Genomic DNA, 57,409 nt, shown 5'->3' on the forward strand with positions numbered 1-57,409 from the left:
CCCGGGTGGCTGGCGTGTTCCGCAAACTCGGCAAGGACTTCAGCGAAGTCGAAGGGCAGATCGTCCTCGAAGCGGCGCACGAGCATGAGCTGGCAGCGAAACTGGCGCAGTTCGGCGAAATCCTGAATAACGTGTCCGACAAAGGCACGCCGCACATCCTCTGCACTTACCTGTACGATGTGGCCGGCCTGTTCTCCAGCTTCTACGAGAACTGCCCGATACTCGGCGCCGACACCCCGGCGCAAATGCAGAGTCGTCTGCGCCTCGCCGCGCTGACCGGCCGCACTCTCAAGCAGGGCCTGGAACTCTTGGGTCTGGAAACTCTGGAGCGTATGTAAGTTGGCTGCCAAGAAAAAACCTGCACCCAAGCGTGGCGCCAGCCGTTACCAAGCTCCTGCAAAGCAACCGATCCCGGGTTGGCTGTGGATGGCCATCGGCCTGACGGTCGGTGCGTTCATTGTGTTCCTGATGAAGCTGGAGCCGGGCAAGAGCAGTGACAGCGTCAAGCGCGAGAAAGTCGAGCAGCAGAAAGCCACCAAGATCGCCGAGGCCAACAAGACACCGCCAAGCCCGACGCAACCGGTGAAGCCGAAGTACGACTTCTACACCTTGCTGCCGGAATCGGAAGTGATCGTGCCGCCGGACGCGGTGCCGGAGAAAACCCTGCCGACGCCACAAGTGCCGGCCATTCCGACCACGCCGGTGACGCCTGCGGAAGCGGCGAAGATCGACACTGCCCGGGCTCAAGCGGCATTGGCCGGTATCACTCCGCCGCCAGCGCCACCGGTGGCAAAAGCTGCGCCGGTGACCAAGTTCTTCCTGCAGGCCGGTTCGTTCCGCAAGGAAGCCGATGCCGACAAGGTTCGTGCGCAGATCATCCTGCTGGGGCAAGCCGTGGCGGTTGAATCCGGCACCGTGAAGGACGAAACCTGGTACCGGGTGCTGGTCGGTCCGTTCAGCAACCGCGAACAGCTGACCACCGCCCAGAAACAACTGGCTGGCAGCGGCTTCAGTAACCTGTTGTTACAACAACGCCAGAGTCGCTGACCTTCCACTGATCATTCCCACGCTCTGCGTGGGAATGATCGATCAGACAACATCCCATCCCCGCCCTACACCGCTCGTCCCCCGCCGCGTCCTACAGTTGAAAAACGCTCCACCACCCCCATATGGGTTGGCATAAGGCATTTTCGCCCCGCTGCGTGGAGACTCTCCCTTGACCACCATCGTTTCAGTTCGCCGCCACGGCAAAGTCGTCATGGGCGGCGACGGCCAGGTTTCGCTCGGCAATACCGTGATGAAAGGCAACGCGAAAAAAGTTCGCCGCCTGTACCACGGCCAGGTTATCGCTGGTTTTGCCGGAGCCACCGCTGACGCCTTCACCCTCTTCGAGCGTTTCGAAGGCCAACTCGAGAAACATCAGGGCCATCTGGTGCGCGCCGCCGTCGAACTCGCCAAAGAGTGGCGCACCGACCGCTCCCTCAGCCGCCTCGAAGCCATGCTCGCGGTCGCCAACAAAGACGCCTCCCTGATCATCACCGGCAACGGCGACGTGGTCGAGCCCGAAGAAGGCCTGATCGCCATGGGTTCCGGCGGCGGCTACGCCCAGGCCGCAGCCAGCGCGCTGCTGAAAAAAACCGACCTGTCGGCCCGGGAAATCGTCGAAACCGCTTTGGGCATCGCTGGCGACATCTGCGTGTTCACCAACCACAACATCACCATCGAGGAGCAGGATCTCGCTGAGTAAGCCTGTTTCGGCCTAGCGCCACGGCTCACTTTTGCTTGAGGACCGCCAATTACTATGCCCATGACCCCCCGTGAAATCGTCCACGAACTCAATCGCCATATCATCGGCCAGGACGATGCCAAACGCGCCGTCGCCATTGCCTTGCGCAACCGCTGGCGCCGGATGCAACTGCCCGAAGAGCTGCGCGTCGAAGTCACCCCCAAGAACATCCTGATGATCGGCCCGACCGGTGTCGGTAAAACCGAGATTGCCCGTCGCCTGGCCAAACTCGCCAACGCGCCGTTCATCAAAGTCGAAGCGACCAAATTCACCGAAGTGGGCTACGTCGGCCGCGACGTCGAATCGATCATTCGTGATCTGGCCGACGCCGCGATCAAGCTGCTGCGCGAACAGGAAATGACCAAGGTGCGCCACCGCGCCGAAGACGCCGCCGAAGAGCGCATCCTCGACGCTTTGCTGCCACCGGCACGCATGGGCTTCAGCAACGAGGATGCCGCACCGTCCCAGGATTCCAATACCCGTCAGCTGTTCCGCAAACGCCTGCGTGAAGGTCAGCTGGATGACAAGGAGATCGAAATCGAAGTGGCCGAAGTGACCGGCGTCGATATCTCCGCGCCACCGGGCATGGAAGAAATGACCAACCAGTTGCAGAGCCTGTTCGCCAACATGGGCAAGGGCAAGCGCAAAAACCGCAAGCTCAAGGTCAAGGAAGCGCTGAAACTGGTTCGCGACGAAGAAGCCGGTCGCCTGGTCAACGAAGAAGAATTGAAGGCCAAGGCCCTGGAAGCCGTCGAGCAACACGGCATCGTGTTCATCGATGAAATCGACAAGGTCGCCAAGCGCGGCAACTCCGGTGGCGTCGACGTTTCCCGTGAAGGCGTGCAGCGCGACTTGCTGCCGCTGATCGAAGGCTGCACCGTCAACACCAAGCTGGGCATGGTCAAGACCGACCACATCCTGTTCATCGCCTCCGGTGCGTTCCATCTGAGCAAGCCGAGTGATCTGGTGCCCGAGCTGCAAGGTCGCCTGCCGATTCGAGTCGAACTCAAGGCCCTGAGTCCGGAAGATTTCGAGCGCATCCTCAGCGAGCCGCATGCATCGCTCACCGAGCAGTATTGTGCATTGCTGAAAACCGAAGGCCTGCTCATCGAATTCCTGCCGGACGGCATCAAGCGTCTCGCCGAGATCGCCTGGCAGGTCAACGAGAAGACCGAAAACATCGGCGCCCGTCGCCTGCACACCCTGCTCGAGCGTCTGCTCGAAGAGGTGTCGTTCAGCGCCGGCGATCTGGCCAGCACTCACGAGGACAAGCCGATCCTGATCGACGCCGACTACGTCAACAGCCACCTGGGCGAATTGGCGCAGAACGAAGACCTGTCCCGTTATATCCTGTAAGCCATACTTACAGTGGTAGCGAACCCTGTGGGAGCGGGCTTGCTCGCGAAGAGGCCGTAACATTCAACATCTGTGTTGACTGTTACACCGCTTTCGCGAGCAAGCCCGTTCCCACATTTGAACTGTGGTGTTTTGCAGATCAGGTTCCAACAGGCCTCCCACACAGACGGACTGCAAGCCATGACCCAACTCCCCACCGACATCAAACTGCACAAAGCCTCGAAAACCCTGACGCTCAAATACGCGTCCGGCGAGGAATATCACCTGCCCGCCGAGTTCCTTCGCGTGCACTCTCCTTCCGCCGAGGTCCAGGGCCACGGCAAACCTATCCTGCAATTTGGCAAGATCGGCGTAGGCCTGAGCAAAGTTGAACCGGCGGGTCAGTACGCACTGAAATTGACCTTCGACGACGGCCACGACAGCGGCCTGTTCACTTGGGAATATCTGTACCAGCTGGCCGTGCGCCAAGAAGATCTCTGGAGTGATTATCTTGCGGAACTCAAAGCGGCTGGAAAAACCCGTGACCCGAATGAATCCATCGTCAAGCTGATGCTCTAGGTCAGGCCTCGGGGTATTTAGAGGGCATTTTCTAATTCCATCTGTTTGAATGCTTGGCTGCCGGGCCAACGATTGGCCCGCTTGCGAAAAAAATTAAACTCGGGTAACCAATGGAGCTGGCAAGTTCCGTGCATTTGTAGCTATGCGCAATTAACGGTCACCCGAGCAGTAGTACCTGGCGTTTGTTGTGTGACTAGACAACTGGGCTCAGGTACTCGCCTCAGGACAATGGAGCGTCGTAGATGAGTAACAAGCAAAACGATGACCTGAAATTCCAGGCTTCAGAAAATACCTTGGGACTGAATCCTGTTGTTGGGCTGCGTAGAAAGGATCTACTGGGTTCCGCTCGAATGGTGCTGACCCAGGCCATCAGGCAACCCATCCACAGTGCCAGACACGTCGCCCATTTCGGCATCGAACTCAAGAACGTGCTGCTCGGAAAATCCGAGCTCCGACCGCAAAGCGATGACCGTCGCTTCCTCGACCCGGCCTGGAGTCAGAACCCGCTCTACAAACGTTATTTGCAAACTTATCTGGCATGGCGCAAGGAGCTTCACGCCTGGATCGATGACAGCAACCTCTCGCCCAAGGACGTCGCTCGCGGGCATTTCGTGGTCAATCTGATGACCGAAGCCATGGCCCCGACCAACACGGCGGCCAACCCGGCGGCAGTCAAACGCTTCTTCGAAACCGGTGGGAAAAGCCTGCTCGATGGCCTCTCCCATCTGGCCAAGGACCTGGTACACAACGGCGGCATGCCAAGCCAGGTCAACATGGGCGCATTCGAAGTCGGCAAGAGCCTGGGCGTGACCGAAGGCGCGGTGGTCTTTCGCAACGACGTGCTGGAGCTGATCCAGTACCGGCCGATCACCGAGCAAGTGCATGAGCGCCCACTGCTGGTGGTGCCGCCGCAGATCAACAAGTTCTATGTTTTCGACCTGAGCCCGGACAAGAGCCTGGCGCGTTTCTGCCTGCGCAACAACGTGCAGACGTTCATCGTCAGCTGGCGCAACCCGACCAAGGAGCAACGCGAGTGGGGTCTGTCGACCTACATCGAAGCGCTCAAGGAAGCAGTCGACGTGGTCACTGCGATCACCGGCAGTAAAGATGTGAACATGCTCGGTGCATGCTCCGGCGGCATCACCTGCACCGCCCTGCTGGGTCACTACGCAGCGATCGGCGAGAAGAAGGTCAACGCCCTGACGCTGCTGGTCAGCGTGCTCGACACCACCCTCGACAGCGACGTGGCCCTGTTCGTCGACGAGCAGACCCTCGAAGCCGCCAAGCGCCATTCCTACCAGGCCGGTGTGCTGGAAGGTCGCGACATGGCGAGAGTCTTCGCCTGGATGCGCCCCAACGACCTGATCTGGAACTACTGGGTCAACAACTACCTGTTGGGCAACGAGCCACCGGTTTTCGACATTCTGTTCTGGAACAACGACACCACCCGGTTGCCGGCGGCGTTCCACGGCGACCTGATCGAGATGTTCAAAAACAACCCATTGATCCGCCCCGATGCACTGGAAGTGTGCGGCACACCGATCGACCTCAAGCAGGTGACTGCCGACATCTTTTCCCTGGCCGGCACCAACGATCACATCACCCCGTGGAAGTCCTGCTACAAATCCGCGCAGCTGTTCGGTGGCAAGGTAGAGTTCGTGCTGTCCAGCAGCGGGCATATCCAGAGCATCCTGAACCCGCCAGGCAATCCGAAAGCGCGCTACATGACCAGCACCGAGATGCCGGTCAAGGCCGAGGACTGGATGGAAAACTCCACCAAGCACACCGACTCCTGGTGGTTGCATTGGCAGGCGTGGCAGGCCGAGCGTTCGGGCAAACTGAAGAAATCCCCCGCCAGCCTTGGCAACAAGGCCTATCCCGCAGGTGAGGCGTCGCCGGGCACTTATGTGCATGAGCGGTAACTGACACACCCCACCCCTGTGGGAGCGAGCCTGCTCGCGATGACGGCGGTACATCCAGCCATTGTGTTGACTGTTACTCCGCAATCGCGAGCAGGCTCGCTCCCACAGAGGGTGAGGAAGAATTAGAGATAGCGACCCACAGGGCCCCGAAGCATGCCGCAACCGTTCATATTTCGTACCGTCAACCTGGATGGCCAGACCCTCCGCACCGCGGTACGCCCCGGCAAGCCTCACTTGACGCCCTTGCTGATTTTCAACGGCATCGGTGCCAACCTGGAGCTGATATTTCCGTTCGTCCAGGCGCTGGATCCGGACCTGGAAGTCATCGCCTTCGACGTACCCGGTGTCGGCGGCTCATCGACTCCCAACCGCCCGTATCGATTCTCGGGTCTGGCGAAACTCACGGCACGAATGCTCGACTACCTCGATTACGGGCAGGTCAATGTCATCGGCGTGTCGTGGGGTGGTGCTCTGGCGCAGCAATTTGCCCATGACTATCCCGAGCGCTGCAAGAAGCTGGTGCTGGCGGCCACGGCTGCCGGCGCCGTGATGGTTCCGGGCAAGCCGAAAGTGCTGTGGATGATGGCCAGCCCACGGCGCTACGTCCAGCCATCCCATGTGATCCGCATCGCACCGATGATCTATGGCGGCTCGTTCCGTCGCGATCCGACCCTGGCTGCCAGTCATGCCGCCAGGGTCCGTTCGGCAGGCAAACTCGGCTACTACTGGCAGCTGTTCGCCGGCCTCGGTTGGACCAGCATTCACTGGCTGCACAAGATCCACCAACCCACCCTGGTGCTGGCCGGCGACGACGATCCACTGATCCCGCTGATCAATATGCGCATGCTGGCCTGGCGAATTCCCAACGCCCAACTGCACATCATCGACGACGGGCACCTGTTTCTGATTACCCGGGCCGAAGCGGTGGCACCGATCATCATGAAATTTCTCGAGGAGGAACGTCAGCGCGCAGTGATGCATCCGCACCCTGCTCCATCGGGTGGTTAACCGACTCCGGCTTTTATTTATGAAAAGGGGTCGGCAGGAGGCCAGGCCGCGCAACATCCCGCAACAGCGGCTATGGTGTTTTGTTCGGCGTGTTTGTTTTTGGCCTGATGACGAAGGAGTGTTGACTCATGCGCGACAAACCAGCGAAGGGCTCTTTGCCCACTCCCGCTGCATTCATCAACGCACAGAGTGCGGTTACCGGTCTGCGCGGCCGGGACTTGCTTTCGACCTTGCGCAGCCTCGCCACCCACGGCCTGCGCAACCCGGTGTATACGGCCCGGCATGCCTTGAAGCTGGGCGGCCAACTGGGCCGCGTGCTGCTGGGTGAAACCCTGCACCCGATCAACCCGCAGGACAATCGCTTTGCCGATCCGGCGTGGAGCCTCAATCCTTTTTATCGCCGCAGCTTGCAGGCTTATCTGAGCTGGCAGAAAGAGGTCAAGAACTGGATCGACGAAAGCAACCTGAGCCCGGACGATCGCGCCCGCGCCCACTTTGCCTTTACCTTGATCAACGACGCCGTGGCACCGTCCAACACCCTGCTCAATCCGCTGGCGATCAAGGAGATATTCAACTCTGGCGGCCACAGTCTGGTGCGGGGTGTCGGCCATCTTCTCGACGACCTCCTGCACAACCACGGCCTGCCCAGGCAAGTCACCAAACAAGCATTCGAGGTGGGCAAAACGGTCGCCACCACCACCGGTTCCGTGGTGTTTCGCAATGAGCTGCTGGAGCTGATCCAGTACAAGCCAATGAGCGAAAAACAGTATGCCAAGCCGTTGCTGATCGTGCCGCCACAGATCAACAAGTTCTACATTTTCGACTTGAGCCCCAACAACAGCTTCGTCCAGTTCGCCCTTAAGAACGGCTTGCAGACGTTCATTATCAGCTGGCGCAATCCCGATGTGCGTCATCGCGAATGGGGGCTGTCGTCTTACGTCGAAGCCGCCGAAGAAGCGATGAATGTGTGCCGGGCGATCACCGGCGCTCGCGAGGTCAACCTGATGGGGGCCTGCGCCGGCGGGCTGACCATCGCCGCGCTGCAAGGGCATTTGCAGGCCAAGCGGCAGCTGCGGCGGGTGTCCAGCGCGACCTACCTGGTCAGCCTGCTCGACAGTCAGATAGACAGCCCTGCAACCCTTTTCGCCGACGAGCAGACACTGGAAGCGGCCAAGCGCCGCTCGTACCAGAAGGGCGTGCTGGAAGGTCGTGACATGGCCAGGGTTTTTGCCTGGATGCGTCCCAACGATTTGATCTGGAATTACTTCGTCAATAACTACCTGCTGGGCAAGGAGCCGGCGGCGTTCGACATCCTCTACTGGAACAACGACAACACGCGCCTGCCGGCAGCGTTTCATGGTGATCTGCTGGACTTTTTCAAGCACAACCCGCTGAGTCATCCGGGCGGGCTGGAAGTGTGCGGCACGCCGATTGACCTGCAGAAAGTCACCGTCGACAGTTTCAGCGTGGCCGGCATCAACGATCACATCACCCCCTGGGATGCGGTGTATCGCTCGACATTGCTGCTGGGTGGCGAACGGCGCTTCGTGCTGTCCAACAGCGGTCATGTGCAGAGCATTCTCAACCCGCCCCACAATCCGAAAGCCAACTACGTCGAGAACCCGAAAATGAGCAGCGACCCGCGAGCCTGGTATTACGATGCCAAGCGCGCCGACGGCAGTTGGTGGACGCAATGGCTGGGCTGGATTCAGGAACGCTCTGGCGCACAACGCGAAACCCTGATGACCCTCGGCAACCAGAACTACCCACCGATGGAGGCAGCACCCGGTACTTACGTGCGCGTGCGCTGACGTTCAACAAACCACGGCCGGAAATGGCCGTGGACTGACTCGACCATTAAGAAGACTGGATGAAAACCCGCGACCGGATTCTCGAATGTGCCCTGCAGTTGTTCAATCAGAAGGGTGAACCGAACGTGTCCACCATGGAAGTTGCCAACGAAATGGGCATCAGCCCGGGCAACCTCTACTACCACTTCCACGGCAAGGAACCGTTGATTCTCGGGCTATTCGAGCGCTTCCAGGCCGAACTGACGCCCTTGCTCGATCCACCGTCCGATGTGGAATTGGCACCCGATGATTACTGGCTGTTCCTGCACCTGATCATCGAACGCCTGGCCCACTACCGGTTTCTGTTCCAGGACCTGTCGAACCTTGCCGGCCGCCTGCCGAAACTGGCCAAGGGGATCCGCAACCTGCTCAATGCATTGAAGCGCACTCTGGCTTCATTGCTGGCACAGTTGAAGGCTCAGGGTCAGCTGGTCAGTGACACCCAGGCGCTGGGACAACTGGTGGAGCAAATCACCATGACGTTGCTGTTCTCGCTGGACTATCAGCGGATTCTCGACCGTGAAGGTGAAGTGCGACTGGTGGTGTATCAGATCATGATGCTGGTGGCGCCGCACTTGCTGCCACCGGTGAAAGTCGCGACCGAGCGGTTGGCGTTGCAGTACCTGGAGGAGCACGACTAACCCTGTGGGAGCGGGCTTGCTCGCTCCCACATTGGATCTGTGGCGTTCTTTAGAATGTGTGTGCAAACAAAAACGCCCGACCTTTACAGGCCGGGCGCTTTTTTGAGTCCTGAAAATCAGGACTGACTGGTTGGCGCCGGAGCCGGCGCGGCAGTCGGGGTTACAGCAAGGGTCGGCGCAGTGCCGGAGTTTGCCGTACTGACCGGGGTTGCCGGCTTGGCGGCAGCCGCTGCCGGTTTCGGTGCAGCCACTTTCGGGGCTGCCGGCTTTTTCACTGCAGGCTTCTTCGCAGCAGCGGGTTTAGCCGCTGCGGTTTTAGCTGCAGGTTTGGCCGCCAGTTTAGCAGCAGGTTTGGCGGCTGGTTTAGCGGCCGCTTTGGCTGCAGGTTTCGCCGCGGCAGTTTTGGTCGCCGGTTTAGCGGCAGCCTTGGCCAATGGTTTGGCAGCGCTTTTGGCTGCAGGTTTGGCCGCCACGGTTTTCGCCGCAACAGGCGCAACCTTGGCACCGGTGAGTTTTTCGATTTGCTTGGTCAACGTATCGACCTTGCTGTGCAGTGCTTTGACTTCATTGCGGCTCGGTACACCCAGGCGCGAAATGGCACTGTTCAGGCGCTTGTCAAAAGCCCCTTCCAGCTCATCCCACTTGCCCAGTGCGCGATCTTTCACGCCGCTGATGCGCGACTTGGCCGACGAAGCGGAGTCCTTGGCGGCATCGACTTTCTTGCCGACAGCACTCTTGGTGAGCTTCTCGGCCTTCTCGCCGTCCTTAACCAATGCATCGAAGAGCTTGCTACCGTCAGTGTCGATCTTCGAGTACACGCCTAAACCAGCCAGCCAGATCTTGCGGGAGTAGTCTTCGACCTTCCCGATCCACGAGCTGCCTTCTTTTTCAGTATTCTTTTTGCCAGCCATCCCGTTCTCCTTAAGATTTACGCGCGACACGTTCGAGCAATGCTGTCAGCTCATCGAGCTTAGCAGAGAGTGTCTCAACGTCATGTTTAGACGGAATGCCGATACGATTCAAGGCACTTGCGATGCGCGTATCGAAAGCCTTCTCGACTTTGTCGAGTTGAAGTTCAACTTTGCCTTTGAAAGTGCTCACTTCACTCTTGGCTTCATCGATCTCGGCATTGGCCGCTTCAAGCTTCTCAGTGACGACTTTTTTGCCTTTCTTTTCAACAGCTTGACCAGCCTTGATCAACTCTTGAACGTACTCGCTGCCCTCTTGACCGACCTTGGTGTAAGCACCCAGGCCTGCCAGCCAGATCTTGCGGGCATACGATTTGACGTCGCTCGGAGCGTTAGTCTCGACGTCGACTTTTTTCTTCAAAATAACTTTGGCCATGGTGCACCTCACGCGCAGAAGGGTTGAGGAACTGCCCGCAAAGAGTCGGGCTCAGGCACAAAGTAGTGAGAATAATTAGAAACGGCACCCTAACAAGTGACATAACCCTTTGGGCACACCACAAACAAATGTGGGAGCGAGCCTGCTCGCGAAGAGGCAGGCACATTCAACATTGATGTCGACTGAAAGACCGCTTTCGCGAGCAGGCTCGCTCCCACAGGGATCGCATTTCACAAAAAGAAGTGGATCAGGTCAGTGCTTTATCGAGAGCCCTTTCGATTTCCGATTTGATGGTGCCGCTCATGGCGGACATCAACAGGCCCAGTTCAACGTCGACCCTGATCGAGTCCTCGCCCACATGCACCGCGCCTTTCACACCGGAACGTCTGAGGTTCAGGGTGTCGCCGGACCACTGTGGCTCCAGGCCATATTGATCGGACAGTTTCTGCGCCAACTTGTCGGCCTTCTCGCGGGCCGCTTCCTTACCCAGGCCGTGGGCACGCTCAACACTAATACGGGCCATCGAATGACTCCTGCTTTATGAATACTTCCTGAAGCATCTTGACCGGTGCTGCGTCAAAACGTCCCGGTGGTTGCCTATCTTACCTTCAGCCTTGCCAAGACAAAGCAGGCCACCGGGATTAGAATGTCCCGCATTCTCTTTTGGTGACAGCGATATGACTGATCAGCGCAAAGGCAGCGATGCCGAACCCACCACTCACTTCGGCTTCAAAAACGTTCCGGAAAGCCAGAAAGCGGAAAAAGTCGCTGAGGTTTTTCACTCGGTAGCCGCCAAGTACGACTTGATGAACGACCTCCTGTCGGGCGGCATGCACCGTCTGTGGAAGCGTTTCGCGATCGAACTGTCGGGCGTGCGCCAGGGTAACCGCGTACTGGACATCGCCGGTGGCACTGGTGACCTGACCAAAAAGTTCTCGCACCTCGTTGGCCCGACTGGCCAGGTCGTTCTGGCCGACATCAACGAATCCATGCTCAGGGTCGGTCGTGACCGCCTGCTGGATCTGGGTGTGTCCGGCAACGTCGAATTCGTCCAGGCCGATGCTGAAAAGCTGCCGTTCCCGGACAATCACTTCGACTGCGTGACCATCGCTTTCGGCCTGCGCAACGTGACGCATAAAGAAGACGCCCTGCGCTCGATGCTGCGGGTGCTCAAGCCCGGCGGCCGTCTGCTGGTGCTGGAGTTCTCCAAACCGACCAACGCGCTGATGTCCAAAGCCTACGACGCCTATTCGTTCGCCTTCATGCCGCTGATGGGCAAGCTGATCACCAATGATTCGGAAAGCTATCGCTACCTGGCCGAATCAATCCGCATGCACCCGAACCAGGAAACCCTGAAGTCGATGATGGTCGAGGCCGGTTTCGACCGCGTGACTTACCACAACATGACCGCAGGCATCGTCGCCCTGCACCGCGGCATCAAGCCCTGATGTTGCTGGCCGGCCTGCTCGCCAGCGTTGAACTCGGTTTGAACCGGGTGCTGCGTCTCGACAGCACGGCACTGCCGCGGCTGGCGCATTTGAGTGGCAAGGTGATAGCCGTCGACTGCCGCAGCCCGACGTTGCAACTGTTCATCCTGCCCAGCGATGAAGGCCTGATGCTGGCGTCCCACTGGGAAACCGGCGCCGACTGCACCTTGCGCGCACCGGCCTCAAGCCTGCTGAAGCTGGCGACGAGCAAAGACAAGACGTCGGTCCTGCATACCCCGGAAGTCGAACTCGACGGCGACAGCGGCGTGCTGCTGGAACTGGCGGCGACCCTTCAGGACCTCGAGCTGGACTGGGAGTACGAACTCTCACGCTGGCTGGGTCCGGTGGCCACGCAACTGGTCGGCGGTCATCTACGCAGTCGCGCCCGCTGGTATCAACAAGGGTTCGCCAGCCTGAACCAGAACCTGGGCGAATACCTGGCCGAAGAATCGCGCGCCCTTGTCGGTCAGCGCGAAGCCGAAGCCCGTTTCAGTGAACTGGACCAGATCAAGCTCGATCTGGAACGTCTCGAGGCGCGTTTCGAGCGCCTTTCCCGATCCCTCGACCCAAGCGATAACGCATGAAGCTGCTTGCCGTCCGCCGTTTGTTGCGCATCCAGCGCGTCGTGATCCGCTACCGCCTCGATGACCTGCTGTTCGCCCTGCCGCTGCCCTGGTTTCTGCTGGCGCTGCGCTATGCCTTGCCGTGGCGCTGGTTCCCGCGCAAGCCGCTGGACCTGAGTCGTGGCGCGCGACTGCGCCTGGCCTTGCAGGACCTGGGGCCGATTTTCATCAAGTTCGGCCAGATTCTCTCGACGCGCCGCGACCTGCTGCCCGAAGACATCGCCGATGAGCTGATGATGTTGCAGGACCGCGTGCCGCCGTTCGACTCGCAAGTGTCGGTCCGGCTGATCGAAGAGCAGCTCGGCAAAAAGATCAGCGAAGTCTTCTCCCGCTTCGACGTCGAACCTCTGGCCTCGGCCTCGGTGGCGCAGGTGCACGCCGCACAGCTGAAGACCGGTGAAGAAGTGGTGGTCAAGGTGATCCGCCCGGGGCTGAAACCGATCATTGCTCAGGATCTGGCATGGCTGTTTATCCTCGCCCGAGCAGCGGAAAAGCTCTCCGCCGACGCCCGCCTGCTGCACCCGGTGGACGTGGTCAGCGACTACGAAAAAACCATCTACGATGAACTCGATCTGCTGCGCGAGGCGGCCAACGCCAGTCAGTTGAAGCGTAACTTCGACGGTTCGCCGCTGCTTTATGTGCCGCAAGTCTATTGGGACTGGTGCCGGCCGAAAGTGCTGGTGATGGAGCGCATCTACGGCATTCAGGTCACTGACCTCGCGACCCTGGCCGACCAGCGCACCGACATGAAAATGCTCGCCGAGCGTGGCGTGGAGATCTTCTTCACCCAGGTGTTCCGCGACAGTTTCTTCCACGCTGACATGCACCCCGGCAACATCTTCGTCAGCACCGTGCAGCCATGGAGCCCGCAGTACATCGCCATCGACTGCGGCATCGTCGGCAGCCTGACCCCGGAAGACCAGGACTATCTGGCACGCAACCTGTTCGCGTTCTTCAAGCGTGATTACCGTCGCGTTGCGCAGTTGCACATCGATTCGGGCTGGGTGCCGGCGGAAACCAAACTCAACGAATTCGAAGCGGCGATCCGCACGGTGTGCGAGCCGATTTTCGAAAAACCGTTAAAAGATATTTCCTTCGGTCAAGTGCTGATGCGCCTGTTCCAGACCGCCCGCCGCTTCAACATGGAAGTGCAACCGCAGTTGGTATTGCTGCAAAAAACCCTGTTGAACATTGAAGGCCTGGGTCGTCAGCTGTACCCGGACCTCGATCTGTGGAACACCGCCCAGCCGTTCCTCGAACGCTGGATGCGCGAGCGCGTCAGCCCCAAAGCCTTGATCGGCAATGTGCAGAGCCAGTTCGAGCAGATCCCGCACCTGGCCAACATGGCCCGCGACCTGCTCGAGCGCATGTCCCAACCCCACGCCAACGCCCCGCCCCCCCCTTGGCACAAGCGCAAGGACGACTGGTTCCTGCGCCTGCTCGGCACCGCTCACCTGGCGGGTGGCACGATACTCGCAGCCGGTGGCCCGTTGCACGAACTGGGGCATTGGCCCGCCGGAATCATGGTGGCGGTCGGTTTGTATCTGGTCGTTCGCCGATAGCCAGAGCCCCCCCACGCTGGCACACTGTTTCAACGCCTGGGCTTAGCTATTGAAGTAGAGCCCGCTGTCGGAGTCGAAGATGAAAAACTGGCTGGACGAGATCAAGTGGGACGCCGATGGCCTGGTGCCGGCGATTGCCCAGGATCACAAGACCGGACGCGTCCTGATGATGGCCTGGATGAACCGCGAAGCACTGCAATTGACCGCCGCCGAGAACCGTGCCATTTACTGGTCACGTTCCCGTGGCAAGCTGTGGCGCAAGGGCGAAGAGTCCGGCCACGTGCAAACCCTGCATGAGATGCGCCTGGACTGTGACGCTGACGTGATCATCCTGATGGTCGAGCAGATCGGCGACATCGCCTGCCATACCGGCCGTCAGAGCTGCTTCTACCGCGTCTTCGAGAACGGCGACTGGAAAACCGTCGACCCGGTTCTGAAAGACCCGCACGCTATCTACTCCGCAGGACATACCCATGAGTGACACCCTGACCCGTCTGGCCCAGGTGCTGGAAGAGCGCAAAGGCGCCGCCGCCGACAGCTCGTATGTTGCCAGCCTGTACCACAAAGGCTTGAACAAGATTCTGGAAAAAGTCGGCGAAGAGTCGGTCGAAACCATCATTGCCGCCAAGGATGCCGCCATCAGCGGCGACTGCAGCGATGTGATCTACGAGACCGCCGATTTGTGGTTCCACAGCATGGTCATGCTCGCCCAACTGGGGCAGCATCCACAGGCTGTACTCGATGAACTGGACCGTCGCTTCGGTCTGTCCGGACACGCCGAGAAAGCCTCTCGCCCGTCCGCCTGAACAACTATTAGAGAGGAACGCAACATGGGCATTTTTGACTGGAAACACTGGATCGTCATCCTGGTTGTCGTGGTGCTGGTGTTCGGTACCAAGAAACTGAAAAACCTCGGCACTGACGTCGGCGAGTCGATCAAGGGCTTTCGCAAGGCCATGAACGACGAAGAGAAACCGGCCGACCCGACTGCGACTCCGGCCCAACCGGTTCCGCCGACCCAGCCACAGGCCACGACGTCTGTGAACCCGCCGCACACCATTGACGTGCAGGCGCAAAAAGTCGAAGAGCCGATCCGCAAAGACTCGTGAGCACTGACTAATGTTTGGTATCAGCTTCTCTGAACTGCTGCTCGTCGGCCTCGTCGCCCTGCTGGTGTTGGGCCCCGAGCGCCTGCCGGGCGCTGCGCGCACCGCCGGCCTGTGGGTCGGGCGACTGAAGCGCAGCTTCAACGCGATCAAACAGGAAGTTGAACGTGAAATCGGTGCCGACGAGATCCGCCGGCAACTGCACAACGAGCACATTTTGTCGCTTGAGCAGGAGGCGCGGAAGATTTTCACGCCGACTCAGCAGGAGGCTACTGCGGTTCAACCGGTTGAGCCGGTGATGGAGCAGACGATTCATGCTCCGGTAGCTGCAGAACCTGTACCTGTTGTTGCAACGACGCCAATTGAACCTGTTGCTCCTGCCGCCGCGCCGACAACGCCGGCGCCTCACGACACCACTTTGCCGCCGCGAGCCCCATGAGCGATCTCCCTGAAAACGACCAGCACATGCCGCTGGTTTCGCACCTCACCGAGTTGCGTACCCGTCTGCTGCGCTGCGTAGCGGCGATCTTCATCATCTTCGCCGGGTTGTTCGCCTTCACCCAGCAGATCTACACCTTCGTCTCCACGCCGCTGCGCCAGTACCTGCCGGCCGGCGCGACGATGATCGCCACCGACGTGTCGTCGCCCTTCCTGACGCCGCTGAAACTGACCATGATGGTCTCGCTGTTTCTGGCGATCCCGGTGATCCTGCATCAGATCTGGGGCTTCATCGCGCCGGGCCTGTACAAGCATGAAAAGCGCATTGCGGTGCCGTTGCTGGTCTCCAGCATTTTGCTGTTTTACACCGGCATGGCCTTCGCCTATTTCCTGGTGTTCCCGCTGATCTTCAAGTTCTTCGCCGCCGCCACCCCGGCCGGCGTGGAAATGATGACCGACATTACCAGCTACCTCGATTTCGTCATGACGCTGTTCTTCGCCTTCGGCGTGGCGTTCGAGATTCCGGTGGCCGTGGTGCTGCTGGTGTGGATCGGCGTGGTCAATGTCGCCTATCTGAAGAAGATCCGCCCGTATGTCGTCATCGGCTGCTTCGTGGTCGGCATGATCCTGACACCGCCGGACATCTTCTCGCAGACGCTGTTGGCCGTACCGATGTGGTTGCTGTTCGAGATCGGAGTCCTGTTCGGCAGCCTGATCAGCAAACGTGGTGAGCACCCGGACGAAAAACCGGCTGACGATCACAACGACCAGCCGCCAGCGACCCAAGCGTGAACCTGCTGCTCCTTGAAGAGGCCGACTTCATTGCGGCCGACCGGGCGATCCTGCGTGATCGACGGTTGACTCATATGCAGGAAGTCCATCGTTCCGTTGTCGGCGACAGCCTGCGGGTCGGGCGTATCGGTGGGCTGATGGGCTCGGCTGAATTGCTGCGCCTGGACGCCGATGAAGCCGAGTTGCGTATCACCCTCGACCAGCCTCCACCGGCCAAGCTGCCACTAACCCTGGTACTGGCGCTGCCGCGACCGAAAATGCTCCGTCGAGTGTTCCAGACCGTGGCCGCCATGGGTGTGCCGCGAATCGTGCTGGTGAACAGCTATCGTGTCGAAAAGAGCTTCTGGCAAACCCCGTTCCTGGAGCCGGAAGCGATTCGCGAGCAATTGATCCTGGGGCTTGAACAAGCCCGGGACAGCGTGCTGCCAGAGGTTGTTATCGAGAAGCGCTTCAAGCCCTTTGTCGAAGATCGCCTGCCAGCGATCACCGAAGGCACCCTCGGCCTGGTCGGCCATCCCGGCAACTACCCGCCCTGCCCCCGCGGCCTGAACGAACCCGTGACCCTGGCCATCGGCCCCGAAGGCGGCTGGATTCCCTACGAAATCGACCTGCTGGCCAAGGCCGGCCTGCAACCGGTTCAGCTTGGCGAGCGCATCCTGCGGGTCGAGACCGCCGTCACTGCGTTGCTCTCGCGTTTGTTCTAACCCCTCCAGATCACACCTCCCCCCGTAGGAGCTGCCGAAGGCTGCGATCTTTTGATTTTTAGAATCAGGATCAAAAGATCGCAGCCTTCGGCAGCTCCTACAGGATCGTGCCTTGGCGCCTACAGATTCCCGTCTACCCGCCGATACAGTTCCCATAAAACCGATTAATGGTCCGAGGGAGTAGCAGCATGTACCGATGGCTGGCCGAGAAACTGGGAAACGTAAGCGTCAATCGCAAGCTGGGTGTCGGCTTTGGCCTCGTGCTGCTCATGACTCTCCTGATCACCTTCACTGGCTGGAATAGCCTGAGCAGTGTGATCAGTCGCGCAGACAAGCAGAGTCACATCGCCAGTCTCAACGACTTGAGCAAGGATTTGCGAACCGCCCGTGTCGACTACGAAATGCGCCGTGGCGAACAAGGTCCGGCAGCCGTCAGCGAACTCCTGGGCAAGCTCGATGATGGCGTACAGGTCGCCCTCAAACTGTTTGTGCGCCCTGTGAATCAGGAAATGCTCAATCAGCAACTGGCCACCATCGGTGAGTACAAACGCGCCTTTACCGACATGACTCAAGCGACGCAGAACCGCGAATCGGCCCGATCCAAGCTCGGCGCCACCGCCGACAACGCCGTGGCCAGGGTCGCAGAAGTCGAAAAGTCCTTGCTGCAAGGTGACAGCGTCGTTCAATTCAACAGCGTGGTCGAGCTGAGCAAACTGATCCAGCAAGCGCGCTTCCAGGTTCGCGGTTACACCTACAGCGGCAAGGTCGAAGCCGAGCAACCCGCACTGGACGCCATCGACAACGCCCTGAAAAACCTTGAAAGCCTGCCGGGCAAACTGCCGGAACAGCACACCGCCAACCTGCAACAAGCCACCGAATCGCTTAAGGGCTACCGCGCCGCTGTCAGCCAGTTCCGCGACTCGCAGGTGGCCAGCGCCACAGCCCTCAAGAAGATGGTGGATCAAGAGATCCGTTTGAATGACCTGAGCGCACAATTGATCCGCTCGCAAACCGAGAGCCGTGACCAAGAGACGGCCCAGGCGAAAAGCACGCTGATCATCGTGACCGTCCTGGCGTTAGCGTTTGGCCTGCTCGCCGCCTGGGTCATTACGCGGCAGATCGTCGTTCCACTGCAACAGACTTTAACAGCTGTCGAACGTGTCGCCTCGGGCGACCTGAGCCATAACCTGGAGGTCACTCGCCGCGACGAGCTGGGTCAATTACAAAGCACCCTGCAGCGGATGGTCGTCAGACTGCGGGAACTGATCGGCGGCATCAGCGATGGCGTGACGCAAATCGCCAGCGCCGCCGAAGAACTGTCCGCCGTCACCGAGCAAACCAGCGCCGGGGTCAACAGCCAGAAGGTCGAAACCGATCAGGTGGCCACCGCCATGCACGAAATGACCGCCACCGTGCAAGAAGTCGCGCGCAACGCCGAGGAAGCGTCCGAAGCCGCCGTCGCCGCCGACCAGCAGGCCCGCGAGGGCGACAAGGTCGTCGGCGAAGCCATCGCCCAGATCGAACGCCTGGCCCTCGAAGTTGGCAATTCCACTGCTGCCATGGCCGACCTGAAGCGCGAAAGCGACAAGATTGGCAGCGTGCTCGACGTGATCAAATCCGTGGCCCAGCAAACCAACCTGCTGGCCCTCAACGCCGCTATCGAAGCCGCCCGCGCCGGTGAGGCCGGACGCGGTTTTGCGGTGGTCGCTGACGAAGTCCGCAGCCTGGCCCAGCGTACCCAGAAGTCCACCGAAGAAATCGAAGAGTTGATCGTCGGCCTGCAAACCGGCACTCAGCAAGTCGCGACCATCATGGACAACAGCCGCACCCTGACCGACAGCAGTGTCGAGCTGACCCGCCGTGCCGGTGGCTCGCTGGAAAGCATCACCCGCACTGTGTCGGCGATCCAGGCGATGAACCAGCAGATCGCCGCCGCCGCCGAGCAACAGAGCTCGGTGGCCGAAGAAATCAACCGTAGCGTGCTGAACGTGCGTGATGTGTCCGAGCAGACCTCGGCCGCCAGTGAAGAGACCGCGGCCTCCAGCGTCGAGCTGGCGCGGTTGGGGACGCATTTGCAGATGCTGGTGGGCAGGTTCAAGGTTTGAGGTGATACGAGTGCCTCGGTTCGCTTTGGACCGAGGTGATGCCATCGCGAACAGGCTCGCTCCCACATTGATCAGCGCTGAACACAACATTTGTGTATGACGCATAACCCCTGTGGGAGCGAGCCTGCTCGCGATGGCGGTTCGACAGGCGCTGAATCTATAGAACCTGCCGCAAAAACGCCTGCGCACGCGGATCTTTCGGCGCATCGAAGAATTCGGCCGGTGAGGCGTCTTCCAGCAGTTTGCCGTGATCGAAGAACAGCACCCGATCCGCCACTTCCCGGGCGAAGCCCATTTCGTGGGTGACGCAAACCATGGTCATGCCTTCCACGGCCAAGGTCTTCATTACATCCAGCACTTCACCGACCATTTCCGGGTCGAGCGCCGAAGTCGGCTCATCGAACAGCATGACCTTCGGCTCCATGGCCAATGCCCGGGCAATGGCCACACGCTGTTGCTGACCACCGGACAGCCGCGATGGAAACTCGTGGGCCTTCTGAGCGATACCGACCTTCTCCAGCAACGCCAGGGCCTTGGCCTCGCGTTCCTTCTTGCCGCGCTTGCGCACGACTTTCTGGGCCAGGCAGAGGTTCTCCAGCACGGTCATGTGCGGGAACAGATTGAAATGCTGGAACACCATGCCGACTTCACGGCGGTAGGCGTTGACGTCGGTTTTCGGGTCGGCCAGTTGCAGGCCGTCGATGCTCACCGAGCCGGAATCGAATTCTTCCAGACCATTAAGGCAACGCAGGAAGGTCGACTTGCCGGAGCCGGACGGACCGATCACCACCAGCACTTCGCCCTTGGCCACTTGGGTGGTGACGTTATCCACCGCGCGAACTACATGGCCGCGGGTGTCGAAGACTTTTATCAGATCGCGGACTTCAATCACTTTGCGCGAGCCTCCGCTCAAGCCGGCTGGCGATTTTCGACAGCGGGAGATTGATCAACAGGTACAGCCCGGCTACGCAGAACAGGATTTCGAACGGCGAGAACGAGGTAGTGATGACTTCGCGGCCGCTTTTCAGCAGTTCGGTGATGGCAATCACCGACACCAGCGAGGTGTCCTTGACCAGACTGATGAACTGCCCAGCCAGCGGCGGCAGCACGCGCTTGAACGCTTGCGGCAGCACTACGTGGCGCATCGACTGGCCGGCACTCAGACCCAGCGAACGTGCGGCTTCGTTCTGGCCGCGTGCAATTGATTGCACGCCGGAACGGATGATCTCTGCCACGTAGGCGCCGGTGAACAGCGACAAGGCGGCGATCCCGGCGAACTCCCGGGAAAGGTTCATCACGGTACCGATGAAGAAGTAGAAAATGAAAATCTGCACCAGCAGCGGCGTGCCACGCACCAGTTCGACGTAGATCGTCGAGAGGTCGCGCAGGGTCGGGTTGTTCGACAAACGGCAAAGGCCGGTGGCCAGGCCGATCAGCAACCCGAGCACGCCAGATACCACCGACAACCACAACGTGGTCCAGAGCCCCCACATCAGCGGTCCTGCGGCCCAATGGCGGGTCACACCGATGACGTCGCCTTCAGCCACGTCATCGCCTTGGGCGACTTGCAGGCTGTTGTCGTCAACGATCACCCGCTGCTCGTCTCCGGCGTCATTGCGCAGAGTGACTTCGGCTTCATCGCCCTTGCGCACCAGTTCGCTGACGGTGGAGATGTCGGCGGCGCGCAGGGACTCTTCGGCGTGGTAGGCGAAGTACTGCGGCACGCGATTCCAGCGCCATTCGTAGGACATCAGCGAGGTGGCGTAGTACAGCGCACCGGCCAGGCCGATCAGCATCAGCACGGTTAATACGTGCCACGGCCATTGGGCTTTTTTCTGTTTCATTGGGTTTGCAGGTTCCGAGTTTTGTGTCGCCAGGAAGGCCGTCTTCGCGGGCAAGCCCGCTCCCACATTTGATCTTCAGTGAATACAGATTCTGTGTTCGACCGAGATCCAGTGTGGGAGATTCTATGGTTGAGGGGAAGCCCTCAACCGGCTTTTGGTTGGTATTCGCTCTGCCCTTTCAGCAGAGCGAATACGATCCGAGCAAGCTTGCGAGCCAGTATCACCAGCGCCTGAGTGGTGCTGAAGCCTCGAGCTCTTTGCTCTTCGTAAAAGCCTTTCCAGGCGGGCGTACGGCTGGCCGACATGGCTGCATTGTGCAAAAGCCGGCGGGCTTCCGGGTCACCTCGCTTGGTCAGACTCCGACGACCATCCTTTTGTCCTGACTTCGACACGCGCAGATCCATTCCCAGGAAGGCAATAAAGGCATCCGCGTTTCTGAAGTCGCCCCGCTGAAACGCCGTGAGCAAGCGGGCTCCGGTCAAAAAACCAATGCCTTCAACTTTCACGCAACGCTTCAACTGACTGAGCAAGCCGGCTTCCTTCAGATGATCATTAATCGTCTTTTCGACCAGCGCCTCAAGCTGCTGCATGGATTTCACTTGCTCGGCGAAAGCTGTCTTCAACAGCGGCTCATTCGCCCAGCTTTGCACCAGGCCGACCCGCGCCTGAACCAAGGCTGCGCGACGACGGAAGAGGCTCAGGAGCTGGCGGTACAGCGGTGATGGCGGGGTCCACGGATGAAGATCATCACCTTCGTTCTTCAGATAGCGAGCGAGCAGCCTGGCATCCAGCGCATCGGTTTTGGCACGGATATTCACCCCTTTGCGGTAATGGCTGAGCTCATAGCCACCCACCATGTAAATCGTGCAGCCGGCCTCATAGGCCAGATCAGCGAACTCCAAGTGATAGATATTGGTCGATTCAATAGCTACCGCGACTGTCCCTGGCAAGGCCTTCAACCACGTCTTGATGGCTGCTTTGTTGTTGGGAATCTCTTCAAGCAGGTCAAGTTCGGCGTGATAGATCACCAGTTCGTTCTTGGCGACATCCACACCTACGATCGGCTGTGTGACAGAAACCGGCATTGCCATTGTATTTCCTCCGGGATATGGTTTTGAACACTTGAAGGGCTCACCCAGAGGCGCAGGCTTGTTCCTATCGTCGGTCTAGCCAGATGCATTCTTTATCGGCGCTTGGGTGAAAGGAGGAGGGGCGAAATCTCCCACGGATCTGTACTGCGTCAACAGTCAGAATCGGGCTTTGTCCCTCCTCCTCCCTTCAAGTCCTACCATACAAGCGGGCTTGCTCGCGAATGAGGCGACGCGGTCTATCTGACCGGTCGCCGTCCGTCACCCTTATTCCATATCCTTGAGCCAGGCGGTGTCCTTGAACCACTTGTCATGGATGCGATCGTAGGTGCCGTCTTCGTGGATCTGGTGCAGGAAGTTGTTGATGAAATTGATGCTGTCGTAGTCACCCTTCTTCAGACCAAAGGCCAGCGGCTCGTAGGTGAACGGCTTGTCGAGGAACAGCAGTTTGCCGTTGCCGACCTTGTTCACCGCCACGACGTTGTACGGCGCGTCGTAGATGAAGGCATCGGCCTTGCCGTTGACCACGTCGAGCACGGCTTCCTGCTCGTTGTCGTAACCGTGGTACTTGGCTTTGGAGATGAGTTTTTTGGCGACCATTTCACCGGTGGTGCCGAGCTTGGAGGTGATGCGGTAGTCGGCGGTGTTCAGGTCTTTATAGGACTTGATGGTGCCTTCCAGCTCCTTGCGAATCAGCAGTGTCTGGCCGACCACGATGAACGGTTCGCTGAAGTTCAGGCGCAGGTTGCGCTCCTGGGTCAGGGTCATGCCGCTGCCGATCATGTCAAACTTGTCGGTGAGCAGGGCCGGGATGATGCCGTCGTATCCGGTGGAAACCAGTTCCAGCTTGACGCCCATGGCCTTGGTCATGGCTTTGAGGATGTCGACTTCGAAGCCGATGATCTCGCCGCGCTTGTTGGTCATTTCGAACGGCATGTAGGTCGGGTCCATGCCGACTTTCAGCGTGCCGCGCTTGACCGCCTCATCGATGGCACCGGCCTGCGCCGCGCTGACTGCAACCAATGCCGTGACGCCGACCAGCAGCATCGCCAGATACTTCTTCATCATCAAGTCCCCAAAACCATCACGTTGTGAGGCGCGCAAACCACGGGTTTCCCTCGGAAAACCGGCAGATACGAACAGAAAATTGTCCGGGCGCACCAATTCGGGGACGGATGCTAACGCACTCGGCCGTTTGCACAAGGGTTTTACAGAGGATTTTGATCAACACAAAAAAACCCCGCTTTCGCGGGGTTTTTCATTAGGCCAACTGAGGCTGCGTGCTCACAGGCTTGAGCGGCAACAGCGGCGCATGGGGATCGGCATCCACCGATGTGCGCCAGGCTTGCAGCCACTCGGCGTGGCCTTCGCTCCAGACCTGCTCATGCAAGCGACCCAGTGCCACCGGATCACTCAGCAGGGCCACACGCTCGTTGTTGGTCAGCCCTGTTGGCCCGGCCTTCATCGCATGGCGAACCCGCTCGACCCGCAGCCATTCGATCGGCTCGGCCTGACGGTGACGGGACGTCGCCAGCGCGCACGCCAAGGCGTTCTGCTGTGGATCGACCACTGCCCGGATGAAGCCGTCGTTCAGCGCATGCCAACGGTTTTCGTGGGTGTACTGATCAGTTGCCAGCAACGCCTGTGGTGGATTGTATTCCTCAGGGATCAGGAACAGGCTTTCATCACGGGACTTGAGGCCCAGACCCACACGACTGGAGATCACCGACACCGGGATCGACAGCATCAGCGAACCGACGATCGGCACCAGCCACCAGAGGAAGCTCGGGTTCAGCCAGATCACCAACAGCGCCCAGAAGAAGCCCAGCAAGGTTTGCGGACCGTGGCGCTTGACCGCTTCGCTCCACGGTGTGGAGTCGTCATCACGTTGCGGCGAGTTCCAGGTCGCGGCCCAGCCGAGGAACGCGGCGAGCACGAAACGGGTGTGGAAAATCATCCGCACCGGCGCCAGCAGCATGGAGAACAACATCTCCAGCAGCATCGACAGCGTCACCTTGAACCTGCCACCGAACTCTTTCGCGCCCTTGGCCCAGATCAGGATGATACTCAGCAACTTTGGCAGGAACAGCAGCACGATGGTCGTCGAGAACAGCGCAATCGCCTTGTCCGGGTGCCATTGCGGCCACAGCGGATAGAGCTGACGCGGTTCCAGGAAGTATTGCGGCTCCATCAGTGTGTTGACCGCCAGCAGGGCCGTCGACAGCACGAGGAAGAAGAACCACAACGGCGCTGACAGATAAGACATCACGCCCGTCAGGAACACCGCACGGTGCACCGGGTGCATGCCTTTTACCAGGAACAGCCGGAAGTTCATCAGGTTACCGTGGCACCAACGACGGTCACGCTTGAGTTCGTCCAGCAGGTTCGGCGGCAGTTCTTCGTAGCTGCCCGGCAAGTCGTAGGCAATCCACACGCCCCAACCGGCACGGCGCATCAGCGCCGCTTCGACGAAGTCGTGGGACAGAATCGCACCGGCGAACGCGCCTTTACCGGGCAACGGCGCCAGGGCGCAGTGCTCGATGAACGGTTTCATGCGGATGATCGCGTTGTGACCCCAGTAGTGGGATTCACCCAACTGCCAGAAGTGCAGGCCGGCGGTGAACAACGGACCGTACACACGGGTGGCGAACTGCTGCATGCGCGCATACAAAGTGTCCATGCCCGACGCACGTGGCGCGGTCTGGATGATCCCGGCGTCCGGCGTGGCTTCCATCAGGCGCACCAGACTGCTCAGGCATTCGCCGCTCATCACGCTGTCGGCGTCGAGCACGACCATGTATTTGTAGTCACCGCCCCAACGACGGCAGAAGTCGTCGAGGTTGCCGCTTTTACGTTTCACACGGCGACGGCGGCGGCGATAGAAGATCTTGCCGAAGCCCTTGGCTTCACGGCAGACGTCCAGCCAGGCCTGCTGTTCGGCGACGCAGATATCGGCGTCGTTACTGTCGCTGAGCACGAAAAAGTCGAAGCGATCCAGGTTACCCGAGGCCGCGACCGATTCGAAGGTCGCCCGCAAACCGGCGAACACCCGCGGCACGTCTTCGTTGCAGATCGGCATCACCAATGCGGTGCGCGCGTCCTTGGCGATCGGCTCGTTGCCGGCACTGGCGCCGGAAATGCGGTATTTGTCACGACCAGTGATCAGCTCGAGAAAGCCCATCAGCGCCGTCCAGAAACCGGCCGACACCCAGCAAAACAGAATCCCGAACATAATCAGGATGGTGGTTTGCAAGGCGTAAGGCAGCACCTGGGCCGCGGTTTGCAGGAGCGGTTGGTGCAGGACTTCTTCAAGATCGACGAACGACCAGCCCTGGTACGGCATGATGCCCTTCATGTACCAGCCGGCGACGATCGTTTGACCGAGCATCAGCACCAACAGAATGTAGCGACGGATCGAACCGACGGTGCGCCAGCGAGCGGCCGGCAGCACGTTCTCATCCTTCGGCGGGGCCGGCGGGTTGGTGCGCCCGGTCAGCCGACGCCAGCCACGCACCAGAATATTGGTGCGCCATGGCTCCGGCACGACTTTGGTCCGACGGATCGGCGGGGCTGCCTTGAGGCAAACCCGACCACTGGCGTCGAGTCCAAGCATTTGCGCGTCCGCCAGTTCTTCGGCGGTGTTCAGGGTCAGGCGCCGGCCGACCGAAGCCTGGGCGGCCTCGGTCGACCCGTCAAACGTCGAGGATGACAGACGTTCGTGCAGTTCACTGAACGACTTGCAGCCCGCGAGTTCCGCGCGCTGCTCGTCGGTCATGGGCAAATGCGCCAGGTACTCGGCAAGCGTTTGTGGCTGTACTTGTGAATTACTCATCGGCAGGCAACTGATAGCTCCAGGTCTCGGTCAGGACTTGTTCAGTCGGTGCCGATTCCGGTGTGGCTGGGGCCGCTTCGGCAGCGACAGACTGCTTGGCGTCTTTGTTGTCCTTGTCCTTGGTGTCCTTGACTGGCTGGGCTTGCGCTTCAGCCTGCCTGGCTTCCTTGTCCTTCTTCTCCTGCTGACGGGCGGCGATCTTGTCGGCCTTGGCAACGGAAGAACTGGACGCTGGCGCCGTGGTCTTGATCGTCTCGGCAGGCGTGATGGTCTTGACCAGTGCCGCACGCATTTCGGTGGACTTGCCCGGATCCTTGATCTTCATCCGCAGGGTCAGGCGCCAGCCCTTGGTTTCAGGGTTGTAACGGACGCTGTTCTCGACCAGCTCCGCGTTGTCGCCAACGCTCACCTGGCTGCGCACTTCGGCATCTTCCGACAAGTCTTGCAAGGACGGACCTTCGAAATCCACCAGGTAGGCCACGCTGCCGTCCGGCTGACGAATCAGGTTCGACTGCTTCACGTCACCTGTGGAACGCAGGGTCTGTTGAACCCAGGCGCTGTCCGGCGAATGCAGGGAGGCTTCATCGATGGTCCAGTGCATGCGGTAGGCGACGTCCAGGGACTGGCCAGGCTCAGGCAATTTTTCCGGGCTCCAGAAAGCAACGATATTGTCGTTGGTTTCGTCAGCGGTAGGAATCTCCACCAGATCGACGGAGCCTTTGCCCCAATCGCCTTTCGGCTCGATCCAGGCACTTGGGCGTTTGTCGTATCGGTCGTCGAGGTCTTCGTAGTGGCTGAAGTCACGGCCACGTTGCAGCAAGCCGAAACCGCGCGGGTTCTCGATCGAGAAGTTGCTCACGGCCAAGTGTTTGGGGTTGTTCAACGGGCGCCAGATCCACTCGCCGTTGCCGGCATGGATCGACAGGCCGCTGGAGTCGTGCAGTTCGCGACGGTAGTTCAGCACTTTCGACGGCTGGTTGGCGCCGAACAGGAACATGCTGGTCAGCGGCGCAACGCCGAGCTTGGTGACCTTGTCACGCAGATACATCTTGGCCTTGACGTCGACGACCGTGTCGCTGCCCGGACGCAGGGTCAGGCGATAGGCACCGGTGGCACGCGGCGAATCCAGCAGGGCGAAGATCACCAGATGCTTGTCGCCCGGCTTGGGCTGTTGAATCCAGAACTCGGTGAAGCGCGGGAACTCTTCGCCGGACGGCAAGGCGGTATCGATGGCCATGCCGCGAGCGGACAAGCCATAGGTGTGGCCCTTGCCGACAACGCGGAAGTAACTCGCGCCGAGCATGGTCATGATTTCGTCTTGCTTGTCGGCCTTGTTGATCGGGTACAGCACACGGAAGCCGGCATAACCCAACTGTTCGGTGGCTTTAGGATCGAACTTCACGTCGCCGAAATCGAAACGACTCGGGTCGTATTTGATCTCTTCGACGGTATTGGCCGTGATTTCGTTGATTTTCACCGGCGTATCGAAGTGCATGCCCTGGTGATAGAACGACAGCTTGAATGGGGTTTTCTGATCGGCCCACTCGGCTTTTTCGGTGCGGAACCGAATTTTTTGATAGTCCGCGAATTTCATCTCGCGGAATTCGTTCGGCAGGTTACTGCGCGGGGCTTCGTATTTTTGCCCGGCCAGCTCTTTTGCCTTGACCGATACGTCATCCAGATTGAATGCCCAAAGCTGGCCGGCGCTGAACAGGCAGAGCAGTGCAGAGCCCGCCACCAGAGCGTTTCGAAACCGTTTGGCAGACAATTTTGGTGCATTACAGGGACTAACAATCACGAGCAACCCTCGCCGAAAACAGATCAAAAAACCAACGGCCAGTTAAAGTGCCTGCACGGTGTACGGTGTAAAAAACCGACCCTGCGAACCACTCTTGCCAAGTTGGCGAGCATTGTTCCGACTCCTATGGGGCAAAATGATTCCCCAACAGGTTCCGGACAAGTCTCTACCTAAGTCAAAATGGACCAACGAACGCTGATCCCCGTAGCGCGCGATTATCTAGTAGGCCGCGTTACAACGCATCAGGGGAAACCAAGTATTTATCGGGAAAAGCCCCTGTTTTCAGCCGAAATGCCCTTAAAAACATGTTTCAAGCACTTTCACGTCTGTAACAGGAAGGTTACCGGGCCATCATTGACCAGGTGCACCTGCATATCCGCGCCGAATCTACCTGATGCCACAGTGCCATGCACCTGTTTCGCTTTGCCCAATAAATAGTCGAAAAGCGCCTCGCCCAAGGCCGGAGGGGCCGCCGTCGAAAAACTCGGACGCAATCCGTTTTTGGTATCAGCGGCCAGGGTGAATTGCGAGACCAGCAATAACCCGCCGCCCACATCCGCCAAGGACAGATTCATCTTGCCCTCGGCGTCACTGAATACTCGATAGTTAAGCAGTTTATGCAGAAGTTTGTCGGCGCTGGCCTGCGTGTCGTCGGGTTCGACCGCCACCAGCACCAGCAACCCCTGATCTATCGCACCAACCACCTCTCCCGCGACCTCGACTCGCGCGCCACGCACGCGTTGCAGCAGGCCCTTCATGCTTCGTCAGGCGACAAGTCGAGCAGTCGACGTGCCATCTGATCAGCGGCGCGTACCAATGCATCGGTGATGCCCGGCTCGGACGCGGCATGGCCAGCGTCGCGGATCACCTGCAATTCGCTGTTCGGCCAGGCCTGATGCAGTTCCCAGGCGTTGTCCAGCGGACAGATCACGTCATAACGACCATGGACGATGACACCGGGCAAATGGGCGATTTTGCCCATGTCGCGGATCAGCTGGTTCGGCTCCAGGAAAGCGTTATTGGTGAAGTAGTGGCATTCGATACGGGCGATGGACAACGCACGTTGAGGTTCGGAGAAACGATCGACCACCAGCGGATTTGGACGCAGGGTCGCGGTACGGCCTTCCCAGATGGACCAGGCCTTGGCCGCATGCATCTGGGCGATCTGGTCGTTGCCGACCAGGCGTTTGTGGAATGCCGTGAGCAAGTCGTCGCGTTCGTCCAGCGGGATCGGCGCGATGTAGTCCTGCCAGTAATCGGGGAACAGACGACTGGCGCCACACTGGTAGAACCATTCGATTTCCTGGGGACGGCAGAGAAAAATCCCGCGCAGAATCAGACCGTGCACGCGCTCCGGATGGGTTTGCGCATAAGCCAGGGCCAGGGTCGAACCCCAGGAACCGCCGAACAGCACCCATTTGTCGATACCCAGGTGTTTGCGAATCCGCTCAAGGTCGGCGACCAGATCCCAGGTGGTGTTGTTTTCCAGGCTGGCGTGGGGCGTGGAGCGACCGCAACCGCGCTGGTCGAAAGTAACGATGCGATACAGGTTCGGATCGAAATACCGGCGGCTCTGGGCATCACATCCGGCGCCAGGGCCGCCGTGAATGAACACCACCGGCAAACCTTCCGGCGAACCGCTTTCGTCGACATACAGCGTGTGGGTTTTATCGACAGCCAGATCGTGCCGGGCGTGGGGTTTGATCTGCGGGTACAAAGTCTGCATTGCGCGCTCCGTAAGGGGTCGAGGTCATCCCTGTAGGGACTTCTATTATTCTGCCGTCCGGCATCATAAACCCGAATTACGTCAATGAGCATGCCCCTCGCAGCGTCAGCGTTTGTCAGCCTGTCTTCTCAGCCAAATAGTCGAGCAGGGTTTCATAGAGTCGGTCGACCTCGGCGACCTGCCCCCGCGCGCGCAGACAGCCGTGAACCAGCCCCTCCCCGTAGTAAAGCGTTGCATCCACGCCGGCGGCGTTGAGTCGCTCGGCGTAAAGCACGCCGTCATCGCGCAGCGGATCGAACTGCGCGACGGCGATCAACGCCGGGGGCAAACCGCTGAAATCGTCGGCGAGCAAGGGCATCGCATAGGCACCCGATTGTCGGGTTCCGCCTAAATACAACGCGTGATAACAATCCAGATCGCTGCTACTGAGCAATGGTGCATCGGCGCATTCGCTGCGCGACGGCAATCGGTGATCGCCGCCCAGCCCCGGATAGATCAGAACTTGCGCGCATGGCATTGGTTCGCCGGCATCGCGCAAGGCGAGGCACAACGCAGCGGCGAGGTTGCCGCCAGCGCTGTCCCCTGCCACCAGCGTCCGCGCCGGATCGAGCTGAAACGGTCCTGTGCGCAGCGCACGCCAGACACTCTGGCAGTCCTTGAACGCCGCCGGAAACGGGTCCTCCGGTGCCAGTCGATAATCAATGGCGATCACCAGCGCGCCAAGCACCGACGCCAGTTCGGCGCAGATAAAGGCGTGGGAATCCAGATCCCCCACCACCCAACCGCCGCCGTGCAGATACACAATGCATGGCCAACCGTTGGTCGGCGGTGGAACCGAGGGTTGCCAGGCGCGCACCGCCACGCCCGCCAACTTGAGATCGATCACCTCAAGTCCTGCGGGACATGGCGGGGTAAACGCCCGGCACATCTCGCTGTAGGCCTGACGCAAACCGGTGAGGCTGCTGTCGGAGCTGTTGAAGCTGAGGGTTTTCTCGACGAAAGCCGCCATGTGTTCGGAAATCGAGTAAGGAGCCATGAGCCTGGAGCCAGTCAGTCAACGGTTTGGGATTGGAACTCAGTCCTGTGGCGAGGGAGCTTGCTCCCGCTGGGCTGCGTAGCAGCCCCAAAACCACTCACGACCAGCCGGGTTCACGACGGCTTCGCCGCCGAACGGGAGCAAGCTCCCTCGCCACAGACAGCATACTTTGCGAAGAAATGGTGATCAGTTTTTCAAACTGGCCTGAACGGTTGCCACACCCTCCTTGCCATCAACACTGCTGACACCCGCCAACCAGCGCTGAAGATCTTCGGGATGATCGCGCAGCCATTGTCTGGCAACGTCCTGCGGCGTCTTGCGCTCCATGATCGGCACCATTAACTGGCTTTCCTGAGCGGCGGTAAAGGTCAGGTTTTCCAGCAGGCGGCTCACGTTCGGGCAACGCTCGGCATAGTCCGGTGCGGTCACGGTGGAAACGGTCGCCGCGCCTTCGTTCGGGCCATAGACGTCTTCGCTGCCGGTCAGGTAGGCGATGTTCATGTTGATGTTCATCGGATGCGGGGTCCAGCCGACGAACACCACGAACTCCTTGCGATTGACCGCCCGTTGCACGGCGGCGAGCATCCCGGCCTCACCGGACTCGATCAGTTTGAAATCCTTCAAGCCAAAGCGGTTGGTCTCGATCATGGTTTCGATGGTGGTGTTGGCGCCGCTGCCCGGCTCGATGCCGTAGATCTTGCCGCCGAGCTGGTCCTTGAATCTGGCGATATCGGCGAAGGTTTTCAGGCCGGCGGCAGCCACGTAGTCAGGTACGGCGAGCGTTGCCTGGGCGTCGGCCAGGCTCGGTTTGTCCATGACCTTCACTTGATTGGCGGCCACGAACGGAGCGATGTTCTTGTCCATCGCCGGTTTCCAGTAACCGAGGAAGATATCCAGACGTTTGTCGCGGATGCCGGCGAAGACGATTTGCTGCACGGCACTGGTTTGCTTGCTTTCGTAGCCGAGGCCGTTGAGCAATACGTCAGCCATGCCGCTGGTGGCGATGACGTCGGTCCAGTTGACCACGCCCATACGCACAGTCTTGCAGGAAGCGGGGTCGTTGGCGAAAACGCTGGTGCTCAGAAGAGCAGTGCCACAGAGGATTGAGAGACAGCAGATGCACAGTCTTTTCATCGGGAGAGTCTCGTGCGGCAGATTATTGTGGGGTTCGGTGTCTTCGTGCACCGTGCCCAGAACATTACGCAGCGTCGAGCGGGTAAAAGCGAACTGTGGCGACCGTGTTTTGCACGGTGGCGACTGTCTCAACCGATCGTTCCCATGCTCTGCGTGGGAATGCAGCCCGTGACGCTCCGCGTCACTGGACGCGGAGCGTCCCTAGAGGCATTCCCACGCGGAGCGTGGGAACGATCAGTCAGCTGTAGTGCTTTTCGCCCCACGCCAACAACCCTTGCAACAACTCCTTGAGCACCACTTGCGTCGGCTCAGCCAAATCCTGGCGGTAACGGAACGGCTCGAACTCTTCCATGTACGTGCACTGCCCCAACTCCAGCTGCACGGCATGAATGTTTTCGGCCGGGTTGCCGTAATGCCGGGTGATGTGCCCGCCCTTGAAGCGACCGTTCAGCACATGGCTGTAATCGAGGTGCTTCGCGCAGATCGCTTCCAGTTGAGTGGCCAACTGTGGATCGCAACTGGCGCCATTGAAGGTGCCGAGGTTGAAGTCCGGCAATTTGCCGTCGAACAGGTGCGGGATGATCGAGCGGATCGAGTGCGCATCGAACAGCAGCGCATAGCCGAACTCAGCCTTCAGTCGTGCCAGCTCCTCTTGCAAGGTGCGGTGGTACGGCGTCCAGATTTGCTCCAGATAAGTCGCTCGTTCCGCCGCGGACGGCTCCATGCCCTCACGGAACAACGCAATACCGTCGAACAGCGTCGCCGGATACAGACCGGTGGTGGCGCCGACATACAACGGCTTGTCGTCGGACGGCCGGTTCAGATCGATGACAAACCGCGAGTACTCGGCCGCCAGGGTGCTGGCGCCCAGCTCGGCGGCGAATTCGTAAAGCCTTGGGATGTGCCAGTCGGTGTCCGGCAGGCTTTTCGCGTCGGGAATCAACCCGGCTTCGACCGCCGGGGTCAGGCGCAGGCCGGCGTGGGGCATGCTGATCAGCAGCGGCACACGGCCTTGTTTGAAGTTCAGAACCTTATCCACAACTGCTCTCCTAAACGCTTGTTTCGACGCCGTGACGCACGACGCGTTTTTCCAGGTCGCCGCCCAACCAGTACGACAGGTCGGCCGGTCGATCAATCTGCCAGGCGACGAAGTCTGCGACTTTGCCGGCTTCCAGCGAACCATGAGTCTCGCCCATGCCCAGCGCGGTAGCGGCATGAATAGTCGCGCCAGCCAGGGCCTCTTCCGGGGTCATGCGCAAACAGGTGCAGGCCATGTTCAGCATCAAGCGCAACGACAACGCCGGCGAAGTGCCCGGGTTGAGGTCGCTGGCGATGGCAATTTTTACGCCGTGTTTGCGCAAGGCTTCCATCGGCGGCAATTGGGTTTCCCGCAGGAAGTAGAACGCGCCGGGCAGTAATACCGCGACGGTGCCGGACTTGGCCATGGCGATGACGTCGTCTTCGGTCATGAACTCCAGATGATCGGCGGACAGTGCGTGGTAGCGCGCCGCCAGGCTCGAACCGTGCAGCGACGACAATTGCTCGGCATGCAGCTTCACCGGCAAGCCGAGTTTCTGTGCGGTAATGAACACCCGCTCGACCTGCGCCGGCGAAAACGCCAGGTATTCGCAGAAAGCATCCACCGCATCCACCAGCCCTTCGGCGGCCAGGGCCGGGAGCATTTCGCTGCAGATATGATCGATGTAGTCGTCGGCCCGATCCGCGTATTCCGGTGGCAAGGCATGAGCGGCCAGGCAGGTGCTGCGCACGCTGAGCGGGAGCTCGACGCCGAGACGACGGATGACCCGCAGGATCTTGCGTTCACTGGCCAGGTCCAGGCCGTAGCCGGACTTCATCTCGACCGTGGTGACGCCATCACGCATCAGGCTTTTAAGACGCTTGGCGGCGCTGGCGAACAGCTCGTCTTCACTGGCGGCACGGGTGGCGCGCACGGTGCTGGCGATGCCACCGCCAGCCGCGGCGATTTCCGCGTAGCTGACGCCTTGCAGACGTTGCTCGAATTCGCCGCTGCGATTACCGCCGAACACCGTATGGGTGTGGCAGTCGATCAGGCCCGGGGTGACCCAGGCCCCGTTGAGGTCATTGACGGCCGGGTACTCGCCCGACGGCAGTTCGCCGCGTGGACCAAGCCACTCAATGTGCGCACCTGACGTCACAATGGCCGCGTCCTCGATGATCGAGTAGACGCCTTGCGCCATGGTTGCGACGTGGCAGTGTTGCCAGAGAGTTTTCATCCGTGGCCTCCGTTAGGTTATCGATGAGAAAAAGAAGGTTCCCGCTCCACCGGTACTGCCTTGCCCGCCGCCGGTTTCACCCACGTCAGGTAGGCCAGCACCAGCAATACAATCCAGACCACACCGACGATCAGAGCCGCCTGGGTGTCCGGGAAATAGCCCAGCACGCCAAAGATGAACAACATGAAGGCAATCGCCGCCATCGGCGCGTAGGGCCAGAACGGCACCGGGAATTTCAGTTGGGCAACCTGTTCGCGGCTCATGGAACGACGCATGGCCACTTGGGTGAACAAAATCATCAACCAGACCCACACCGTCGCAAAGGTGGCGATGGAGGCGATCAACAGAAAGACGTTTTCCGGAATCAGGTAGTTCAGCAGCACGCCCAGCAACAGCGCGGCACTCATGACCACCACGGTCATCCATGGCACGCCATTGCGCGACAAGCGGGCAAAGCCTTTGGGTGCGTGCCCTTGCTGAGCCAATCCGTACATCATCCGGCCAGCGCCGAAGATGTCACTGTTGATGGCCGACACCGCCGCCGAGATCACCACGATGTTGAGGATGGTAGCCGCCGAGCTGATACCCAGATTGTCGAAAATCTGCACGAACGGGCTGCCTTGGCTACCGATCTGCTGCCACGGGAAGATCGACATCAGCACCAGCATCGTCAGCACGTAGAACAGCAAGATACGCAACGGTACGGCATTGATCGCTCGAGGCAGCACATGCTGCGGGTCTTTGGCTTCGCCGGCGGTAACGCCGATGATTTCAATACCGCCAAAGGCAAACATCACCACCGCAAACGAGGCGATCAAGCCGCCCACGCCATTGGGCATGAAGCCGCCCTGGGTCCAGAGGTTGCTGATATCGGTCGCCTGGGCGCCGGGCGCATTGCTGATGCCGAACAGCATGATGCCGAAACCGCCCAGGATCATCGCGACGATGGCCGCGACCTTGAGCAGCGACAACCAGAACTCCATTTCACCGAAGACTTTGACGTTGCACAGGTTCAAGCCGCCGACCACCGAAACGATACCCAGCACCCAGATCCAGCGGGCGACTTCCGGAAACCAGAAACCCATGTAAATACCGAACGCGGTCACGTCGGCCATACCGACGATGACCATTTCAAATGCGTAGGTCCAACCGAGGATGAAGCCCGCCATCGGCCCCAGATAGGTGCTGGCGTACTGGCCGAATGAGCCGGCCACCGGGTTATGCACCGCCATCTCGCCGAGGGCGCGCATGACCATGAACACCGCCGCGCCACCGATCAGGTAAGCGAGCAATACCGCAGGCCCGGCCATTTGTATGGCCGAGGCAGAACCGTAAAAAAGCCCGGTGCCGATAGCCGACCCCAGCGCCATGAAGCGAATATGTCGGGCAGAGAGCCCGCGTTTCAAACCTTTTGCTGGCTGTTGCATTTCTCGTCCTTAATTATTCTTATTCGACTCAAAATCGTATCGCGAGCAGGCTCGCTCCCACAGGGGTATGCATTCCAATGTGGGAGCGAGCCTGCTCGCGAAAAGGCCATTACAGACTAGGCAGCAACTTCGCCGTCACCAGGTCATTCAGGCAACGCGTGGCCAACAACTCACTGGCCGCATTGATGTCCGGTGCAAAGAAGCGATCCTTCTCATAGAACGGCACTTCAGCACGCAGGATGGCGCGGGCTTTTTCCAGTTTTGGCGAGGTTTTCAGACCGTCGCGCAGGTCCAGCCCCTGAGCCGCCGCCAACCATTCAACCGCCAGAACCCCACGCGTGTTCTCGGCCATTTCCCACAGACGCTTGCCCGCCGCCGGAGCCATGGAAACATGGTCTTCCTGGTTGGCCGACGTCGGCAGACTGTCCACCGAGTGCGGATGGGACAGCGCCTTGTTCTCGCTGGCCAATGCCGCAGCAGTCACCTGGGCGATCATGAAACCGGAGTTCACACCGCCATTGGCCACCAGGAACGGCGGCAGTTGCGACATGTGCTTGTCCATCATCAGCGAGATGCGGCGTTCGCTCAGGGAACCGATTTCGGCAATGGCCAGGGCCATGTTGTCGGCGGCCATGGCCACCGGCTCGGCGTGGAAGTTACCGCCGGAGATCACGTCGCCTTCAGCGGCGAACACCAGCGGGTTGTCGGAGACAGCGTTGGCTTCGATCGCGAGTACTTCGGCGGCCTGACGGAACTGAGTCAGGCAGGCGCCCATGACTTGCGGCTGGCAGCGCAGGGAGTACGGGTCCTGGACCTTTTCGCAGTTCTGGTGCGAGTCGGACACTTCGCTACGCTCGCCCAGCAGATCGCGGTAAGCGGCAGCGGCGTCGATCTGGCCTTTCTGACCGCGCGCGGCGTGGATGCGCGCGTCGAACGGCGAGCGCGAGCCCAGCACGGCTTCAACAGTCATACCACCAATGGCCAGGGCACCAGCAAACAGGTCTTCGCCTTCGAACAAACCGCGCAATGCATAAGCGGTAGAAACCTGAGTGCCGTTGAGCAGCGCCAGACCTTCTTTGGCAGCCAGGGTCAACGGGGTCAGACCGGCGATTTTCAGCGCTTCGGTTGCTTGCATCCACTCGCCTTTGTAGCGAGCTTTACCTTCGCCCAGCAGCACCAGGGACATATGGGCCAGAGGCGCCAGATCACCGGATGCACCCACCGAACCTTTCAATGGAATGTGCGGGTAAACCTCGGCGTTGATCAGGGCGATCAGTGCATCGATCACCACGCGACGAATGCCGGAAAAACCACGGCTCAGGCTATTGACCTTGAGCACCATGACCAGCCGCACCAGGGCGTCGCTGATCGGCTCACCGACGCCAGCGGCGTGGGACAGCACCAGCGAGCGCTGCAGGTTTTCCAGGTCTTCGCTGGCGATACGGGTCGAAGCCAGCAGGCCGAAACCGGTGTTGATGCCGTAAGCCGTGCGGTTCTCGGCGAGGATCTGTTCCACGCAGGCAACGCTGGCTTCGATCTGGCTCGAGGCGCTGTTATCGAGGGTGATTTTGACCGGTTGCTGATAAACATCACGCAGTTGGGCAAGGCTCAGTTGGCCGGGAATCAGGTTAAGTGCAGTCATTTTGTGCTCCTTTTGAGAGTTTCTTCTTTTCTATGAAGAGAACTTACCAGACGCTCCGGAGATGTCCGTTGTCCGTCGCGGCTGCCCATTGGGGAGCCGCGCCTTGGCACGCTGGTGTTTGTCGAAATCAGTTGAGGTTAGGTAAAGCCTTGTGCAACAAAATCGGGTCTTTCAAAACACTGGCAGCGGCAGCAATGTCCGGTGCCAGCCAGCGGTCCTGGTCGTAGGCCGGAACCCGCTCACGCAGCAGACGCCATGCGGCATCGGTGCCCGCGCCAAAGCGTTGCTCTTTGAGGAATTCAAAAGCCTGGGATGCCAGCAAATATTCAATCGCGAGAATCTGCGTGCAGTTTTCCAATGCGCGATGCAGCTTCAGCGCCGCGTTGGTGCCCATGCTCAAGTGGTCTTCCTGCAAGCCCGAGGTGACGTAGTTGTCGAGCACCGCCGGTTGCGCCAATTGACGGTTTTCCGCACACAGGGATGCGGCGACGTACTGGACGATCATCATCCCGGAATTCACCCCGGGGTTGGCCACCAGAAACGCCGGCAGACCGCTGACGTGCGGGTTGATCAAGCGGTCCAGGCGACGCTCGGCGATGGAGCCGATTTCTGCCATGGCGATGGCGAGCAAGTCAGCGGCCAACGCAACCGATTGGCCGTGGGGGTTGGCCTGGGACACGACGCGGTAGTTGTCCGGCGTGCCCAGCAGCATCGGGTTGTCGGTGACAGCGTTGAGTTCGGTTTCGATCTGCTTTTTCGCGTGTTCGAGCTGATCGCGAGCCGCACCGTGAACTTGCGGGATCGAGCGGATGCTCAACGCATCCTGAGTGCGAATACCTTTGCTGCTGGCGATCACTTCGCTGCCATCGAGCAAGGCGCGAAGGTTGATTCCCACCTGCTGCATGCCCGGATGGGGTTTAAGCGCGATGATCTCGGCGTCGAATGCCGCGATCTGGCCGCGCTGGGCTTCGAAGCTCATGGCACCGACCACGTCGGCCCACTGCACGAGTCGGGTTGCATCTGCGAGCGCCAGACAGCTGAGGCCGGTCATGCATGGCGTGCCGTTGACCAGGCACAAGCCATCTTTAGCGCCCAGTTGCACCGGTTGCAGCCCCTCTTCGGCCAAGGCTTGCTGCGCAGAAACGATCTGCCCCCGATAGCTGACATTGCCGACACCCAACAGAGTGATTCCGATGTGGGCCATGTGGGTCAGGTAACCGACCGACCCCTGAGACGGCACTTGCGGGGTGATGCCGCGATTGAGTAGCGCCAGCAGGGCTTCGACCACGCGGCGATGAATGCCGGATTTGCCATGGCTATAGTTGCGAATAGCGGCGCAGATGATTGCGCGGGTCTGTTCGTCGGCCAGTGGCGTGCCAACGCCACAGGCGTGACTGAGCAGGGTGTTGCGTGACAATTGGCTGAGTTGCTCGTCTTTGAGCGAGACATTGCACAGCGCGCCGAGGCCGGTGTTGACGCCATATGCGCGCTCGCCGCTGACGACGATGCGCTGGACGATCGCCTGAGCATTCTCGATCCGCGCCCAGACTTGGGGCGACAGCTCGAGCTGTGCGCCATGGCGGGCGACTGCGACCACATCCTGCCAACGCAACGGGGCATCGGCGATAACGATTTTTTCAGCCTGGGACATCTTTGACCTCTTACCTGAATATTGATGCAGCTTTGCCGACGCTTTCGCGAGCAGGCTCGCTCCCACAGGGTACGCATTCCAATTGTGGGAGCGAGCCTGCTCGCGAAGAGGCCGGCACAACCGCCGCAAACCTTTAAACCACCGCCGCCCGCCGCTGTACGAACCGGTCTACATACTCATCCGCCGGCGAATGCAGGATCTCTCGTGGCGTACCAACCTGAATCAGCCGGCCATCCTTGAGGATCGCGATGCGATTGCCGATGCGCACGGCCTCGTCGAGGTCGTGGGTGATGAACACGATGGTCTTGTGCAGGGTCTTTTGCAGTTCCAGCAACTGGTCTTGCATTTCGGCGCGGATCAACGGGTCGAGGGCGCTGAAGGCTTCGTCCATCAGGATGATGTCGGTATCCGCCGCCAGTGCACGAGCCAGGCCCACACGCTGGCGCATGCCGCCCGAGAGCTGGTGCGGGTATTTGTTTTCGTAGCCCTTCAGGCCCACGGTGTTGATCCAGTGCAGCGCACGCTCGGCGCACATCTGCTTGCTCTCGCCACGCACTTTCAGGCCGTAAGCAACATTATCCAGCACGGTCTTGTGGGGCAGCAGGCCGAAGCTCTGGAACACCATGCTGATCTTGTGCCGACGAAATTCGCGCAGGGCTTCCATGTCGTATTGCAGGATGTCCACGCCGTCCACCAGGATCGCGCCGCTGGTGGGGTCGATCAGGCGATTGAAGTGGCGCACCAAAGTCGACTTGCCAGAACCGGACAGACCCATGATCACGAAGATCTCGCCGGTGCTGATGCTCAGCGACAGGTCGTTCACACCGACCACGCAGCCGGTTTCAGCCAGCACCTGGTCTTTGGTTTTGCCCTGGCCAATCATGCCCAGCGCTTCCTTGGAGCGGTTGCCGAAAATCTTGAAGACGTTTTTGACTTCGATCTTGCTGATGGCTGCGTTGCTCATTTGCTCACCTCATGCCGTGCACGACCGTACGCCTGTGTAATGCGGTCGATCACCACTGCCAGAATCACGATCGCCAGACCGGCTTCAAGGCCACGTCCGACGTTGAGGGTCTGAATCCCCACCAACACGTCTTCACCCAAGCCACGGGCACCGATCATCGAGGCGATTACCACCATCGACAGGGCCATCATGGTGGTCTGGTTGATCCCGGCCATGATGCTCGGCAGGGCCAGCGGCAGTTGCACGCCGAACAGTTGCTGCCAGCGGTTGGCACCGAAGGCGTTGATCGCTTCCATCACTTCACCGTCGACCTGACGAATGCCCAGATCGGTCAGGCGGATCAGCGGCGGCGCGGCGTAGATCACCGTGGCAAAAATCGCCGGGACCTTGCCCAGACCGAACAGCATCAGCACCGGAATCAGGTACACGAAGCTCGGCATGGTCTGCATGATGTCCAGCAGCGGCATCAGCACCGAACGCAGGCGATTGCTGCGCGCCGAGAGAATGCCCAGCGGAATGCCGATCAGCACCGAGATGACCGTCGCCACCATCATCAGCGCCAGGGTCTGCATCAGCTTGTCCCAGAGGCCGACCGCGCCCACCAGGAACAGCAAGCCGACGATAACCGCCGTGGTCACGACTTTGCGGGTCGCGTGCCAGGCCACGCCCGCCACGATCGCCAACATCAGCCACCAGGGCGCCGCGCGCAGCAGCCCTTCTAGATTGACGATGGCCCACAACAGGGTGTCGGAGATGCTGCGGAACACGTCGCCGTAGTTGGTGACCAGCGAATCGACCCAACCGTTGACCCAGTCGGCGATGGAAAAGGTAAAGCTTTCGGGAAACATAAGAGGCTCTCAATCAAGGGGTTGCGATCAAGCATCCGACTGCCGTTGCCGACAGTCGGAGACACTCGACCTACAAGGCCGCGTCGATCTTTTTGGCTGCGTCTTCGCTCACCCATGCGTGCCAGACTTCAGGATGTTCCTTCAAGAAGATCTTGGCCAGTTTTGGCGACTCGATCCGCTCTTTGGCCATGCGCCCGAGGTTCTGATTCAGCAGGTCGATCGGCAGGTTGACCTTTTCCAGCACGGCCACCAGTTCCGGAGCTTGCTCGTGGAAGGTCTTGGACAGGCCGACCTTGATGGTCACTTGCTTGTCCACGCCTGGTTTCTCTTCGAGTTTGATCAGGTCGACCTGGCCCATCAGAGGCGTTGGCGACCAGTAGTAGAACAGGATCGGCTCGCCACGCTTGTAGCTCGACAGCACCGCCGCATCCAGTGCCGGGCCGGTGCCCGGACGGAAGTTGGTGTAGGTGCTTTCCAGGCCGTAGCTTTTCAGCATTTCGCTGTTGTCCAGCTCACAGGTCCAGCCAGCCGGGCAGTTATAGAAACGGCCCTTGGATGGCTCTTCGGCGTCTTTGAACACCGCGGAATACTTGCCCAGATCAGCAATGTTTTTCAGGTCCGGGGCTTTCGGCTCAAGCTTGCGCTTGGCATCGCCTTCGATCACATAACGCGGTACGTACCAGCCTTCGACGGCACCCACCACCGGAGCGCCGACACCGACTACCTTGCCGGCCTTCTCAGCCTTGTTCCAGACCTCGCTGCGGCCGACCCACTCTTCGGCAAACACTTGAATGTCGTTGCTGCTCAGGGCGTTTTCCATGGTGATGGAGTTACCCGGCAGGCTGTCGGTCTTGCAGTCGTAGCCTTTCTCCAGCACGACTTGCAGCACGTCGGTCAGCAGCATGGCGCTTTCCCAGTTCAGGCCGGCGAATTTCACCGGTTTGCCCGATTCGCACCAGCCTGCCGCCTGAGTGGCGCCGGCACTGGCCAACAGGCCCATGGAAAGCAATGTGGTCAGCAGGGTCTTGTTCGATTTCATTGTGTGACGCTCCTAATCATGAGTTGGCTTACGGCAGTCAAGAGGCATCCAGCCCTGTTCACGTCCAGTCAGGCCTGCGCCGCAGCGCGACCGGCCCCGCTTTTTATAGGTGCTGCATCGCTGTCCTGCTCGACTGGCAGAATCAGGTGATCGGGTACTGCGCTGTGCCATTTTTTCGCGCACACGTAATACAGGCCTGCGGGAAGCACCAGACCGATGATCCAGGAAATATCCACACCACCCAGAGCGTCCACCAGCGGACCGGTGTAGAACTTGGTAGAGATGAACGGCAGTTGCACCAGCACACCGAAGACATAAACGCTGATACCGAGGGGGTTCCAGCGGCCGTAGCGACCGTTTGGATCGGCCAGTGCCGGCACGTCATAGCGCTCGCGAGTGATGCAGTAGTAGTCCACCAGGTTGATCGCGCTCCATGGTGTAAAGAACGCCAGCAAAAACAGGATGAAGGACTTGAACGCACCGAGGAACGAGTGCTGACCGAGCAACGCCATCAGGGTCGCAGCACCGACGATGACCAGCACGAACACCAGACGCTGCAAGCGCGTTACCCGCAGGTCACCACGGAAACCGCTGATGACGGTCGCAATGCACATGAAGCTGCCGTAGGAGTTCAGCGTGGAGATGGTGACCTTGCCGAACGCGACGCTGAAATACAGCAGCGCAGCGGTAGCACCGGTACCGCCCAGACCCACGATGTAGGCCACTTCGTGGCCGGCGAACTGCCCTTTGGCCGAGGCGGCCGCAAGCACGCCGAGGATCATCGCCACCTGTGCGCCAATGACCGAACCCGCGCCTGCAGCGAAAAAGGTCTTCACCGAGGAAGTCTTGCTCGGCAGGTAGCGTGAATAGTCAGCCACGTAGGGGCCGAAGGCGATCTGCCAGGACGCCGCGAGCGACACCGCGAGCAAGAAACTGCTCCAGCTGAAGTGGCGGATTTGCAACAGTGCGCCAACGTCAACCTGGCTCATCAGACGGCTGAACAGATAAACAAAGGCAATCACGCCAATGACACTGGCAACACGGCCGATCCAATGGATCACCCGATAACCGAGCACCGTGACCAGCACGATGACGCTGGCGAAGATGAGGATACCGACGCTGTCGCTGACGCCAAACAACTGGCCCAGCGCCTGGCCGGAAAGCACGGTGCCCGTTGCGGTGAAGCCCAGGTACATCAGGCACACCAACACGATCGGGATGGCCGCGCCATAAACGCCGAACTGCACCCGGCTGGAGATCATCTGCGGCAGGCCAAGCTTGGGCCCTTGCGCCGCATGCAGCGCCATTACGCCACCGCCGAGCAGTTGACCGATCAACAGACCGATCAACGACCAGAACACGTCACCGCCCAGCACCACGGCCAGGGCCCCGGTGACAATCGCGGTGATTTGCAGGTTGGCACCCATCCACAGGGTGAACTGGCTCAACAGACGACCGTGTCTCTCCGCTTCCGGGATGTAGTCGATCGAACGTTTCTCGATCAACGGTTTACTGCCTGCACGATCGTCATTAACAGCCATTGTTCAACCTCTGTGGATTGTTATTTAGGGTTCAACCGGGAAGCCGCTTTATGTGGGAGCCAAGTTTCCACAAGGTATTGCGTTATTTGCCGGTAATCATCGGCAGGTTCAGTCCCTGCTCCTTGGCGCAATCGATCGCGATCTGATAACCGGCATCGGCGTGACGCATAACGCCAGTCGCCGGGTCGTTATGCAGCACGCGAGCGATACGCTCGGCCGCTTCATCAGTACCGTCGCAGACAATCACCATGCCCGAGTGCTGGGAGAAGCCCATGCCGACGCCGCCGCCGTGGTGCAGGGAAACCCAGGTCGCGCCGCTCGCGGTGTTGAGCAAGGCGTTGAGCAGTGGCCAGTCGGACACGGCGTCGGAACCGTCCTGCATCGATTCGGTTTCGCGGTTCGGGCTGGCAACAGAGCCGGAGTCCAGGTGATCGCGACCGATCACGATTGGTGCGGACAGCTCACCGCTGCGCACCATTTCGTTGAACGCCAGACCGAGCTTGGCGCGCAGGCCCAGGCCAACCCAGCAGATACGCGCCGGCAGACCCTGGAAGCTGATGCGCTCGCGGGCCATGTCCAGCCAGTTGTGCAGGTGGGCGTCGTCCGGGATCAGTTCTTTAACTTTAGCGTCGGTCTTGTAGATGTCCTGCGGGTCGCCCGACAGTGCAGCCCAACGGAACGGGCCGATGCCACGGCAGAACAGCGGACGGATGTAAGCCGGTACGAAGCCTGGGAAGTCGAATGCGTTTTCCACGCCCTCTTCCTGGGCCATCTGACGGATGTTGTTGCCGTAGTCGAAGGTCGGCACGCCCATTTTCTGGAAGTCCAACATCGCCTTGACGTGCACAGCCATCGATTGCTTGGCAGCTTTGATCACTGCGGCGGGTTCGGTCTTGGCGCGAGCGCGGTACTCTTCCCAGGTCCAGCCGGCTGGCAGGTAGCCGTTGAGCGGGTCGTGGGCGCTGGTCTGGTCGGTGACCATGTCCGGGCGCACGCCGCGCTTGACCAGTTCAGGAAGGATTTCAGCCGCGTTACCCAGCAGGGCGATGGAAATCGCTTTGCCTTCCTTGGTGTATTTGGCAATGCGGGCCAGGGCGTCGTCGAGGTCGGTGGCTTGCTCATCGATGTAGCGGCTTTTCAGACGGAAATCGATACTGACCTGCTGGCATTCGATGTTCAGCGAGCAAGCGCCGGCCAGGGTTGCGGCCAGAGGCTGGGCGCCGCCCATGCCGCCGAGGCCTGCGGTCAGGACCCAACGACCTTTCAGGTCATCGTTGTAGTGTTGGCGACCGGCTTCGACGAAGGTTTCGTAGGTGCCCTGAACGATGCCCTGGCTGCCGATGTAGATCCAGCTGCCGGCGGTCATCTGGCCGTACATGGCCAGGCCTTTGGCGTCCAGTTCGTTGAAGTGCTCCCAACTGGCCCAGTGTGGTACCAGGTTGGAGTTGGCGATCAGTACGCGCGGGGCGTTGCTGTGGGTCTTGAATACGCCGACCGGCTTGCCGGATTGCACCAGCAGGGTCTCGTCGTCGTTCAGGTTGGTCAGGCTTTCGACGATCTTGTCGTAGCATTCCCAGTTGCGTGCCGCACGACCGATACCACCGTAAACCACCAGCTCTTTAGGGTTCTCGGCGACTTCCGGGTCGAGGTTGTTCATCAGCATGCGCAGCGGCGCTTCAGTCAGCCAGCTCTTGGCGGTCAGCTTGTTACCGCGAGCAGCGCGGATTTCGACATTGCGGTATTTAGTAGGTTTCTGGGTGTTGTCAGTCACGAAAAAGACTCCTCAGCGATCAAATCCAAACCAACCCTGGCGGTGGGCGAGCCAGCCTGTGCGCATCGTTGCGCCACAAGCGAATCAGTGGACGTTACGAGGAGTCTCGATCGACTCATACGCATACGTCTTTACTTGTACATACAAGCATATGCAATCAAGCGGCCAACTTGCCGGATAAGCATTCAAGAAAAATTCTGAAAGGGCTGGAAAGCGCCTGGATCAAGGGCTCTGGCGCAGATGAAATTTTTCGAGGGGATTTGGCGGAAGGGGCGAAGGCTGTTACTTGAGCGGGGTTTTGCGCCACGCTGGGGCGTTCGGTAACAAAGTGGTGCACGATGGGAAACGAGGTTCAGGCCCTGAAAAGCATCGCGGGCAAGCCCGCTCCCACAAGTACGATGATGTCCCTGTGGGAGCGCGCTTGCCCGCGATAGAGGCGACCCGGTGCTGGATCAGCGAGCGATCAGCTCGATCACACAGCACTGACCCTTGATAGAGATATCCAGCAGCCCGGCGTTACCATCCAGTTGCAGGCAATCATGGCGACCGAGTTGCGATGCGCTGTTACCGACCTTCACTTCAAGCGCTTCACTGACACTGAATACCAGCAGAGTCCCGGCCTCACTAAAAAACCGCTGCTTACCTTCCAGCCACTGCAACCGCGCGCGGTAACGATCCGGTGCATAAATCAGGTTGAAATCGCGAATCGGTCCGCCGAGCAATGCGCAGAACACGTGACTCTCGCCACTGAAAGCAAACGGGTCCAGCGGTAACAACGCCCGCGTGTCCTGACCATCGACGCGCAAGGTCATGCCCTCGCCTTGCAGCACGGTGATCACCCGCTCATAACCGGCAAAAGTGGAAAACCCGCCCGACTCGCCGATGTCGGCAATCGACAGGCGCCAGCCAAAACCATCAAGGCCCACACCGGTATCGCGGGTGATTTCTTCGGTGCTGCCGCCGCCGTTTTTCCACGGCATGCGCGGGTAATCTTCAGCGCGTAAAACCTTCAACTGACCCATTTATATCTCTTTGTTATTGATGGCTCTTTATTTATGAAACCGTCCTTCCAGACGATGACGGGAACCGGGGTGGATCAAACGGGCGGCGGTCACTGGCTGACGGCCAGACCAGGTGCGACGACGAATCAGCAGGCACGGCTCGCCCTTTTCAATCTGCAGCAACTTGCACTCGGACGGCTCAGCCAGAATCGCTTCGACCACGTGCTCGCCTTCGGTCAACGGCGCAACCTGATTCAGATAGGCGTAAGGCGTTTGCAGGGTAAAGTCTTGCTTGAGGTAGTCCGGTGCCACCAGCGCGTTGACGAAACGGTCTTCGATTTGCACCGGAATATCGTTCTCGAAATGCACGATCAGCGAGTGGAACACCTTCTGGCCTTCGCGCATGTCCAGGGCCAGGGCCCGCTCGGAACCGGCGGCCTCTTCTTCGAGGGTGATCACCTTGCAAGTGTGACGATGGCCACGGGAGGCGATCTCGTCGGCGATGTTGTGCACTTCAAACAAGGCAGACTGGCTTTTCGGCTCGGCGACGAACGTACCGACACCCTGCATACGCACCAGCAAGCCGTCGGCGGTCATCTCGCGCAGGGCACGATTGATGGTCATGCGGCTGAAACCCAGCTGATTGACCAACTCGCTTTCCGACGGAACGCGGTAGTGCGGCGGCCAGTTTCCACTGTCGATTTGCTGGGTGATCATTTGTTTTACGCGGGCGTACAAGGGCGCCGGACTGTCGCCCAGATTGGCGCTCAGATTGGCATTCGGCGGCAATGTGGCAGAGGGAGTCGGCACGGTTAATCCTTGTTCATTCGTTAGAGGTTGCTAGCTTGCCGGAGTTTACCGAGCAGGCAAACGTCTGTATATGTATATACAAATAACACACGATGGGGTGCTGAACCATGTCCGCCTTCTTTGCCGAACGCGCGCTGCTGCCTAGTGGATGGGCCAACAATGTACGTCTTGAGGTCAGCGCCGATGGCGTACTGACCCATGTCCAGGCCGATTCCCACGCAGATGGCGCCGAACGGTTGAGCGGCCCGCTGCTGCCGGGGATGCCGAATTTACACTCCCACGCCTTCCAGCGGGCCATGGCCGGGCTGGCGGAAGTGGCGGGAAATCCGAACGACAGTTTCTGGACCTGGCGTGATTTGATGTACCGTCTGGTCGGAAAAATCAGCCCGGACCAACTCGGCGTCATCGCCCGTCAGCTGTACATCGAAATGCTCAAGGCCGGCTACACCTCGGTCGCGGAGTTTCATTACGTACATCACGACAATAACGGCCAGCCTTATGCAGACCCGGCCGAACTGGCGCTGCGCATCAGCCAGGCGGCCAGCTCTGCCGGTATCGGGTTGACCCTTTTGCCCGTGCTCTACAGCCACTCCGGTTTCGGTGGCCAGGCCCCGAATGAAGGCCAGCGCCGCTTTATCAACAACACCGAAAACTACCTGAAACTTCAGTCGCGCTTGCAGCCGATCCTGGCGCAGCAACCGGCGCAGTCGCTCGGCCTGTGTTTCCACTCGTTACGCGCGGTCACACCGCAGCAGATCAGCGAAGTGCTGGCGGCCAGCGACAAGCAGTGCCCGGTACACATTCACATTGCCGAACAGCAGAAAGAAGTCGACGACTGCCTGAGCTGGAGCGGTCGTCGTCCGCTGCAATGGCTGTACGAAAACACCGAAGTCGATCAGCGCTGGTGCCTGGTCCACGCCACTCACGCCAACCCGGAAGAAGTCACGCTCATGGCCAAAAGCCGCGCCATCGCCGGCCTGTGCCTGACCACTGAAGCCAACCTCGGTGACGGGATTTTCCCGGCGGTGGACTTCCTGGCTCAGGGTGGGCGCATGGGCATCGGTTCCGACAGCCATGTGTCGTTGAGCGTGGTGGAAGAGTTGCGCTGGCTGGAATATGGCCAGCGTCTGCGCGATCAGCGGCGTAATCGGTTGTATGGCGCGGATCAGCCGATGGTCGGCCGCACGCTGTACGACGCAGCGCTGGATGGCGGTGCCCAGGCATTGGGCCAACCGATTGGTGGCCTGGAAGTCGGCAAACGTGCCGACTGGCTGGTGCTGGACGGCAACGATCCGTACCTGGCGACGGCCAGTGGCGACGGAATTCTCAATCGGTGGTTGTTTGCCGGCGGCGATCGCCAGGTGCGGGATGTGCTGGTCAACGGCCAATGGGTCGTGCGTGACGGGCGACATGCCGGTGAAGAAGAAAGCAACCGCGCATTCACCCAAGTCCTGCGCGACCTCTTGGGCTGACGCAAAAAAATGTGGGAGCGAGCCTGCTCGCGATAGGGCCGTCAAATTCAACAGATATGTTGACTGACATTCCGCTATCGCGAGCAGGCTCGCTCCCACCATTTTTGATCTTCAGCGGCAGCCTAATTCGAAGTCTTCGCCATCTTGGTATCCGACGTGCGCCAGATCAGCCGCGTCGTGTCATACCCCTGCTGACGCGCCTTGCTCAGCAGTTCTTCACGCACCACGCCATTGACCGTCGGGGTCCGTGACAGCAGCCAGAGATGATGGCGGCTCGGGTCGCCGACAATCGCGGTCTTGTAGTCATCGCTGACGTACAACACCCAGTATTCTCCCTTCGACACACCGGGTATCAGTCGCGAGAACCAGGTATCGAACTCGACCCACAGCTTGTCGGCCTTGCCGGGCACCTGTGGATAAGCCGTACCTTTGGCCTCTTCCCATTGCCAGTCCGACGTCAGACAGCGGTTCAGCACCGCCATTTCACCGTCAGGTTTGAGGCTGTAATGGGCTTCGGATTGCGCGCAGTTACGCTGGAAATACACCGGCAGACGCGCCAACTCGTACCAGGTTCCCTGGTAGCGCTTGAGGTTGACCGTGTTGACGGTCTTGGGTGCCAACGGATCTACGCCAGAAGTGGCGCAGCCGGCCAATACCAGGCCGGCAAAAAGAACGATCAGTAACCGCTTCATTATTTTTTTCTCCCGTGGGCGCGTAGCCCCGGTTTATTTCAGGCCTTGGCCAGAGAACATCAGCACTTTGTCACCGGCGTACTGCACGCTGATAAAGCTGTTTTTGTCACCCCAGGTGCAGCTGGACATGCCGAGCGCGCCCGAGCAGTCGGTGGGTTTGCCCAGCAAGGTTTCAACCTCGGCCTTGGGCATGCCGGTCGACAGCTTCGAGTAGTTTTCCTGATTGATCTTGCCGCACGCGGCCAACAACACGCAGAACGAGAGCAAGGCGATAGATCGCAGCGACATGGTGTAACTCCTGGTGCGAAGGAAATGGCATGGCTGCCAAGCTGAAGCTTAGAAGAGAAAACCCCTGTCTGGTTCCCTGACCCTCCGGCTATTTGTTCGGCCGCCCGTCAGGCTTTTGCCGATAAATCAGCCACTTTCTCGTGTCGTTGAGTATTTCGTCGGTTTTCGTCAAACCCGCCTAATCTTTGGCGCTGGCCAGTCGACATAAAAGCAGCGCCAAGCCTTCTACTGTGGCAAATTGACGCCTCTTTGCTGACCAGCCCCTGCGCGGTAGATCATTTAATGACCAGAAATATGAAATTCAGCCACAAGATCTTGCTGGCAGCCGCTCTCGTGGTGGCCGTCGCATTTGCCTGTTTCATCCTGTTCAACGATTACCGCCAGCGGCAGACCCTGCGCAGCAGTACCGAATCCTCGATGCAGGAACTCGGCAGCCTGACCACCAGCAACATCCAGACCTGGCTGGAAAGCCGCATCCAATTGCTGCAATCGCTGTCCCAGCAGATCGCGGTGGACGGCAGCGCCCAAGCCAACCTCAAGCGCGCCATCGACCTGCCGGCCTACACTAGCAACTTCCAGCTGAGCTACTTCGGCGGCACCGATGGCGTAATGTTCTCGGTCCCGGCCGGCAATCGCGCCGCGGACTACGACCCGCGTGCCCGTGGCTGGTACAAAGCGGCCAATAGCGCACAACAGACCATCGTCACCGAACCCTATATCGCGGCCTCGTCGGGCAAACTGGTGATCACCGTGGCCACGCCGGTGAAGCACCAGAGCCAGATGATTGGCGTCGCTGGCGCGGATATTGACCTGTCCAGCGTCAGCGCGATCATCAACTCGCTGAATTTCGGCGGTCATGGCCATGCGTTCATTGTCAGCGCCGACGGCAAAATCCTGATCCACCCCGACAGCAAACTGGTGCTCAAGAACCTGGCCGACGCCTACCCCAACGGCGCGCCAAAAATCAGCCCGGAGCTGAAAGAAGTCGAAGTGGACGGCAAAGCCCAGTTCATCTCCTTCACCCACATTAACGGTGTGCCTTCGGCGGACTGGTACGTAGCACTGGTGCTGGATCAGGAAACCGCCTTCTCGATGCTCAGCGAATTCCGTACTTCGGCGATTATTGCCATGGTCATCGCCGTGGTGATCATCATCGCGCTGCTGGGCATGTTGATCCGCGTACTGATGCAACCGCTGCTGATCATGGGCCGCGCCATGCATGACATCGCCGAGGGCGAAGGTGACCTGACCAAACGCCTGACCATCCACGGCCAGGACGAATTCGGTGCACTGGGCACCTCGTTCAACCGTTTCGTCGAGCGTATCCATACCTCGATCCGGGAAGTGTCCTCGGCCACCGGCCAGGTCAACGAAGTGGCCTTGCGGGTAGTGGCCGCCTCCAACTCGTCGATGTTCAACTCCGACCAGCAAGCTTCGCGCACCAGCAGCGTGGCAGCGGCGATCAACGAACTGGGCGCCGCCGCCCAGGAAATCGCCCAGAACGCCGCCCTCGCCTCCCAGCACTCCAGCGACGCGCGGGCCCTGGCCGAAGACGGTCAGCAAGTAGTGGATAAAACCATCGCCGCGATGCAACAACTGTCAGCGAAGATCAGCGATTCGTGCGGCAACATCGAAACGCTCAACAGCAACACAGTGAACATCGGTCAGATTCTGGAAGTGATCACCAGCATCTCGCAACAGACCAACCTGCTGGCGCTCAATGCGGCGATCGAGGCGGCCCGTGCCGGTGAAGCCGGCCGTGGTTTTGCCGTGGTCGCCGATGAGGTGCGCAACCTCGCCCACCGCACTCAGGATTCGGCGCAGCAAGTGCAGAAGATGATCGAGGAGCTGCAAGTCGGCGCCCGAGAAGCGGTCAGCACCATGACCGACAGCCAGCACCAGAGCGAAAGCAGCGTCGGCATCGCCAACCAGGCCGGCGAACGCTTGGGCAGCGTGACGCAGCGCATCGGTGAGATTGACGGGATGAACCAGTCGGTGGCCACCGCGACCGAAGAGCAGACGGCCGTGGTTGAGTCGATCAACGTCGACATCACCGAAATCAATACGCTGAATCAGGAAGGTGTGGAGAACTTGCAGTCGACCTTGCGTGCGTGTGCCGACCTTGAGCAGCAGGCGGCGCGATTGAAGCAGTTGGTGGGTAGCTTCAGGATCTAAGGCGCTCTTGATGACCTCATCGCGAGCAGGCTCGCTCCCACAGTGGATCTCCAGAGCGACAAAGATCCATGTGGGAGCGAGCCTGCTCGCGATGGCGGTATCAGCAACAACGAAAAGCTAGAAGCGGGATCCGGGACCTGAAAGAAACTCCAGCTCCTCAGCCGTAGACTCACGCCCCAACACCACATTGCGATGGGGAAACCGCCCAAACCGCGCAATGATCTTCTGATGCCGCTCGGCATAATCCAGGTTATCGGCAAACACCGCCCGATCCGCCTCCGGTTGCTGTTCAACCAGATCAAGAAACCGCGAAACCGCTTCGTTCTGCACGGCCAGATTTTCGCAATGCTCGAACACCAGGTAGATAAACACCCGCTGGATCGGTCGCAGTTGCCGATCGAAATCCGCAGCAATGCCCTGCGCTACCAGTGCCTGAGCCCTGAGATCGCCGGAAAAGGATTTGGGAGTATCGCGAAAGATCATACGCGGCAGTTGATCGAGCAACAGCACCAGAGCCAGCCAACCTTCGGGGCGTTGCGCCCACTCGGTCAATCCACCGGCCAGTGCCTGCTCGACCAGGTCCCCGAAACGCATCCGCGCTTCGAGGTCCTGACTGTCACGCTTGCCGAACCATAACTTGCCCTTGTCAGCCGCTATTTCGTTGGGTGATTCGAAAGATCCGAACCACCATTCGAGTAACGGCTGCCAGGGCGCGGTCATGGTTTACTCCTTGTGGTAAGCCGTGACGCGGGCAACTTCTTCTTTCGAACCGAGGAACACCGCAACACGCTGGTGCAGGCCTTCCGGCTGGATATCGAGGATGCGCTGGTGGCCGTCGGTGGAGGCGCCGCCGGCTTGCTCCACCAGGAACGACATCGGGTTGGCTTCGTACATCAGACGCAGTTTGCCCGGCTTGGACGGCTCGCGGCTGTCGCGTGGGTACATGAACAGGCCACCACGGTTCAGGATGCGGTGCACGTCGGCGACCATCGCGGCAACCCAGCGCATGTTGTAGTTCTTTTTCAGCGGGCCTTCGTCGCCTGCCAGCAATTCGCCGACGTAGCGCTGTACCGGTGCCTCCCAGTGACGCTGGTTGGACGCGTTGATGGCAAATTCCTGGGTGGTTTCAGGAATGGTGATGTTTTCGTGGGTCAATACGAAGCTGCCCATTTCACGGTCCAGGGTGAAGCCTTTCACGCCGTCACCCAAAGTCAGGATCAGCATGGTCTGCGGACCGTAGATCGCATAACCGGCGGCCACTTGCTGGGTACCTGGCTGCAGGAAGGCCTTTTCATTCAAGGGTTCGTTCTGGGTCAGGTATTCGTTCGGGCAACGCAGTACCGAGAAGATGGTGCCGACCGGGGCGTTGATGTCGATGTTCGACGAACCGTCCAGCGGGTCGAATACCAGCAGGTACGCGCCTTTCGGGTATTTGCCCGGGATCTGGTAGGCATTGTCCATTTCTTCGGACGCCATGCCGGCCAGGTGACCGCCCCATTCGTTGGCTTCGAGCAGGATCTCGTTGGAGATTACGTCGAGCTTCTTCTGCACTTCGCCCTGGACGTTTTCAGTGCCCATGCTGCCCAGAACGCCACCCAGGGCGCCTTTGGACACGGCGTGGTTGATCTCCTTGCAGGCACGCGCCACCACTTCGATCAGGAAGCGCAGATCGGCAGGAGTGTTGTTGCTGCGGGTCTGCTCAATCAAATAGCGACTCAGGGTAACGCGGGACATGGAAGGCTCCGGAGGAATGGGGGGGCTAAAAACCCGTGCAGTTTAACGCGAGTCAGGGCGCATTTCCTCCTATCAGACGTGATACACCCAATAGAGTTCATGCGCGGGGTTGAGCGTAGTTCGAAAAGGGGCCGATGTGGCTTGTGGATCAGCGGCGGATTGAGGTTTTTTTATGGCTGACAGACCGCTTTCGCGGGCTTGCTCGCGAATGGCGTGCAGCGCCAGCCATCCTCAGGGTTTAGCAGCAGGCTTGCGCAGCAAACTGAACGCCATGCCCCCCAGAAACAGCACACTGAGCAACAACACCGCCCACAGCCCGAACTTCTTCCAGTTCATGCCCACCAGCGCGGGCGCTGTCGCCACCGGGGTCACCACTGCGGCTCCATCCACCGCCGCCTTGCCCAACGTCGCCAGCTTCGCCGCGCTGTAATCCGGAATCAGCGTCGACAACGGCAAGCTCGCCGCCTTCACCGTCGCACTCCCCAGCGCCAGCGTATAAGGCCCGGCCCCGCGCGCCAGGAACACCAGTTGCGTGGAGCGCACGGCAAACCGCACGGTTGGCGCTTCAGCGCCCAGGCCACCGCCGCGCTCATCCACCGTCAGCTTCAATTGCTGCACAGTCTGGCCCGACAACTGCAATTCGTTCTGCACCACGTCCTGGCCATTCTGGGTCAGGCGATACAGCAAACCGCTGGTCAGCGGTTGCCACGGCAGGCTGGTCTCCCGCCGCCCCGACAACGTCACCGGGGCCAGGCTGTTGGGCTGACTCAGCTCGATCTGCAGCCGCTGGACGTTCAATCCCATCGGCAATTGCCAGATGTACTCACCAGCCTTCACGCTGGTGCCGGCCAACGGTTGCGACCAGACCAACGGCAGCGGCAAGGTGCGCGGGCTGGCGCTTTCCAGTTGCGCCGACGTCAGCATCGGCGCCGACTGAGGCGAATTCCATAGCAAGCGCAAATAGCGCGCCGATTGCCCCGGCAGGCCGACTTCATGTTGCTCGACCCGTTCGTCGGCAAACGTCAGACGCGCCACCTGCCCTTCACCCCACGACTGCCAATGCTGCAAATCATCGCTGGCTTCGATGCTGAAACGCTGGAAACCGTCGCGTTCGCTGGTCCAGTCGAGAATCATTTGCTGCAACGGCGCCTTGATGCTGCTGGCATCGAGCAACCAGCCGCGCAGCTCTTCTTCGCCCGCCTCCAACTGGCTGGACGGCTGCACTTCGATCAACGTGCCGTTGGTGTTCGATTGCACGCGCACACTCGGCGCATGTTCGGTGGCATCCGCCGAGTTATACAACGGAAACCACTTCACGTCGGTTTGCGTGCGGTTTTCGCGGGTCTGCGCGGGTTCCCGGGCCAGGGCGTACGCCTGAGCCTCACCGGCCGCATTGAAGACGCGTAGATCGCTGAGATCGGTCTGTCGCGCTTTCAATTGCACGCCCAAGGGCAATTCCAGGCGATACCACGGGCCCTCGCCACTCACGGACAACGGCACCTGTGCGGCAAAGTCCGCCGGTTTCTCCTGAGCGCCGGCCGACAGCGTCACACCCAGCACCACAGCACCCCACCAGCCCAGGTTCAGCTTCTGACTCAAGACGACACTCCTTCGGTTTCAGGGGCCGGTTTTTCAGCTTCCGGCACAGCCTCGGCACGCTTGGGTGGCAACGGGGCGAAATAGCCCACCACCAGCAGCAATACACCAACGCCGATAAACGACACGATCCGCGCCAGCCCGCCGCGGTTACTCAATTCAACGAAGAACAACTTGGCAACCACCAGTGCGATCAACGCCGCGCCGATCAGCCAGACTTCACGGCGATGACGCAGATGCCCACCGATCATCAGACTCAAGGCCATCAGGGTCCAGACGATGGACAGGCCCGCCTGCACCAGCATCGATTCAAGCAGCAGATCCAGCGCGAACGGCACGCCGCCCCAATGGTGAGCCGCGCGCATCACCAGCGCGGTGAAGAAGGCGAACAGCGATACACCGGCAATCACTTGCGTGGCGTTATCGGCGTAATCCTTGCGGATCGCCAATTGCGTGACCGCGTTGCGGGACCACACGTACACCCCGAACAGGGCAAACAACAGGCCCAGCTCCAGAGGGTTGATCAGCGGCACATACGGCAACGGCTCGGCGGTGCCGTCACTGGCGATGTTCGCCAGCCAGAACCAGCCGAGCATCAACAACGCCAGAGGCGCAGCGGCATAGACCCGGTACTCGCGGGAATAAGCCGACACCGGCCATGGCCACGCGCGCGGTGCAGCCATCAGCACCAGATACAGGCTCGGCAGAATCGCCCAGCCCAACCAGCGCCAGGCGTTGTACTGTTCCGACAACAGCAGCAAGCCGTAACGCAACTCCAGGGCCAGCACGCCGATCAACAGCCAGCTGCCGAGCACATGGGCGGTGCTCAGGGCTCTTGCAGGCAGCATCGGCGCCAGACGCCGCAGGGAGAAGAAATGCACGACGAACACCGCAGCCCAAACCAGCCAGCCGAAGTTGCCTGCCGGGTGATATCGCGAATGCCAAGCGGCGAGTAATACCAGACCGGCAGCGGGAATCAGCAAGGTGCAGAGCAAGCCCAGCGACGACCACTTCAGGCGCAGCGCCAATACCGCCCACAACGCAACACTCACGGCTGCGACTGCCAGCAACAACGTCGCTTGCAGATTCACCGGCGCAAAGCGCAGCACTTCGCTGACCCACGCCAGTGCCCACCAACCCGCGCCCCACACCAGCAACACTTCGGACAAGCGCTGCAAGCTCAACCTATCGAAGGCCGAAGCATGATTACCGAGCTGCAAACGCCAGGCGCCGACGAATGCGGCCAGACCCAGCACCAGCGGCGTCCAGAAACCGCTATGCGCCAGCGGTCGCAGCCCTTCGCTGAGCAGCGGCCCGAGCAAGTCCGGCCCGGCGAACAGGAACGCTACGCCGCCAATCACCTGCAACAGCAGACCAAAGACAAAACTCACGCGCTGCTTCAGGTACAGACTCAGCCAGATGATGAACAAACCACTGGCCGCCCATACCGCACTCGCGGTTTGCCACGGCAACACGAACAGCACGGCAAGGTTGATCAGTACCAGACCGGCCAGTAACACCACCGACAAGCCGCGCAGCAAGCGCACATCACTGCGCACCATTTCGTCCCGGGCTGCCAGCAACATACCGGCGATCAACGCCAGCCCGATCAGGGATGCGCTGAGCAAACCGCTCCAACCAGCGCTGAACACGGCGGCAGAATCACCGTTGGCCCCTTGCAGCCGCAACAGGAACAACACACCACCGAGCAACTGCACAGCGAACGCGGTGAACAGGAATGCCCGCGATTGCAGGCGCAGGCCAATGAACAGCGTCGCCAACCCGGCCAGCGCCCAACTGATCGCCGTGCCGTGGGTGAAGAAGAACAGCGGCGCCAGCAAATAGAGAAAAGTCAGCCCCAGGCAGGCCAGCACTGGCAACCCTTGGCGCTCCCACTTTGATGCCTGTTCGGGCAACGCTTTGCGCAATTGGTAGAAGCTGAACAACAGCGCCACGCCGAGCATCAACGCCCCCAGTGGCGCGCCATCGAGCAAGCTGCTCTCGCCGCTGCGCAGCTCACTGAGGAAGGCCAGTGCCGAGCCCAGTTGCAGCAGCAAGGCGAAGGCTCGCGCCAGCGGTCGTTGTTGACGCAGGCCGAGCCAGAAAATCCCCGCGCCTTCCACCGCCCAGGCTGCGGCGGTCCAACGTGCGTCGAGCCCCAAGGGGATCGCCAGGCTGGCGAAGATCACCCCCAGCGCCAGACAGGTTTCCGCCAACAACAGCGCTCGGCCGCCCATCAGTAATCGGGCCAGGCCCATGTAAATCATGCCCAGTGCCAAGGCGCTGAAAGCGGCGGCAAATTCCAGGTGCTCCACCAGCGCGAACTGCAAACCGAAGCCCACCAGCGGTGGCGCGAACAGCATCGTGCCATCGACGTAATCGCCCTTGCGCGCCGACCAGCGCAACAGTGCATCGCGGCTGTCGTCCTCGGGCGCGTCGCTCATTTCCAGCAGCTTGCGCCGGGCGAACAACAGGCCGATGGCCAGGTACATCAGGAAAAACAGAATCAGGAACGGCTCGGTGCTCCACAGCAATTCGGGCTTGTAGGAACGCAGGCCCCAAGCCAACCCGATGCCGAAGGTGCCGACAAAACCGATCAGGTTGAGCAGCCGCCAGGCCTTGAACCATGCGATGGCGAGGATGCCGGCGTTGAGCAGGGCGAAATAGCTGAACAGCGCGACATGATTGCCAGCCCCGGTAGAGGTCAGGATCGGCGCGGCGAAACCGCCGAGCGCGGCAGCGGCGGCCAGGCCCATCGCGTTT

Annotated in this window: 52 protein-coding genes and 2 pseudogenes (2 of these 54 only partly in view); 23 read left to right on the top strand and 31 right to left on the bottom strand. The window is 60.1% G+C overall.

What is annotated here, in order from left to right:
• The 9 genes from argS to QMK51_RS26375 all read left to right on the top strand — a co-directional run.
• Positions 1-338, top strand: the end of a protein-coding gene (argS, locus tag QMK51_RS26335; protein ID WP_320392499.1) for an arginine--tRNA ligase. It extends 1,399 nt beyond the left edge of the window; 338 of the gene's 1,737 nt are visible here — the last part of the coding sequence; its start codon lies off the left edge, out of view; its stop codon occupies positions 336-338.
• A 1-nt stretch (position 339) separates the two neighbouring features.
• Positions 340-1,047 carry an SPOR domain-containing protein gene (locus tag QMK51_RS26340; RefSeq protein ID WP_320392500.1) on the top strand — a complete coding sequence of 236 codons (708 nt, stop codon included), beginning with the start codon at positions 340-342 and terminating at the stop codon, positions 1,045-1,047.
• A gap of 169 nt (positions 1,048-1,216) precedes the next feature.
• A complete protein-coding gene (gene hslV / locus QMK51_RS26345; RefSeq protein ID WP_007936812.1) occupies positions 1,217-1,747 on the top strand; it encodes an ATP-dependent protease subunit HslV in 531 nt (176 codons plus the stop codon).
• 54 nt (positions 1,748-1,801) lie between these two features.
• Positions 1,802-3,142 carry an ATP-dependent protease ATPase subunit HslU gene (gene hslU / locus QMK51_RS26350; RefSeq protein WP_258697942.1) on the top strand — a complete coding sequence of 447 codons (1,341 nt, stop codon included), beginning with the start codon at positions 1,802-1,804 and terminating at the stop codon, positions 3,140-3,142.
• Positions 3,143-3,322: 180 nt separating this feature from the next.
• Positions 3,323-3,700: a DUF971 domain-containing protein gene (locus QMK51_RS26355; RefSeq protein ID WP_320392501.1), complete on the top strand. Its 378-nt coding sequence runs from the start codon at positions 3,323-3,325 to the stop codon at positions 3,698-3,700.
• A gap of 242 nt (positions 3,701-3,942) precedes the next feature.
• Complete coding sequence (gene phaC, locus QMK51_RS26360) at positions 3,943-5,622, top strand: class II poly(R)-hydroxyalkanoic acid synthase (protein WP_258697944.1); 1,680 nt, start codon at positions 3,943-3,945, stop codon at positions 5,620-5,622.
• 153 nt (positions 5,623-5,775) lie between these two features.
• A complete protein-coding gene (phaZ, locus tag QMK51_RS26365) occupies positions 5,776-6,630 on the top strand; it encodes a poly(3-hydroxyalkanoate) depolymerase (protein ID WP_258697945.1) in 855 nt (284 codons plus the stop codon).
• Positions 6,631-6,758: 128 nt separating this feature from the next.
• On the top strand, positions 6,759-8,441 hold the full coding sequence (gene phaC / locus QMK51_RS26370) for a class II poly(R)-hydroxyalkanoic acid synthase (RefSeq protein ID WP_320392502.1): 1,683 nt from the start codon (positions 6,759-6,761) through the stop codon (positions 8,439-8,441).
• A 59-nt stretch (positions 8,442-8,500) separates the two neighbouring features.
• Positions 8,501-9,121, top strand: coding sequence for a TetR/AcrR family transcriptional regulator (locus QMK51_RS26375; RefSeq protein ID WP_258697947.1), 621 nt, complete (start codon positions 8,501-8,503; stop codon positions 9,119-9,121).
• Between the two features lie 116 nt (positions 9,122-9,237).
• On the opposite strand, the gene QMK51_RS26380 is transcribed toward QMK51_RS26375, so the two are convergent.
• The 3 genes from QMK51_RS26380 to QMK51_RS26390 form a co-directional block, all read right to left on the bottom strand.
• Positions 9,238-10,032 carry a phasin family protein gene (locus tag QMK51_RS26380; protein ID WP_320392503.1) on the bottom strand — a complete coding sequence of 265 codons (795 nt, stop codon included), beginning with the start codon at positions 10,030-10,032 and terminating at the stop codon, positions 9,238-9,240.
• Positions 10,033-10,042: 10 nt separating this feature from the next.
• Positions 10,043-10,465 (bottom strand): phasin family protein, encoded by a 423-nt coding sequence (locus QMK51_RS26385; RefSeq protein ID WP_258697949.1) that lies wholly within the window; start codon positions 10,463-10,465, stop codon positions 10,043-10,045.
• A gap of 247 nt (positions 10,466-10,712) precedes the next feature.
• The gene (locus tag QMK51_RS26390; protein ID WP_258697950.1) at positions 10,713-10,988 is read right to left on the bottom strand and encodes a polyhydroxyalkanoic acid system family protein; all 276 of its coding nucleotides are present in this window, start codon (positions 10,986-10,988) and stop codon (positions 10,713-10,715) included.
• A gap of 154 nt (positions 10,989-11,142) precedes the next feature.
• Between QMK51_RS26390 and ubiE the strand changes: the two genes are divergently transcribed.
• From ubiE to QMK51_RS29100, 11 genes and pseudogenes are all read left to right on the top strand, one after another.
• Positions 11,143-11,913, top strand: a complete 771-nt coding sequence (gene ubiE, locus QMK51_RS26395; protein WP_258697951.1) for a bifunctional demethylmenaquinone methyltransferase/2-methoxy-6-polyprenyl-1,4-benzoquinol methylase UbiE — start codon at positions 11,143-11,145, stop codon at positions 11,911-11,913.
• Entirely contained in the window at positions 11,913-12,536 is a 624-nt protein-coding gene (locus tag QMK51_RS26400; protein WP_320392504.1) for an SCP2 domain-containing protein, read from the top strand. The genes ubiE and QMK51_RS26400 overlap by 1 nt, the downstream gene beginning before the upstream one ends.
• Positions 12,533-14,137 (top strand): ubiquinone biosynthesis regulatory protein kinase UbiB, encoded by a 1,605-nt coding sequence (ubiB, locus tag QMK51_RS26405; RefSeq protein ID WP_320392505.1) that lies wholly within the window; start codon positions 12,533-12,535, stop codon positions 14,135-14,137. Before QMK51_RS26400 ends, ubiB begins: the two co-directional genes overlap by 4 nt.
• 79 nt (positions 14,138-14,216) lie before the next feature.
• Entirely contained in the window at positions 14,217-14,618 is a 402-nt protein-coding gene (gene hisI / locus QMK51_RS26410) for a phosphoribosyl-AMP cyclohydrolase (RefSeq protein ID WP_007936797.1), read from the top strand.
• Positions 14,611-14,943, top strand: coding sequence for a phosphoribosyl-ATP diphosphatase (locus QMK51_RS26415; protein WP_007899279.1), 333 nt, complete (start codon positions 14,611-14,613; stop codon positions 14,941-14,943). Before hisI ends, QMK51_RS26415 begins: the two co-directional genes overlap by 8 nt.
• A 24-nt stretch (positions 14,944-14,967) precedes the next feature.
• Positions 14,968-15,246, top strand: coding sequence for a twin-arginine translocase TatA/TatE family subunit (locus tag QMK51_RS26420; RefSeq protein ID WP_018929163.1), 279 nt, complete (start codon positions 14,968-14,970; stop codon positions 15,244-15,246).
• 10 nt (positions 15,247-15,256) lie between these two features.
• Positions 15,257-15,682 (top strand): Sec-independent protein translocase protein TatB, encoded by a 426-nt coding sequence (gene tatB, locus QMK51_RS26425; protein ID WP_258697954.1) that lies wholly within the window; start codon positions 15,257-15,259, stop codon positions 15,680-15,682.
• Entirely contained in the window at positions 15,679-16,473 is a 795-nt protein-coding gene (tatC, locus tag QMK51_RS26430; protein WP_018929165.1) for a twin-arginine translocase subunit TatC, read from the top strand. Before tatB ends, tatC begins: the two co-directional genes overlap by 4 nt.
• Entirely contained in the window at positions 16,470-17,177 is a 708-nt protein-coding gene (locus tag QMK51_RS26435; protein ID WP_320392506.1) for a 16S rRNA (uracil(1498)-N(3))-methyltransferase, read from the top strand. The genes tatC and QMK51_RS26435 overlap by 4 nt, the downstream gene beginning before the upstream one ends.
• Before the next feature lie 269 nt (positions 17,178-17,446).
• Positions 17,447-18,427 (top strand): annotated as a pseudogene (locus tag QMK51_RS29095) (methyl-accepting chemotaxis protein); the annotation flags it as partial.
• On the top strand, positions 18,419-19,282 hold the full coding sequence (locus QMK51_RS29100; protein WP_413817548.1) for a methyl-accepting chemotaxis protein: 864 nt from the start codon (positions 18,419-18,421) through the stop codon (positions 19,280-19,282). The pseudogene QMK51_RS29095 and the gene QMK51_RS29100, both read left to right, overlap by 9 nt.
• A 157-nt stretch (positions 19,283-19,439) precedes the next feature.
• Here QMK51_RS29100 and QMK51_RS26445 read toward each other — a convergent pair whose 3' ends face one another.
• The 22 genes from QMK51_RS26445 to hutC form a co-directional block, all read right to left on the bottom strand.
• The gene (locus QMK51_RS26445) at positions 19,440-20,174 is read right to left on the bottom strand and encodes an amino acid ABC transporter ATP-binding protein (protein WP_320392508.1); all 735 of its coding nucleotides are present in this window, start codon (positions 20,172-20,174) and stop codon (positions 19,440-19,442) included.
• On the bottom strand, positions 20,167-21,126 hold the full coding sequence (locus QMK51_RS26450) for an amino acid ABC transporter permease (RefSeq protein WP_258697959.1): 960 nt from the start codon (positions 21,124-21,126) through the stop codon (positions 20,167-20,169). The genes QMK51_RS26445 and QMK51_RS26450 overlap by 8 nt, the downstream gene beginning before the upstream one ends.
• A gap of 143 nt (positions 21,127-21,269) precedes the next feature.
• The gene (locus QMK51_RS26455) at positions 21,270-22,217 is read right to left on the bottom strand and encodes an IS110 family transposase (protein ID WP_320390752.1); all 948 of its coding nucleotides are present in this window, start codon (positions 22,215-22,217) and stop codon (positions 21,270-21,272) included.
• A gap of 264 nt (positions 22,218-22,481) precedes the next feature.
• Positions 22,482-23,279 (bottom strand): transporter substrate-binding domain-containing protein, encoded by a 798-nt coding sequence (locus QMK51_RS26460; RefSeq protein WP_258700803.1) that lies wholly within the window; start codon positions 23,277-23,279, stop codon positions 22,482-22,484.
• A 196-nt stretch (positions 23,280-23,475) separates the two neighbouring features.
• Positions 23,476-26,046 (bottom strand): glucans biosynthesis glucosyltransferase MdoH, encoded by a 2,571-nt coding sequence (gene mdoH / locus QMK51_RS26465; protein WP_320392509.1) that lies wholly within the window; start codon positions 26,044-26,046, stop codon positions 23,476-23,478.
• Positions 26,039-27,844 carry a glucan biosynthesis protein G gene (locus QMK51_RS26470; protein ID WP_320392510.1) on the bottom strand — a complete coding sequence of 602 codons (1,806 nt, stop codon included), beginning with the start codon at positions 27,842-27,844 and terminating at the stop codon, positions 26,039-26,041. The genes mdoH and QMK51_RS26470 overlap by 8 nt, the downstream gene beginning before the upstream one ends.
• A gap of 320 nt (positions 27,845-28,164) precedes the next feature.
• A complete protein-coding gene (gene dtd / locus QMK51_RS26475; RefSeq protein ID WP_253417173.1) occupies positions 28,165-28,602 on the bottom strand; it encodes a D-aminoacyl-tRNA deacylase in 438 nt (145 codons plus the stop codon).
• The gene (pip, locus tag QMK51_RS26480) at positions 28,599-29,570 is read right to left on the bottom strand and encodes a prolyl aminopeptidase (RefSeq protein ID WP_018929173.1); all 972 of its coding nucleotides are present in this window, start codon (positions 29,568-29,570) and stop codon (positions 28,599-28,601) included. The genes dtd and pip overlap by 4 nt, the downstream gene beginning before the upstream one ends.
• A gap of 115 nt (positions 29,571-29,685) precedes the next feature.
• Entirely contained in the window at positions 29,686-30,606 is a 921-nt protein-coding gene (locus QMK51_RS26485) for an alpha/beta hydrolase (protein WP_320392511.1), read from the bottom strand.
• Between the two features lie 186 nt (positions 30,607-30,792).
• A complete protein-coding gene (locus QMK51_RS26490; RefSeq protein WP_320392512.1) occupies positions 30,793-31,740 on the bottom strand; it encodes a choline ABC transporter substrate-binding protein in 948 nt (315 codons plus the stop codon).
• Positions 31,741-31,978: 238 nt separating this feature from the next.
• Entirely contained in the window at positions 31,979-32,779 is an 801-nt protein-coding gene (gene hutG, locus QMK51_RS26495) for an N-formylglutamate deformylase (RefSeq protein WP_320392513.1), read from the bottom strand.
• Positions 32,780-32,789: 10 nt separating this feature from the next.
• Positions 32,790-33,995, bottom strand: coding sequence for an imidazolonepropionase (gene hutI / locus QMK51_RS26500; protein WP_320392514.1), 1,206 nt, complete (start codon positions 33,993-33,995; stop codon positions 32,790-32,792).
• 17 nt (positions 33,996-34,012) lie between these two features.
• Positions 34,013-35,422 carry an amino acid permease gene (locus QMK51_RS26505; protein ID WP_320392515.1) on the bottom strand — a complete coding sequence of 470 codons (1,410 nt, stop codon included), beginning with the start codon at positions 35,420-35,422 and terminating at the stop codon, positions 34,013-34,015.
• Positions 35,423-35,531: 109 nt separating this feature from the next.
• On the bottom strand, positions 35,532-37,064 hold the full coding sequence (gene hutH / locus QMK51_RS26510) for a histidine ammonia-lyase (protein ID WP_320392516.1): 1,533 nt from the start codon (positions 37,062-37,064) through the stop codon (positions 35,532-35,534).
• Between the two features lie 127 nt (positions 37,065-37,191).
• Positions 37,192-38,715 carry a histidine ammonia-lyase gene (hutH, locus tag QMK51_RS26515; protein ID WP_320392517.1) on the bottom strand — a complete coding sequence of 508 codons (1,524 nt, stop codon included), beginning with the start codon at positions 38,713-38,715 and terminating at the stop codon, positions 37,192-37,194.
• 133 nt (positions 38,716-38,848) lie between these two features.
• Entirely contained in the window at positions 38,849-39,679 is an 831-nt protein-coding gene (locus QMK51_RS26520) for a quaternary amine ABC transporter ATP-binding protein (protein WP_258697969.1), read from the bottom strand.
• Positions 39,676-40,527, bottom strand: coding sequence for an ABC transporter permease (locus tag QMK51_RS26525; protein ID WP_008058061.1), 852 nt, complete (start codon positions 40,525-40,527; stop codon positions 39,676-39,678). Before QMK51_RS26525 ends, QMK51_RS26520 begins: the two co-directional genes overlap by 4 nt.
• 70 nt (positions 40,528-40,597) lie before the next feature.
• Positions 40,598-41,566 (bottom strand): ABC transporter substrate-binding protein, encoded by a 969-nt coding sequence (locus tag QMK51_RS26530; protein WP_320392518.1) that lies wholly within the window; start codon positions 41,564-41,566, stop codon positions 40,598-40,600.
• A 68-nt stretch (positions 41,567-41,634) separates the two neighbouring features.
• A complete protein-coding gene (locus QMK51_RS26535) occupies positions 41,635-43,107 on the bottom strand; it encodes a cytosine permease (protein WP_320392519.1) in 1,473 nt (490 codons plus the stop codon).
• 82 nt (positions 43,108-43,189) lie between these two features.
• Positions 43,190-44,878: a urocanate hydratase gene (gene hutU / locus QMK51_RS26540; protein WP_320392520.1), complete on the bottom strand. Its 1,689-nt coding sequence runs from the start codon at positions 44,876-44,878 to the stop codon at positions 43,190-43,192.
• Between the two features lie 452 nt (positions 44,879-45,330).
• A complete protein-coding gene (locus QMK51_RS26545) occupies positions 45,331-45,900 on the bottom strand; it encodes a HutD family protein (RefSeq protein ID WP_258697972.1) in 570 nt (189 codons plus the stop codon).
• Positions 45,901-45,927: 27 nt separating this feature from the next.
• Positions 45,928-46,596, bottom strand: coding sequence for a histidine utilization repressor (gene hutC, locus QMK51_RS26550; RefSeq protein ID WP_320394568.1), 669 nt, complete (start codon positions 46,594-46,596; stop codon positions 45,928-45,930).
• A gap of 200 nt (positions 46,597-46,796) precedes the next feature.
• On the opposite strand from hutC, the gene QMK51_RS26555 reads away from it, so the two are divergent.
• Entirely contained in the window at positions 46,797-48,161 is a 1,365-nt protein-coding gene (locus QMK51_RS26555) for a formimidoylglutamate deiminase (RefSeq protein ID WP_320392521.1), read from the top strand.
• Between the two features lie 122 nt (positions 48,162-48,283).
• On the opposite strand, the gene QMK51_RS26560 is transcribed toward QMK51_RS26555, so the two are convergent.
• Together QMK51_RS26560 and QMK51_RS26565 are read right to left on the bottom strand one after the other, a co-directional pair.
• Positions 48,284-48,853, bottom strand: a complete 570-nt coding sequence (locus QMK51_RS26560) for a lipocalin family protein (protein ID WP_320392522.1) — start codon at positions 48,851-48,853, stop codon at positions 48,284-48,286.
• Between the two features lie 33 nt (positions 48,854-48,886).
• Entirely contained in the window at positions 48,887-49,141 is a 255-nt protein-coding gene (locus tag QMK51_RS26565) for a hypothetical protein (RefSeq protein ID WP_007907841.1), read from the bottom strand.
• Positions 49,142-49,435: 294 nt separating this feature from the next.
• Between QMK51_RS26565 and QMK51_RS29105 the strand changes: the two are divergent.
• Positions 49,436-50,458: pseudogene (locus tag QMK51_RS29105) on the top strand (cache domain-containing protein); the annotation flags it as partial.
• Between the two features lie 93 nt (positions 50,459-50,551).
• Complete coding sequence (locus QMK51_RS29110; protein ID WP_408980649.1) at positions 50,552-51,316, top strand: methyl-accepting chemotaxis protein; 765 nt, start codon at positions 50,552-50,554, stop codon at positions 51,314-51,316.
• Positions 51,317-51,433: 117 nt separating this feature from the next.
• On the opposite strand, the gene QMK51_RS26575 is transcribed toward QMK51_RS29110, so the two are convergent.
• The 4 genes from QMK51_RS26575 to QMK51_RS26590 all read right to left on the bottom strand — a co-directional run.
• On the bottom strand, positions 51,434-52,036 hold the full coding sequence (locus QMK51_RS26575; protein ID WP_320392523.1) for a DUF924 family protein: 603 nt from the start codon (positions 52,034-52,036) through the stop codon (positions 51,434-51,436).
• A 3-nt stretch (positions 52,037-52,039) separates the two neighbouring features.
• Complete coding sequence (locus tag QMK51_RS26580) at positions 52,040-53,050, bottom strand: class 1 fructose-bisphosphatase (RefSeq protein WP_038978569.1); 1,011 nt, start codon at positions 53,048-53,050, stop codon at positions 52,040-52,042.
• A 231-nt stretch (positions 53,051-53,281) separates the two neighbouring features.
• Complete coding sequence (locus QMK51_RS26585) at positions 53,282-54,649, bottom strand: DUF3999 domain-containing protein (protein ID WP_320392524.1); 1,368 nt, start codon at positions 54,647-54,649, stop codon at positions 53,282-53,284.
• Positions 54,646-57,409 carry the 3' portion of a DUF2339 domain-containing protein gene (locus tag QMK51_RS26590; RefSeq protein WP_320392525.1) on the bottom strand. It continues 824 nt past the right edge of the window, so the window shows 2,764 of its 3,588 coding nt (coding positions 825-3,588); its start codon lies off the right edge, out of view; the stop codon is at positions 54,646-54,648. Before QMK51_RS26590 ends, QMK51_RS26585 begins: the two co-directional genes overlap by 4 nt.

The sequence above is a fragment of the Pseudomonas sp. P9_31 genome (genome assembly GCF_034008235.1).
Lineage (GTDB): Bacteria > Pseudomonadota > Gammaproteobacteria > Pseudomonadales > Pseudomonadaceae > Aquipseudomonas.

What these genes read in the sequence shown, in the direction of transcription:
- hslU (WP_258697942.1), top strand. Translation starts at nt 1,802, where the DNA reads ATGCCCATGACCCCCCGTGAAATCGTCCACGAACTCAATCGCCATATC.
- QMK51_RS26355 (WP_320392501.1), top strand. Translation starts at nt 3,323, where the DNA reads ATGACCCAACTCCCCACCGACATCAAACTGCACAAAGCCTCGAAAACC.
- phaC (WP_258697944.1), top strand. Translation starts at nt 3,943, where the DNA reads ATGAGTAACAAGCAAAACGATGACCTGAAATTCCAGGCTTCAGAAAAT.
- phaZ (WP_258697945.1), top strand. Translation starts at nt 5,776, where the DNA reads ATGCCGCAACCGTTCATATTTCGTACCGTCAACCTGGATGGCCAGACC.
- phaC (WP_320392502.1), top strand. Translation starts at nt 6,759, where the DNA reads ATGCGCGACAAACCAGCGAAGGGCTCTTTGCCCACTCCCGCTGCATTC.
- QMK51_RS26375 (WP_258697947.1), top strand. Translation starts at nt 8,501, where the DNA reads ATGAAAACCCGCGACCGGATTCTCGAATGTGCCCTGCAGTTGTTCAAT.
- QMK51_RS26380 (WP_320392503.1), bottom strand. Translation starts at nt 10,032, where the DNA reads ATGGCTGGCAAAAAGAATACTGAAAAAGAAGGCAGCTCGTGGATCGGG.
- QMK51_RS26385 (WP_258697949.1), bottom strand. Translation starts at nt 10,465, where the DNA reads ATGGCCAAAGTTATTTTGAAGAAAAAAGTCGACGTCGAGACTAACGCT.
- QMK51_RS26390 (WP_258697950.1), bottom strand. Translation starts at nt 10,988, where the DNA reads ATGGCCCGTATTAGTGTTGAGCGTGCCCACGGCCTGGGTAAGGAAGCG.
- ubiE (WP_258697951.1), top strand. Translation starts at nt 11,143, where the DNA reads ATGACTGATCAGCGCAAAGGCAGCGATGCCGAACCCACCACTCACTTC.
- QMK51_RS26400 (WP_320392504.1), top strand. Translation starts at nt 11,913, where the DNA reads ATGTTGCTGGCCGGCCTGCTCGCCAGCGTTGAACTCGGTTTGAACCGG.
- ubiB (WP_320392505.1), top strand. Translation starts at nt 12,533, where the DNA reads ATGAAGCTGCTTGCCGTCCGCCGTTTGTTGCGCATCCAGCGCGTCGTG.
- hisI (WP_007936797.1), top strand. Translation starts at nt 14,217, where the DNA reads ATGAAAAACTGGCTGGACGAGATCAAGTGGGACGCCGATGGCCTGGTG.
- QMK51_RS26415 (WP_007899279.1), top strand. Translation starts at nt 14,611, where the DNA reads ATGAGTGACACCCTGACCCGTCTGGCCCAGGTGCTGGAAGAGCGCAAA.
- QMK51_RS26420 (WP_018929163.1), top strand. Translation starts at nt 14,968, where the DNA reads ATGGGCATTTTTGACTGGAAACACTGGATCGTCATCCTGGTTGTCGTG.
- tatB (WP_258697954.1), top strand. Translation starts at nt 15,257, where the DNA reads ATGTTTGGTATCAGCTTCTCTGAACTGCTGCTCGTCGGCCTCGTCGCC.
- tatC (WP_018929165.1), top strand. Translation starts at nt 15,679, where the DNA reads ATGAGCGATCTCCCTGAAAACGACCAGCACATGCCGCTGGTTTCGCAC.
- QMK51_RS29100 (WP_413817548.1), top strand. Translation starts at nt 18,419, where the DNA reads ATGGTCGTCAGACTGCGGGAACTGATCGGCGGCATCAGCGATGGCGTG.
- QMK51_RS26450 (WP_258697959.1), bottom strand. Translation starts at nt 21,126, where the DNA reads ATGAAACAGAAAAAAGCCCAATGGCCGTGGCACGTATTAACCGTGCTG.
- QMK51_RS26455 (WP_320390752.1), bottom strand. Translation starts at nt 22,217, where the DNA reads ATGGCAATGCCGGTTTCTGTCACACAGCCGATCGTAGGTGTGGATGTC.
- QMK51_RS26460 (WP_258700803.1), bottom strand. Translation starts at nt 23,279, where the DNA reads ATGAAGAAGTATCTGGCGATGCTGCTGGTCGGCGTCACGGCATTGGTT.
- mdoH (WP_320392509.1), bottom strand. Translation starts at nt 26,046, where the DNA reads ATGAGTAATTCACAAGTACAGCCACAAACGCTTGCCGAGTACCTGGCG.
- dtd (WP_253417173.1), bottom strand. Translation starts at nt 28,602, where the DNA reads ATGAAGGGCCTGCTGCAACGCGTGCGTGGCGCGCGAGTCGAGGTCGCG.
- pip (WP_018929173.1), bottom strand. Translation starts at nt 29,570, where the DNA reads ATGCAGACTTTGTACCCGCAGATCAAACCCCACGCCCGGCACGATCTG.
- QMK51_RS26485 (WP_320392511.1), bottom strand. Translation starts at nt 30,606, where the DNA reads ATGGCTCCTTACTCGATTTCCGAACACATGGCGGCTTTCGTCGAGAAA.
- QMK51_RS26490 (WP_320392512.1), bottom strand. Translation starts at nt 31,740, where the DNA reads ATGAAAAGACTGTGCATCTGCTGTCTCTCAATCCTCTGTGGCACTGCT.
- hutI (WP_320392514.1), bottom strand. Translation starts at nt 33,995, where the DNA reads ATGAAAACTCTCTGGCAACACTGCCACGTCGCAACCATGGCGCAAGGC.
- QMK51_RS26505 (WP_320392515.1), bottom strand. Translation starts at nt 35,422, where the DNA reads ATGCAACAGCCAGCAAAAGGTTTGAAACGCGGGCTCTCTGCCCGACAT.
- hutH (WP_320392516.1), bottom strand. Translation starts at nt 37,064, where the DNA reads ATGACTGCACTTAACCTGATTCCCGGCCAACTGAGCCTTGCCCAACTG.
- hutH (WP_320392517.1), bottom strand. Translation starts at nt 38,715, where the DNA reads ATGTCCCAGGCTGAAAAAATCGTTATCGCCGATGCCCCGTTGCGTTGG.
- QMK51_RS26520 (WP_258697969.1), bottom strand. Translation starts at nt 39,679, where the DNA reads ATGAGCAACGCAGCCATCAGCAAGATCGAAGTCAAAAACGTCTTCAAG.
- QMK51_RS26525 (WP_008058061.1), bottom strand. Translation starts at nt 40,527, where the DNA reads ATGTTTCCCGAAAGCTTTACCTTTTCCATCGCCGACTGGGTCAACGGT.
- QMK51_RS26530 (WP_320392518.1), bottom strand. Translation starts at nt 41,566, where the DNA reads ATGAAATCGAACAAGACCCTGCTGACCACATTGCTTTCCATGGGCCTG.
- QMK51_RS26535 (WP_320392519.1), bottom strand. Translation starts at nt 43,107, where the DNA reads ATGGCTGTTAATGACGATCGTGCAGGCAGTAAACCGTTGATCGAGAAA.
- QMK51_RS26545 (WP_258697972.1), bottom strand. Translation starts at nt 45,900, where the DNA reads ATGGGTCAGTTGAAGGTTTTACGCGCTGAAGATTACCCGCGCATGCCG.
- hutC (WP_320394568.1), bottom strand. Translation starts at nt 46,596, where the DNA reads ATGATCACCCAGCAAATCGACAGTGGAAACTGGCCGCCGCACTACCGC.
- QMK51_RS26555 (WP_320392521.1), top strand. Translation starts at nt 46,797, where the DNA reads ATGTCCGCCTTCTTTGCCGAACGCGCGCTGCTGCCTAGTGGATGGGCC.
- QMK51_RS26560 (WP_320392522.1), bottom strand. Translation starts at nt 48,853, where the DNA reads ATGAAGCGGTTACTGATCGTTCTTTTTGCCGGCCTGGTATTGGCCGGC.
- QMK51_RS26565 (WP_007907841.1), bottom strand. Translation starts at nt 49,141, where the DNA reads ATGTCGCTGCGATCTATCGCCTTGCTCTCGTTCTGCGTGTTGTTGGCC.
- QMK51_RS29110 (WP_408980649.1), top strand. Translation starts at nt 50,552, where the DNA reads ATGTTCAACTCCGACCAGCAAGCTTCGCGCACCAGCAGCGTGGCAGCG.
- QMK51_RS26575 (WP_320392523.1), bottom strand. Translation starts at nt 52,036, where the DNA reads ATGACCGCGCCCTGGCAGCCGTTACTCGAATGGTGGTTCGGATCTTTC.
- QMK51_RS26580 (WP_038978569.1), bottom strand. Translation starts at nt 53,050, where the DNA reads ATGTCCCGCGTTACCCTGAGTCGCTATTTGATTGAGCAGACCCGCAGC.